We start from the raw sequence: 41,930 nt of genomic DNA on the forward strand, positions 1-41,930 counted from the left end.
TTGATGGGCAGTGGGGGTCCGTTGTTCACGGAGTAGGTTCCGGTGAAGCTGGTGGTGATGGTGGCGGGGTAGTTCCCTGTTGCTGTGTAGATGTGGCTGGTGCGGGTGTCGTTGAGGAGCCAGTCGGCTTCGGGGATCGAGTAGCCGGCGACCGGTGTCGGGCCGAGGGTGGTGGCGTCGCCGAAGTTGTAGGTGAAGCTTGCGGGGGATGCGGTCAGGTGGACTGTTTGGCCGAGGATGGTGACGTCGAAGGCTTGTTTGGTGGCGGTGGTGTAGAAGTTCGTGGGTCCGCCCTTGAGGGTGTGAGGGAAGGGTTGGGCTTCGAGGGTTCCTGGGTTGACGGGGAGTTGGCGGAAGTCGTTCAGGATCCGGGCTGCGATGTTGGCCAGGACGTTCTCGGGTTTGGCGTCGTACAGGCACGTGGGTCCACTGATGGCCGGATAGTCTGTCCACTGCGGGTTTGCGATTGATTTTGGTGCCTGCCTCCAGATCACGGGTGTTCCTTCTTCACCGCCGGGTGTTTTAGCAGGGCATTCCATCGCCAGGCATCCCCTGTCCGGAGTATCTGTTCCTCCCGAACGGCAGTGAACATCCGGCATGTACTGATTTGGATCTTCAGATGCGGCATCGGAACTTAGTGATATTGACGGCACACCGGTATCTGGATTTAGGCGAAATCTCGCGCCGACCACAATTGATCGTTCAGTGAAACCTGTTCCGGGGCTTGGTGTCGGCGGCTCTGTCGAGGCCCATACAGATTTCGAAGTGAGCAATAAAAGAACCAGCGAAAGTACTGTCGCTAGTCGGCGCATAGGGTACCGTCTCAACGAATTACGCCGAGATCGATGGCTAACCAAGCATCATTCCTGAACACCCCAAAGATGGCGGCAGCATCGTTGGTAGCCGGAGTCGGCTCCCGTCCATAGGATCCGTCCGGGTTCATGTAGAGGATCTCTTTCTGGAGCACCTGAGCCTTTGCAGATTGCGATGTGGCAGATGTCCTCCAGAGAACCTCAATTATCGGCGTCTGGTATGTACCACCGACCAGCCAGCGACCCTCCGAATAATTGGTCGCGACTCCCGCGAAAAGGTCCGAACAGAGCACGCAACCGTCGTCCGCGAGGGCCTTCGCCCCGGAGACGTCTCCCGTTTCGTACGCGTAGCTCAGGAGTGCGAACCAATACCGGATAAACGCCTCCAGCCCCTCTTTCGTGTTCTCCTTCGCCAACTCGGGCATGACGGGCACGGGAACGTTCTGCGCTTTGCCCTTCGCATCTGCGGGCTTATACACACCCGATGGAGCGGTGCTCGGAGAAGGACTTGAAGCAGCGCCTGAGCTGCTGGCACCCAGGGTGGGGGACGCCGTCGTCGAGCGTGTTTCTGAAGGTGGGCTACCCGGTGAACTGCCGCCCTGGCAGCCGGTGAGCAGCAGTGAAATCCCGAGCGCAGCAGCTGCAATGCGGACGGTGAGAACGGTAAAAGAGGCGAACGAAAGGCGTGGCATGACAGGCTCCCCAGCGGCTGTTTGATGATGTGTCGGCCAGTCTAGGTGGGGTGGGCTCCAAGGGCCCTCTCGAAGTGAACTGCCTGTGGATAACTCAACCTCTGTTCACTGCGGCAAGCCGGGCGTAGTCTTGCCCTCGCCGGTTCGTCATCGCAGGCAATCCAACGGGGGACACCATGATCGAAACCACACGCTTCAGCACGTCCAGGCTTCTTGGCAGAAATCACAGGAAAGGTGCCGGCCGGCGAATTACGATCCCGCTGCTGCTCGGTTGTCTTCTCAGCGCAACATTGGCGCTCAGTGCCTGCTCCTTCCCGCTGCCGGTTGCGCAGCCCACGCCCATAGCGTCGTCGTCGAACGCCCTAAGCGCCAGCAACGCCCCAACATCCAGCACTGAGCCGACCGCGGAGATCAGTGCAAGCCCGGACGCGACTACAGGCACGGGCGGCGTCTACGGCGAATTCACGTCCTTGTCTGAAGCATGCGTCTCCGTGAGCGCCGCGATGTTGAGCGTGACCATCCTGCCGTTGGCGGCCTTGGTGGGCGGCGACCCGGAAGATATAGAGAAGGCCAAGGAGGAACTGTCCCGGACGCAGGACAAGGTGCCCGAGGAACTGAAGCCGAGCTTTGAAAAGCTGAGGGCCTATACGGAGTCGGCCGGCACGGATTTCCGCAAGTACGGGGAGCCCGAGTTCGAGCAACTTATGAAGCCGATCCAGGACTGGATGGATAAGAACTGCAAGTAGTCGCCGCGCGCGTTCCCTTCACTCCGGGCACCTCTCACAAAGCGTCGGAGCTAGACGCTAGGGTGGTACTCAAGAGAAGGGGAGTGCCCGATGTCAGACCAGAACTTGCAGATCGACCCTGTGCCTGAGGGCGAGGTCCTCGGTACCGGACGCACCATCATCTCCGAGGCGGCAGTAGCAAAAGTAGCCGGCATCGCTGCACGCGCGGTTCCAGGCGTCTACTCCCTGGGCTCAGGTCCATCCCGCGCACTAGGAGCTATCCGCGACGCTGTGGGAAGTTCGGACCATGCCGCGGGCGTTCGCGCCGAAGTGGGGGAGACCCAAGTAGCTGTGGACATCAACCTTGTGGCTCTCTACGGGCATCCCTTACATAGCGTCGCCAACCAGGTCCGCGCTGCTGTATATCGGGCTGTTGAGGAACTCGTCGGGCTCCAGGTCATCGAGGTCAACATCGAGATCAACGATGTCTATGTGGCCCCGCCTCCCAAGCCCAAAACCGTCGTGGTCGAAAAGGAGGCACTGCAATGAGCATGACCGTCGTGGGAATCGCGATCGGCGCCTTCGTGGCGTTCATGTCCTTCCAGTTCGGGCTGTGGGGCTTCCTTATCTCGCTGCTCTTTATGGGCATTGGCGCCCTTCTGGGCCGTGCAGCTGAAGGCAAGCTCGATCTCCGCAGCGTCCTGGACGCCATTACGGGCCGGCGCTCTTCGTCATGAGCGTGGCTGAGGCTGTGGAACCTACCACCAGCCTGGCCGGCCATAACCGGATCAGTACCCAGGCTTTGACATCGCTGGCACAGGCCGCGGCCGCCGAGGCTCTCGGCGTGGAACCCGGTGACATCCGCGCCGATTGGTCGGACGACGACGGTCTGCTGGCTTTGTCCATCGTGGCACCTATCAGCATCCCCGCTTTAAGTGAGGTGCTGCGTAATCCGCAGCGCGTCCAAGGCTTCGGCGGCTCCATCTGGGACCGTGCCGTGGCGGCAAAGGCAACAGTGTTGGAGCGTGTCACTCGGCTCAGCGGTTTTCGCATAAGCCGGGTGGACATCAGGATCAGTGGAGCCCACGTTTCAGAGGGAGGCCGTGTCCGTTGACGCAGGACCAGGAAACAGCCTTTGAACCTTCTGGCACCGACTCCGGAGCCACCCCCATCGCCGGCGAGGACCCGGCCATGAGCCGTATCCTGCGCAGGGAAACACACTCGTCCCGGGCAGGAGCAGCCACCATCGCTGCAGTGCTCGTGATAATTCTCTGTGTTCTCGCACTTCTGGAATCTGCCCTCCGGGCGATCGGGCAACCGCCGTGGCTTGTTGACCCAAGTACAGCAGCGGAGCGTATCATCGCCCTTCCGGCGGGCATCCAACCCCTTCTGCTCGGCGCAAGTGGTGCTGTCGTTGCGATGGTCGGGCTGTTCTTCCTCCTTCAAGCCGTATTACCCGGCAGGCGAGCCCGGCATTTGCTGAGGGACCCACGGACCGCCGTCGTGGTTGATGACGAAGTGCTGGCCTCGGCACTTGCGCGTCGCGCGCGGACTGCCGCCAACGTGACACCGGAACAGGTCATGGTGATTGTGTCCAGGCAATCAGTGGTGGTCAACGTCCGACCCACCTCAGGAAGCAGGGTCAGTGAAGAAGCCGTCCTTAAAGCAGTGCAGGCCGAGCTCGATGAAATGTCGCCCGTTCCCATGCCCACTGTTCGGGTGAACCTCTCTACCTCGGGGGTGGTGGGCGCGTGAACGGGACACCGCGTGCCCTTAACCGGGTCCTTCTCTTCATCATTGGCGTAAAACTCCTGGCCGTGGGTCTACTGCTTCTGCTACTGGCCACCGTTCCTGCAGTGGCAACGTGGTGGCATGGCTGGTCCGCGGACATGTGGGCTCGTGCGGAGGAGGCTTTCCGGCAAACCCGGTTCCCCGGCCGTGAAGAAAGCTGGCTGTGGATCGTGGCCGGGGTGGTTTTGGTGGCCATTATTATTGCGATGGTCGCGTGGCTGGCGCAACAGGGGAAAGGCAGGGCCAACCTTCTGGTGGCCAGCGACGACGAGAGCCATGTGGAGGGTGAGGTCCAGATCGGTGGCGGAGTCGCAGAACAAGCGCTTCGGGCAGCCCTGGCAGATCGGCCGGACCTCGCGGGAGCGTCTGTGGCAACCTATGAGGTCAAAGGCCAGCCGGGATTGAGGCTGCGCATCCAGCCCCGGCAGGGAGTTGCACCGCACCTCCTAGCTGCCGAAATCTCACGCCTGGTCGAAGCCTTGGACCTGGTGATTGGCAAGAAGACCCCCGTATTGGTCCATATGGCGTCCGGGGCCCGGGCAAAATTTACAAAAGCTGAACGGGTTCGGTGACTATCCCCGCTAATTTTGCCGAATATTTCGCATAGGGTGTTTTGCGTTGCTTAACCGCTGCGTATGCCCATAGTTTGAAAGCAGAGGGGGAAAAACTCCCTGATGCGATTGATTGCTTTGCGGGACAAAGCCCCAAAAACAATCGGCGTTCAAACCGTCACGAAGGAGAGCACCATGAGTGAAGAAACCACGGGATCAGAAGCAGCAGCGGGCGCGGCGGGCAACGCCAAGGATGTAGCTGGCGAGGCGCTTGAAAATGCGAAGGAATTTGCTGGCGAGGCCACGGAAAATGTCAAGGAGTTCGCGGGCGCGGCAGCAGAAAACGTCAAGGAATTCGCCGGAGATGCAGCAGAAAACGTCAAGGAATTCTTCTCCGGTGACGTCGGGGAAAACGCCAAGGAACTTGCTGGTGACGTTGCGGAGAAGTCCAAGGAATTCGCCGGAGATGTTACCGAAAACGTGAAGGGTCTCGGCTCCAAGATCGCAGGTCTGTTCAAGGGCGGGAAGTAGACTTTACGCCACATGGCGCGAGGATGGCAGATCAAGGAACGTGCGGACTGCACTCCATGAGCTGCCATCCCGCTGTGGTTAAGCGGCTGATCCAGTGCGCCCGGGACCAGCACGCCCACGCCTAGTAGGCTGAGCTTTACACGCGATGGACGGGAGGCTCCAGTGGCCGCGACAACTGCGACAGGTACAACTGTGACTGGTACAACTGCGACTGGTAGTGCCGCGACTGGGACGACGCTGGCTGACGTGATGGCCGAGTTGGCCGCGCTGGAAGACCCGAGATGGCGCGAGGTGAACGAGAAGCACGGTGACGATCACGGTGTGAACCTCAGTAAGTTGCGCGCCATCGCGAAGCGTTTGAAGACACAGCAAGAGCTTTCACGTGAGCTCTGGGCGACGGACGACACCGCGGCGAAGCTGCTGGCGCTGCTGATCTGCCGGCCCAAGTCGTTCCGATCCGACGAGCTGGACACCATGCTGCGCGAGGCCCGCACACCCAAAGTCCACGACTGGCTTGTGAACTACGTGGTCAAGAAGAGTCCGTATGCCGAAGGGCTGCGGATCGCCTGGTTTGCGGACAAGGATCCTGTGGTGGCGAGTGCCGGTTGGGCGCTGACGTCGGAGCGCATCGTGAGGGATCCGGCAGGCCTTGACCTCATCGGGCTGCTGGACGCAATTGAAGCCGGGATGAAGGAAGCCCCCGATCGCCTGCAGTGGGCGATGAACACCTGTCTTGCCCAGATCGGCATCGAACACCCGGAGCATCGCGCCCGCGCCTTGAGTATTGGAGAGCGACTGGAGGTGCTGAAGGATTATCCAACTCCGCCCAACTGCACCTCTCCGTTCGCGCCTGTTTGGATCAACGAGATGGTTCGCCGGCAGCAACTGTCAGCAACCAGCTAGCCCCTGTTGCGGTGCATCATCCGGTAGGTCAGTTCGGCGAGCAGCTCCTCGTCTGAAAGATGCGAGGCGCGGGCGATAGGGGCTGCCGGTACCATGACGCGGGGCCCCGAAGACTGCCGTGAATCCTCGCCGCTGCGCATGTCGTCCGGCGTGATCTGGTCCGGAGCGAAACTGGATTTTCCTTTGAGTACTTCAGCCACCGAGCCAGCGCGCCATCCGAGGGCGTGCTCAAGCTTGCGCTGATTGATTTCCTGGGTTCGCCGCGTACCGGATTCCAGCGTCCGGACAGTCTTGATGGCGGTTCCAGCCTGCTTGGCCAACTGCACCTGGCTCAGCCCCTGGGCCAAGCGCTCTTCTTTGATCAGGCGGCCAATGGTCTGGAGTGCTTCAAGTTCATCCACACTTCCCACTGTTGCATAGGCAACACTGGGCAACCAAATCTGATGACGTGCCTGCTCGGCCAATGTATTCCTCGCGGCGCGGCAGGGGCTTCCTTTCGACGGCGAGTGGTTCCGGCACCAGCCTGGTCGCTCCGTTACGATGCAAAGGTTACTTTGTATCGTTGTGGTTACGTTAGGTGTAAGCGCTTGCATTCCCACCTTGATCATGACTAGTGTGAGGCCCACCACATCAAATCGCGCCACGATTTTCTTGTACTCAGCGAGGAGTCTTCAGCATGAAAAAATCCAAGTACCTGCTCCCGGTCGCAGCGGCCGGCGTTCTGGCACTTACCATGTCCGCATGTAGCGGAAACAGCGGCGGCGGCGGAAGCACGGCGTCGAATGACTGTTCGGCCTACGACACCTACGGCAAGCATGACGGCAAGACCGTCTCCGTGTACTCCACGATCGTCGACGTCGAAGCGACAAACCTCGAGGAATCCTGGGCACAGTTCGAAAAGTGCACCGGCATTACGGTCAAGTACGAGGGCAGCAAGGAGTTCGAGACCCAGATCGGCGTCCGGGCCCAGTCCGGTACGGCCCCTGACGTCGCGATCTTCCCGCAGCCCGGTCTTCTGGCCACCCAGGCAAAGGCCGGCTACCTGAAGCCCGCTCCCAAGGCTGTGTCCGATCTTGTGGACAAGAACTGGTCCCCAGACTGGAAGAAGTACGGCACGGTGGATGGCACGTTCTACGCCGCCCCGATGCTTGCAAACGTCAAGGGATACGTCTGGTACTCGCCCAAGACCTTCAAGGACAAGGGTTGGACAGTCCCCAAGACGTGGGATGAAATGATGGACCTGACCAAGAAGATCGCGGACGACAAGACCATGAAGCCATGGTGTGCCGGATTTGAATCGGGCGAAGCCACTGGTTGGCCTGGTACCGACTGGATCGAGGACGTTGTCCTGCGTGCCGAAGGCCCGGAAGTCTATGACAAGTGGATCACGCATCAGATTCCGTTCAATGACCCCAAGATCGTCAACTCCTTCAACAAGGTTGGCGATATCCTCCTCAACCCGAATTACGTAAACGGTGGCTTCGGTGACCCGCGCTCGATCCTGAGCACCGCGTTTGCCCAGGCCGGTCAGCCCGTTCTGGACGGACAGTGCGCCATGCACCACCAGGCATCGTTCCAGGCAGCCAACTGGCCTGCCGGTACCAACGTGGCCGAGGACGGCGACGTCTGGGCATTCATGACGCCGCCGGTGGATGCATCCAAGGGCACAGCCATCACCGGTGGTGGCGAGTCGGTTGCTGCTTACAAGGACACCCCTGAAGTCCAGGCTTACCTGGCATTCATGGCTAGCGCGGACTTCGCCAACAACCGCGTGAAGCTCGGCGGTGCCATCAGTGCAAACAAGGGCCTTGACCCGAACAATGCACAGTCCGCCCTGGATAAGCAGTCCATCAAGCTCCTCCAGGATCCCAAGACCGTCTTCCGTTTTGACGGTTCGGACCTGATGCCGAGCGCCGTGGGTTCCAACTCGTTCTGGAAGGGCATCGTTGCTTGGATCAACGGCAGCTCTGCGCAGCAGGTAACTGACAGCATCGAGTCCAGCTGGCCCAAGGGCTAACTCCGAAGGCACTGCCTCCCTTGGCTGGTTTGCCCAGCCGGGGAGGCAGTGTGTTTCCCGGAACTTAGTGATTCACTCACGCCCCGGAGGTTGGGTATGGAATTTATCGGAGGAAAACTCCTTCAAGTAGTGATCGCCCTGGCGATTTTTGCCGCAATTATCGGCATCCTCATGCTCGTGGTGGATAGGGCACCAAAGTCGGTCAAGGACAAGGTAACGGTGGCCGGATTCCTGGCTCCGGCTGGAATCCTGATGCTGGTGGGCCTTGTGTATCCCGCTGTACGGACGTCAATGTTGGCCTTCACGGATGCCAGTGGCCAAGGCAACGGGTTCGATAACTTTGTTTGGATGTTCACGCAGCCTGAGGCTTTGACCACGCTGCGGAACACCATCATCTGGACCATCCTGGTTCCCCTGTTGTCGACCAGCTTTGGGCTGGCCTACGCCGTCTTCATCGATAAGGCCCGTGGAGAGCGGGTTCTGAAGTCCTTGGTCTTCATGCCGATGGCCATCTCCTTTGTAGGAGCCGGCATCATCTGGAAGCTCGTTTATGACTACCGCGGCCCCGGTATTGAACAGACGGGTGTCATCAACTTCATCCGCGACGCCATGGGAATGAACCCGAAGCAGTTCCTCCTGGACGCCCCGGAAAACACCATCTTCCTGATCATCGTGATGGTGTGGATCCAAACAGGCTTTGCCATGGTGATTCTTTCCGCGGCCATCAAGGGTGTCCCGGTGGAACTCATCGAGGCAGCCCGTTTGGATGGGGCCAACGCCTGGCAGCAGTTCCGCAACGTTACGGTCCCGGGTATCCGTGGGGCGCTGGTGGTGGTCCTGACTACTATCACGATCGCCACGCTGAAGGTCTTCGACATCGTCCGAACCATGACGGCCGGTAACTACGACACGTCGGTTGTGGCCAACGAAATGTACACGCAAGCCTTCCGCGCCGGTGAGCCAGGACGAGGTGCCGCTTTGGCCCTGATCCTGTTCCTCATGGTGCTGCCCATCGTCGTGTACAACGCTCGAGTCCTTCGCAAGCAAAGGGAGATCCATTGACAGCCACGCCAGCCCCGAAAGAGGCGTCCAAGGCCGCCACCCGGCAGCGTCCTGGATCGGACCCCACGGAGGACGCCCAGCCGATGATGCGCAGGGTCAAGACCAAGCTCACTTCCAAGTGGGCAACAGCGGCAGCGATCATCATCGCCGTCGTGTGGTCTGTCCCGACGTTTGGACTCTTTGTTACCTCGTTCCGTCCTGCCCCGAAGCAGGTGGGCCCCCGCTCAAACGGTTGGTGGAATGCCTTCCTGGACTGGGACTTCACAGTCAAGAACTATACGGACGTCCTTACCCCGGCAGGCTCGCAATCTGCCAACCTGTCCCAGTACTTCGCCAACTCCGTAGCGATCGTCATCCCGGTCACCATCTTTGTTCTGGTGTTGGCATCCATGGCCGCCTACGTGTTCGCGTGGGGCAAGTTCAAGGGGCGCGACGCACTCTTCATTTTCGTGTTCGCCCTGCAGATCATTCCGCTCCAGATGGCACTGATTCCGCTCCTGCAACTCTTTACGCAAACCCTGCATTTGCCGGCGGGTTCGTACGCGCAGCTGTGGATCGCGCACACGATGTTCGGGCTTCCCCTGGGTATATTCCTCCTCCACAACTTCATCTCCGAGATTCCTGGTGAAGTTATCGAGGCGGCAAGGGTGGACGGTGCGGGACACAGCACCATTTTCTGGCGCATCATCCTGCCGCTTTCCGTTCCGGCGCTGGCTTCACTGGCGATCTTCCAGTTCCTGTGGGTCTGGAACGACCTCCTGGTTGCACTGGTGTTCTCCGGTGGAACGGCCGACGTAGCACCTATCACCCAGCGTCTGGCCGAGATTTCCGGTACGCGCGGTGCCAGGGACTACCTGAACCCGGCTGCGGCCTTCGTCTCGATCATCATTCCGCTTCTGGTGTTCTTCGGCCTGCAGCGGTACTTCGTCCGAGGCCTGCTGTCCGGCGGTCTCAAGGGCTAGACAATTGCAGCGTTGGTTACGCAGCGGATGACTCCGCTGCGTAACCAAGCCCTGCACAAAATAGACTGATTCTTCGCCGAAAGATAAGAAAACGGCGAAGTAAAGGCAGCCGGAGAGGGGGGCCTGTGACACGAACAACGGGTAGGTCCCAGCGCGGTGGTCATACAGGCGTCAGCATCGAGGACGTCGCAGCAGCAGCGGGAGTGTCTACGGCCACCGTGTCCAGGGCTGTCAGGGGGCTGCCCCGGGTTTCGCCTGCAACGCGTGAAAAGATCCTGGAAGTCGCGGCGTCGCTGGGCTATGTGGCGTCGTCGTCGGCGTCGGGACTGGCCACTGGGCGCACGCGCACTATCGGAGTCCTGGCGCCCTTCGTCAGCCGTTGGTTCTTCTCCAAAGCAATAGAAGGCGCGGACAGGGAACTGCACTCGCGCAAGTACAACCTCTCCCTGTTCAACCTCGGCGGCCATGGCAGCAATCGCGAGCGGCTCTTCAGCTCCACCATGGTCTACAAACAGATCGACGCGCTGCTGGTGCTGTGTATGGCGCTCAGCGAGGACGAACTGGAACACCTCCACAAGATCGACATCCCGCTGGTAGTGGTTGGCGGGCACGTTGAGGATTGCGCCTACATCGGTATTAACGATTACGACGCCGCGTCCACAGCCGTGCGGCATCTGCTGGACTTGGGACACAAGGACATCGCGCTGCTTCACGGCGACGACGAGACAGACCTGAACTTCGACGTTCCCCGTGTCCGGATCCGCGCCTTCCAGGAAGTCATGTCCGACGCCGGCTTGGAAGTCCGTCCTGAATGGGACGAATGGGGTGACTTCACAGTTGCCAGCGGGCAGCAGGCATTCCTTCGGCTCTGGAATCAACCCGGACGCAAGCCAACAGCTATTTTCTGTTCCTCTGATGAGATGGCCATGGGAGTCATCTTCGAAGCCACGCGTCACGGCGTTCGCGTGCCGGAGGACCTCTCAGTCATCGGCATCGACGATCACGACTTCTCCGAAGCAATGGGCCTCACAACCGTGGGTCAACGGCCGGACAACCAAGCCGAGCTGGGAACCAAGATGCTATTGGATGAACTCGATGGCATTGCAGGTGCAGTGCATTCAGAGGTAGCGCCGCACCAACTGATTGTCCGGGAGACAACGGCACCGCCGTGCCGGTAAAGAGCCGGTAAAGAAAGGCTACGAGGCCCGCGCCAACTGCCGGATGGGGATCCAGCGCGAGGCCAGCCGGCGATAAGCTGCAGCCGCGCCCGTCATATCTCCCTCGGCCAGGCATTCGATACCGAGGCGCACATCCATGGGCGATTCGTCCGGGTACACCTTGTCCGCCACAGCCCCGTAATCCAACTCCACCATGGACTGGACGTGGAACAACTCCAGCCATTCGGTGAGCTGCGTGAGATCGTCCAGCATGTCCAGGTCCGGAGCTGCCAAGGCAAGGTGGGCTACAGCAAAGCGTGCCCGGTCCAGGGCCTCCGTCAACGGTGTCCACACCCGGACCGTGAGGATATGCCCATCCGACTCGACCACATCCTTGCGGTCAGACTCAGCGAAAAGCGAGAACCAACTAAAAGGGATACCCCAGGTGGAGGCCCGAGTATGGACACGCTTGGCTTCTTCCCCGGCGTTGATGCGATCAATCCTGGCTTGATGCTTGTCCCGCTGCGAAACCGGAATCAGCAGATCAGCCAGCGGGCTGTGCACACCATCCATGAGGGCGTTCGCTGCCAACCCTGCCCGAATCACCAGTTGGCTGGGGCAGTAAAGCAGCCGTCCGGCGTCGTGGGCGTCCTTATCCTGCGGTGACGCGCCAGCGGTCGCGTCTGTGGCACTGTCCACCGCAGTGTGCCGCCCGCCAGGGACCCGCGTCATTCGCACCAAATCAGTCCGCCCCGTGGGGAAAGGGTCCCCGCCGGTCCGCGTGATGCGGCCCAGCGAGGCTTGGAGCTCCGCATTTTCGACGGCGGCGCGGGAACGTATCTTGCTGCTGTCCGCCACGAGTTGGCGCTGCTGCTCGGGAGGAAAAGCCTCAAGGGGCTCGTAAATGCGCAGGGACGAAGAGAACGGCAGTCCTGCCTGGCCCCTGTACAGGTTTCCAGTCATCTCCAGCCGGCCCCTTTCTTCCATCAGCGGTGATTAGTCTGCAAGCTCCACGATCACGGGAGCGTGGTCCGAGGCGCCCTTGCCCTTGCGTTCCTCGCGGTCGATGGAAGCGCCGGTAACCCGGGCTGCCAAGGCCGGGGAAGCCAGGCAGAAGTCGATGCGCATGCCTTCCTTCTTGGGGAAGCGCAGCTGCGTGTAGTCCCAGTAGGTGTAGACGCCGGGGCCGGGTGTGTACGGGCGGACGACGTCGGTGTAGCCGGCGGTTTCGAAGGCATGAAAAGCGGCGCGCTCCGGCTCGCTGACGTGCGTGTAGTTGTTGTTGCGGAACAGTTCGATGTCCCAGACGTCGTCATCGAACGGTGCAATGTTCCAGTCGCCCATGAGTGCGACCTGTGCTGCAGGCGCGGACTTGAGCCACTCTGCGGCGTTGCCCTGAAGGACGTCAAGCCACTTGAGCTTGTACGGCATGTGTTCGTCGTCCAGCGAGCGGCCATTCGGAACATACAGGCTCCAGATGCGGATGCCGCCGCAGGTTGCGGCGATGGCTCGGGCTTCCTGCGCGGGATCCTTGCCGGCCTTGCCGAACATCGGCTGATCCAGGAAGGTGCGCTCTACATCCTCCAGTCCAACACGCGAGGCGATGGCGACGCCGTTCCACTGGTTCACGCCGAAGTGCGCAACCTCGTAGCCCATGCGCTCAAAGAGCTCCCACGGGAAGTTATCGTCCTTGCACTTGGTCTCCTGGATGGCCAGGACATCACAGTCACTGCGCTCAAGCCACGCTTCAACGCGGTCGGCACGGGCACGGAGGGAGTTCACATTCCAGGTAGCTATCTTCACAGCCACTAACTTACCGAACTTGGCGCCCAGCGCATCCCCTCATGAAGGATTGCTGGGCTGCGGCACGCCTGCCGCGACACAGACGATCAGTGGGCGTACATGAACGAAGACGAGGCGCCCCTGCGCATCTTGACGCCGCAAACGATCAACAACAGCCCCGCAACTACGGAGAAGGCTGCCAGCAAACCCACCACGCCCAGGAACCCGAAGCCGGGGTTGATCAGGACAAACAGTCCAAAAAGCGCCGTCACAAGACCCGTCAGCAGCCAGACTCTCCAACCATTGACGGAGCTCCTTGCTGCAAACGCGAAGATGATCTCGGAAAGCCCCAGGACCAAGGCCCAGAGTCCAATCAGGATGCCAAGGGCTGCAGCTGTGATTCCCGGCCACGCAACCGCCACTAAACCGGCGGCGATGGAGATGAAGCCGCCCACCATCGTCCAGCCGGAATGGCGTGAAGGGTCGTAAAAGTAGTGGGCCACGTTGGTGAGGCCGTCCACGATTGCGAAGACACCGAAAACGAAAACCAGTCCGAAGACCGTGGCTATTGGCAAAGATGCCACTAAGAGTCCAAAGAGCACGGCCAGGATTCCGCGGAACAGCAGGGCAGTTCCGGAATGTTTGAACATCTTGCGTTCCGAAGCGTCGGACATAGTGCCAGCTTAACGGAATGCGGGCCGTGGATATATAGGAACGAGCCCTGAATCGCGGCGCGGTCCGCCTACCGCATGCGGCTGGCCTACCGCATGCCCTCGCGACGAATGGCGGTTGCGATAGCGGCCGCCCGCGTCTCCACGCCGAGCTTGGCATAGATGTGGGCCAGATGGGTTTTGACGGTTGCTTCGGAAATGAAGAGGCGTTTGCCCAGGTCGCGGTTGCTGAGGCCTTCGGTCAGGAGGCTCAGGAGCTCCGCCTCCCGGGGTGTAAGGACTTCGTCCGGGTTCCGTAGCTGTTGGAAAAGCCGGGAAGCCACGGGCGCGCTCATCACGCTTTTGCCCTGCACGGCACCTCTTACGGCGGCAAAAATCTCCTCCGGTGCAGCGTCCTTGAGCAGGTACCCCATGGCGCCGGCATCCACGGCACGGACGATGTCGGCGTCGGAATCGTAGGTGGTGAACACGATCACCGCCTGCCGGGGATTGCGCTGCCGCAACTGCTTGATGGCCTCGATCCCATCGATTCCCGCACCCATGGCCAGGTCCATGAGAATCACTGCCGGTGAATGCTGCTGTGCCGCCACCAACGCTTCCTCACCCGACGATGCTTCGCCGACGACGACGATATCGGCCTGGGTGCCCAACAGCGCCTTGAGCCCGCTCCGGACTACCGTGTGGTCGTCCACGAGCAGCACGGAAATGGTGGTCACAGGGACTCCTTCGATATGTCTGCGGGCGATGTACCTTCAGGCGACCTGTCTTCAGGCGTACCTTCAGGTAGAGCCGGCAGCGGGATCTGGGCTGCGATGATGGTGCCCTCGCCTGGAGAGCTCTCCACGGACAATTCTCCGCCCAGCTGCTCAATGCGTTGCCGCATGGCGCGCAGACCGTATCCTCCCGCTTCCGACGGCGGAGGTACCGCTCCGGGATCAAAGCCGCGGCCGTCGTCGAACACGTCAAGGGTGATCGCGTCCGGAAGGTACCCAAGAGTCACGCTGGCGTTGTCCGCATGGGCATGAAGTTTGATGTTGGCCGCGGCGCTCTGGGTGACGCGGAGCAGGGCATGCCGAACCTCGGGCGGGATGGGACGGGTCTCGCCAGTGACCTGCACAAGGACGTGGTCCAGGTACTGCTGGGCCGCCCGCTCCAAGGCTTCGAGAAGGGGCGCAGTTTCGAGGCCAGGCACCGAGAGCTCGTGCACGAGGCTCCGGGTGTCGGCAAGGTTCCCGCGGAGGAGGCTGGTTGCTCTGTTGACTTCGTGGTGCGCCGCGGGATCAGGCCAGGAACGTTGGGCTGCCTCGAGGAGGAGCAAGCTGCTCGCGAGGCCCTGGGTGACGGTGTCGTGGATTTCACGGGAAACACGCTCGCGTTCCGCCGCGATTCCCGCTTCCCGTTCACTCGCGGCCAGCTGTTCCTGCGCTTGGCTTACATCTTCGAAGAGCTTTCGCTGGAGGGCGCCGTCGCGCTCAATCTTGTCGTAAATCAACGTGAGCAGGGCCCCCGCAGCGAGCGGTCCGAGCAGCATGGCGACGTCCGTCCAGCCACTCATGCGGAAAAGCCCGACGGCGGTTGCCGTCGCGGTCGCGCCGCCCGCCAGATACGCCGCCCACCCACGGAACGCGGTGCGGCTGAGGAAGAAAATCGCGAAGGAACACCATGCGAAGCTGGGCGCCGCGATCACCAGGGCAGCCCACGCGGCCACCAAGGCAAACATCCACAGCTTGCGGTTTTGGGTTTGTTGGCTCTGCATGGATTTGCCGTGTTGGGTGAGCTGGCGGTGTTGGGCCAGCAACGCTGTCAGGACGTACAGGGCACACACGCTGACAGCCAAGGCCACAGTCCACAGGTTGTCCGCGGGGGAGTGGCGCATGACATACCGGACAGCAGAGGCGACCATCAGCACGGCGAAACCCAGATGCACCACGGCGTCAATGCGGGTATCGATCCGGCCGCCTGGACCGGGGCGGCTGCTTGGATCCTGCCGTTGAGGGGCTGCTGGCATGGGGTGGTTCCCGTTTCCGTATCGGTCGGTGGTAAGCGCTCTTTCCATGCTAGATCCCGCGTGATTGCTGGTCTCTCCACCTTTTGGCTGATACGGCTGGCGGAAAGGCTGAGCTTGGAACCGGCGCATGGCCGATGTGCCCGGGGGGTGCTCCCGGAAGCATAGATATGTACCCGAAATTGCCAATGCTTGCCACGAGGAGAAGTCCATGAAGAAGTCCAACAAGATGATTGCCGCCGCTGCTGCCGGAGCACTGTTGCTCACAGGTGGGGTTACCGCCGTAGCCAATGCCGTAGCCCCCGGTGCCGCGCCTGTTAACGTACCCGCTGCGCCAGTCAGTGCCGAGGTCCAGCCGGCACCTGAGAATGTGGTTTCCCAGAATCGAATCACCGTGGGTGCTTCCAGCAAGGCCGTGAATGCCGCGCTTGCCAAGTGCCAGGCAGACAAGCTTCCGTTCGTGACTGTGGCCCTCGTGGATCGCTTCGGCACTGTCCAGGCCCTTCTCCGCGGTGACAACGCCGCCGAGCACACCATCGAGGCCGCCAAGCAGAAGGCATACACCGCGGCTGCCTTCGGTGCCCCCACCAGTGAACTGGCCAAGCGCATCAACGGCACCGGCCCGTCCATCGCGGACCTTCCCGGCACGCTTTTCCTGGCTGGTGGTGTTCCGCTGAAGGTCAACGGCGTATCCGTGGCTGGCATCGGCGTCGGCGGTGCTCCCGACGGCGCCTTGGACGAGGCGTGCGCGACTGCTGGTGCCGAAGCCCTGGCCACGGCTGCAAAGTAGCCCAAGTAAGTAGCAGCTGTGCGCGTTTTCAGCCCTCAAAACGCGCAGTGCTGCGACTTACTTGGGCGGGTTACAGAGCCTCCAGCACGCTGACGTAGTTGGCGATGCCCACGCCGCCCATGTTCTGGACGGCGCCTCGCCGGGCATTGGGAAGCTGCATGTCGCCGGCGGTGCCGGTGAGCTGCATGGCCGCAATGACATGCTGCGACACTCCGGTGGCCCCCACGGGATGACCCTTGGCCTTAAGACCGCCGGACACGTTGACGGGAAGTTTGCCGTCCTTATACACCCAGCCTTCTTGGACAGCGCGCGAACCCTCGCCGCGGGGAGTCAGGCCCATGGCCTCGTACATGATGAGCTCGGCGATGGTGAAGCAGTCGTGGACTTCGGCGAAGTCCAGTCCATCGATGCCCACGCCCGCCATGCCCAGCGCCCGCTCCCAAGAGACACGGGTAGCGGCGAACTCCGTGGGATCTCGCTTTTCCGAGGGGAAGAAATCGTTCGCGTGACCGAAGCCCGCCAAGCGCACAGGTGCGGTTGCGCCGCCGGTAGCCGATGTTGAAATCACGACGGCGGCCGCACCGTCCGAGACCGGCGAACAGTCCGTACGGCGCAAGGGGTCCGCGACCATGGGGTTTTTGTCCGAGATGGTGCGGCAGAATTCCTCGCCAAAATCCCGGTGCATCTGGGCGTAGGGATTATCCATGCCGTTGTGGTGGTTCTTGGCTGCAATGGAACCGAGGACATCGCCCAGGCCGCCGGGGTAGGTGGCCGCGTCTATGCCCGTGCCGTAGCGCTTCCCGTAGTGCTTCGCCACCTCCGCGAACAACCCTGTGAACCCTGTGGTGGACGCCTTACCCGCCATTTCGTACGACGCACCAAGCAAGGCTGCCCCCACTACGTCCGCTCCGGCGTCGGTCATCTTTTCCGCGCCGATCACCAAAACATTGCGGGCAGTTCCGGCGAGCACAGCCTTCACGCCTTGCTGGAACGCGGCGGAACCGGAAGCGCAAGCGTTCTCCGTGCGCGTTGCCGGGACGTTGGCGAGGTCTGCCGAGAGTTGCAGTGCCAGCGACGACGTGAATCCCAGCGGCTGCATGCCTGAGTTGAACTGGCCGAGATAGACCTCGTCGATGTCCTTGGGCTCAAGGCCGGAATTGCGGATCGCTTCACCGGCTACCTGGACAATCAATGATTCGAGGGTGTGGTCCGTGAGCTTGCCGAACTTGCTGTGTCCCCACCCTGCGAGCAGGATGTCCTTGCCGAACTGGTCTTTCAAGCTCATGCGCTTGCTCCTTCAAGTGTGTGTTCTTCAGACGTGAGCGCTACCGTGAACTCCGCCCCTGTCTTGCTGTGGATCTCTTCCACCGTGACACCTGGGGCGAGGCGGGTGAGCAGGAGGCTCGTGCCGCCGTCGTGCTTTTCCGCGCCCGGCACGAGCGTTTCAGCGTCCGCCTCGATGTCGAAGACCGCGAGGTCTGTAATGATCCGGTCAACACACTTCAGCCCGGTGAGCGGCAGCGTGCATTCCTTGACGATTTTGGCCGAACCGTCCTTGGCGTTGTGCTCGGTGAGGACCACCACCCGCGGTGTCCCGGCCACCAAATCCATGGCGCCGCCCATGCCCTTGACCATCTTTCCCGGGATGGTCCAATTGGCGAGGTCGCCGCTGCCGGACACCTGCATGGCACCCAGGATGGCCACCTTCACATGGCCGCCCCGGATCATGCCGAAGGACGTGGCGGAATCGAAAATGCTTCCACCCGCTGTGATGGTGACGGTCTGCTTACCCGCATTGATCAGGTCCGCGTCCTCCTCGCCCTCAAAAGGGAACGGGCCCATGCCGAGCAGGCCATTCTCGCTTTGAAGAACCACCCGCACGCCGTCGGGCAGGTTGTTGGCCACCAGCGTGGGGATGCCGATGCCGAGGTTGACGTAGTAGCCGTCGTTCAATTCTTCAGCCGCGATGGCGGCCATCTGGTCTCGTGTCCAAGCCATGATGTGTGCTCCTTATTCTCTAAGACCGTGAGCGCTTCTCTAGACCGTGAACGCTTCGCGCCGCGGGCGGACTGTGCGCTGTTCGATGTCCTTAACCCGCGCGCTGGCCTGCACCAGCCTCTGGACGAAGACGCCGGGCGTGACAATGTGATTGGGGTCGAGCTCGCCCGGTTGCGCAATGATCTCCGCCTCAGCGATGGTGACGGCGCCGGCTGTTGCCACCACCGGGTTGAAGTTCCTCGCCGTGTAGCGGTAGATCAGGTTTCCATCCGTGTCGGCGGTGTGGGCGTGTACAAGCGCGACGTCGGCGGTGATGGCGCGCTCGCGGACGTACGTCACGCCGTCGAACTCTTCCAGCGGCTTGCCTTCGGCAACCAGGGTGCCCACGCCAGTCCGCGTGTAGAAAGCAGGGATGCCGGCACCGCCAGCGCGGAGGCGCTCGGCGAGGGTACCTTGCGGAGTGAATTCGACGTCGAGCTTGCCGGCCAGATACTGCTCGGCAAACAGCTTGTTCTCGCCGACGTAGGACGCGATGACCTTCCTGACCTGGCCTGCCTCGATCAGCACACCGAGCCCCTTGCCGTCCACGCCCATGTTGTTGGAGACGATGGTGAGATCCTTGGCGCCGGACTCCCGGACGGCGTCGATGAGGTCGGCCGGGATGCCACTGAGGCCAAAGCCCCCGACGGCGATGGTCAGGCCGTCTGCCATCAGGTCCTGGAGCGCTTGGGCTGCGCTGGCGTGCATCTTCGACATTGGAACTCCTCTTTGAGTCTTTGTTGTGGAAGTATCCACGTTGTGGACTGGTTATCTGTAAAGGAGCCTAGGAGGGATCCTCGCTGTGGTCAACGGCTTCAGTGCTTGGCTAATCACGCTGTGGACTGTAGGCTCAATCGCGTCCATATTGTGGACGAAATCTTCAAGGAGGCTTTGTGGCCGAACAGAAATCCACCCACAACCCGGTTCAGGGTGCCCAGGTTGTGGGCCGTGTTGCCCTGCTGCTGAGGCTGGTGGGACGCAAACCCGAGGGGACGTCGTTGGCCGGGTTGGTTCGTGAATCAGGGCTGACACGGCCAACAGTGCACAGGTTGCTGACGTCGCTGGCTGCGGAGGGATTGCTGGAGCACGATTCAGCCGCCGGGAAGTGGGTTCTTGGCCCGGAAATCTTCCTCCTGGGATCGGTAGCGGCGGCACGCTTCCCCATGGAGGACATTGCCCGGCCCAGCCTGCGCCGCCTCGCCGCCGAAACTGGCGAGAGCGCGTTCTTCTCCATCCGACGTGGCAACGAAACCGTCTGCGTATTGCGTGAGGAAGGCTCGTTCCCGGTGAGGTCCTTCGTGCTGCATGAAGGCGTACGTTTTCCTTTGGGAGTTGCCTCGGCAGGAACAGCGATCATGGCCTTCCTGCCCGCCGACGAGCAGGAAACCCTGCTTGAGAACTGGCCTGCGCACGCTGGCGACTTTGCCATGGGGCATTCCGTTGACGTGGTGCGGGACAACCTTGAGCGCACGCGGCTGGCAGGCTACTCGGTGAACCCGGGGCTGATCCTGGAAGGGAGCTGGGGGATGGGCGCGGCCGTCTTTGACCAACAGGGGCGTCCGGCATGGGCCCTTTCCTTGACCGGGATCGAACCACGGTTCCGTCCTGATCGACAGGAATTCCTCGGCAAATTGCTGCTCGAGGAAGCTCATCGCATGACGGCAAGGCTCCAAGGCTGACCCAAGTAGGGGACAGCACATGCTCCAATGAGAGCCCAGTGGACCGTTTGCTGTCCCCTAGTTGGGTTTGTGCAGGTCCAGACGCATCAGCACCCTCGGGAAGCCGTTGAGGACGGACGTCGTTTCGGCGACCTTGGTGAAGCCGGCCTGCTCGAACAGCCTGCGGGTCCCCACGTACGCCATGGTCAGATCCACCTTGTTGCCCTTGTTGTCCACGGGGTAGCCCTCAATGGTTGGCGCGCCATGGCTCTTTGCGAAGTCAATTGCACCCTGCAGCAACTTGTGCGAAATGCCCTTGCCGCGATGCCCGGGCCGCACCCTGATGCACCAGACAGACCACACATTGGCGTTGTCCACGTGAGGGATCTTTCGGTTCGTCGCAAAGCTGGTGTCAGCCCGGGGGTGTACGGCGGCCCACCCAACTACTTCGCCGCCGTCGTACGCGAGAACGCCTGGTGGCGGATCCTCCGAAACCAGCTTTTCCACGAACCTCCCGCGCTCCTCCCGCTGGAGCTCGAGGTTCTGCTTCGAGGGAATCCGGTAACTCAGGCACCAGCACACATTGGCGTCCGAACGTTTGGGGCCGACGATGGTGTTCACGTCCTCGAACACCGTTGCCGGGCGAACCTCGATTCCCATGCCGCCCATCCTGTCACCGCCGCCCAACTCTTCGCTAGACTGGCGGACGTGATGACCGGATCGGGCACCTGCCCTGCACGGATTGGCTACCCGGCCGAGTTCTGACGGGTGCTGGCGCCGTGACATGTGCCAGCGCTGCGCGCGCTCCTCCCCGTGGATTGATGACCCTGAAACCCATCGAACGAAATCCACACAACTAGGAGTCATGCATGCCCGCCCTTTTTAACCACACCATCATCGCGTCCACCGATCGCGTCGCTTCCGCCGAGTTCTACCGGTCCATCCTCGAAGCGGACGAAGCACCCAGCTGGGGGCCCTTCACCAACCTGACTTTGGCTGGCGGCGTAATGCTCCAGTTCGCCGAGCCCCCGGTTGAGATCCAGATGCAGCACTACGCCTTCCTGGTTGACGATCAGCATTTTGACCGGGCCTATCAGCGGCTGGTGAGTGCCGGCGTCGAGCATTGGGCGGATCCGCAGATGACCCGTCCAGGCGAGACCAACACCGAGCACGGTGGCCGAGGCGTCTACTTCAAGGACCCGTCGGGCCACGCGCTGGAGCTGATCACGAAGCCGTATGTCTAAGCCTTCGCCATTGTGTCCGAGCCATTTGGAGTTCTTCAAACGGCGAAATAATGTTCGACCGATCGCTTGATCCAGCTCGCCCCACTTTTTGGAGAACCATGACCACCACCCGTCAGTATGTAGTTGGCCCTGAAGAAGACCTCATCCTGGGGACTAAATACCGCAAGAACTCGATCATTTTTGGCATCATCGGCCTGTTCATTTTCGGCGTGGGCTTTGGAGCCATGGCATTCCTCACCGCCCGCAAGGCCGAAGGATACGGAGTAAAGGCTACGGCCGGGAAGGTTTTGGGAATCCTGGCTTTCGTCAGTGGTGCCATCTTCCTTGCCGTGTACTTCGCCAACAAATAGGCTCTCCACGCCACGAGCTTGCTCTTGTTCGTTTCCCCCGCCGTACAAGGGTGAGGAGAGCGAACAAGAGTGGGCCCGGCCAACCCAGCTTCCAGCAGCGCACCCTATCCGAACGTGAAGGAGTACGCCTGGATGCCCTGTGGGATCTTGACCTCGAGCTTGCCCTCGCGGATCGCGGAGTCGTCCACGATCTGATAGAGCGTCGGCGTCCCGGAGACTGCAACGGACGTGGTCTTGCCGTCGCGGACAACGTCGATCATGCCCTCCCCGCTGACCACGATGTACACCTGCTTGGCGTGGTAATTCAGGGCAATGGAAGAACCGGCGCTGGCAGGGGTGATGGATTGCGTTCCGAGATCCCACGAACCCTTCAGCGAAAAGCTGTCACCGGGCTGATTCGGCGGCATTGAATACAGTCCCACCCCGGCTTTATAGGTTTCCGTGCCCGCATAGTTGACCTTCTTGGTGGTGCCCAAATACGTCTCCGGAGTGGTGGCACCTGCTACCGGGCCGTCGTCGGACGCTTCAATGGGCGCTGGCAGCGGCGCTGAAGGGTTGGCTTGTTGCAGGAGTTCGCGGATCAGCTTCTCCGTGGTCTGGTAGCCGCCCTCGCCGAACTTGATGTGACGGACTGTTCCCTCGGAATCGATCAGGTAGTGGGCCGGCCAGTAGCGGTTGCGGTAGTTGGTCCATGTGGAGAGCGTGTTGTCGATGGCAACGGGGTAGGTGATGCCCAGGTCCTGCGCGCCAGACATGACGTTGCGGGTCTCTTTCTCGAACGCGTACTCGGGGGAGTGGACACCGATGATTTCCAGGCCGGAGTCCTTGTACTTGCTGTACCAATCGGTGAGATGCGGAACGGAGCGCTGGCAGTTGATGCAGGAATAGGCCCAGAAATCCACCAGGACCACCTTGCCTTTGAGGTCCTTCAAGTTCACGGCCTGACCGCCGGGGGTGTTGAACCACTCCTGGATGCCCTTGATATCCGGCGCCGTCCCGCACGATTCCAGATCGGTGGAGCCGTTGCTGCACTTGTCCAGCTCGCGGTTTTGGTCATTTACCAGTCCACCAAGATCCAGGGCCTTCTTCACGGCCTCGTTGTCCTGGACCTGCTCCTGGAGTGTGGAGGTGTAGTCGGGCACGAGTTTCTGCAGCAGCTGCGGGAGGTTGAACACCAGGCCGATTGCGAGGGCGATCATCATGACGCCACCGGCGATGCGGATCTTGCGCTGGTTCTTCCTGAAGGCCTTGACGCGCTCTGCGACGCGGCGGCCAGCCAGCGCGAACACCAGCAGCGGAACGGCTGCGCCGAGGGCAAACGTCAACGTGAGGACTATGGTTTCGGGGCCCACCTGGCCTGTGGCGCCGGCTACGGCAATGGCAGCAAGCACTGGTCCTGCACAGGGGACATAGACGACGCCGAGCGCCAGTCCCAGCACCAGCCCGCCGTTTTCGGTGCCCACTTTACGTTGCGGGATCCAGGAGAACGGCTTCTCCAGGATGTGCTGGAAACGATCGAAAATGAGGCCGCAACCAATGAGCACCAGCACCACCAGCCCGATCCATCGAAGCAGGTCCTGCGGCAGGTTCACCAACGTCAGCAGGAACGAGCCAACCAGCGTGAAGGTGCTGAAGCTGATCACCAGGCCCAGGATCACTAAGTACGGGCGCCAGCTAGTTACAGTGCCTTTGCGCGCACCCTGTACACCTCCGGAAAGAAAGATGACCGGCAGGACGGGCAGGATGCAGGGCGAGATTCCTGTAATCAGCCCACCCAGCAGGCCGATAAGTGCTAATTGCAGCATTGCGTCTCCCAACGTCGCCGGACCGGCCGTGAAGGGTGCCGGCTCCGGATATCTGTAGGCAGTTCGGAGCCGAAGCCGCGATGGCTTGGTCTAAAACTTTTTCAATCCGCACCCATCCACGCCGGTGCGACCTCCGAATAGCAGGTGAGGCACAACCCGCCGGCGACGCAAATGCAGCGTCGGGGAGTAAGTGCCCACACCCAATGGACCCAATGCCCTGGTTCCACGAACAAGGAGAATGACATGTTGTCCACAAAGCGCCCCGCCCTCGCCTTCGTTGGCCTCACTGCAGCCGCCCTTCTCGGACTCACGGCTTGTGGTGGTACAAGCAGTTCCAGCACGCCTCCGTCGTCGGCGTCGTCCCCTGCGCCGGAGATGACGTCCGCGGCACCGTCGCCGTCGGCTTCTGCCATGACCAGCGCCGCCATGGATCCCGCCCGTGATCTTGTTGGCCCCGGCTGTGCCGGTTACGCCGCCCAGGTTCCGGATGGTGCCGGCTCGGTAGTGGGAATGGCGCAGGACCCGGTTGCCGTTGCCGCTTCGAACAACCCGCTCCTGAAGACTTTGACTGCCGCTGTTTCAGGCAAGCTCAACCCGAAGGTGGATCTGGTCTCCACTCTCAACGGCAGCGAATTCACGGTGTTTGCACCTGTTGATGATGCGTTCGCCAAGATCGACCCCGCCACCATTGAGACTCTCAAGACGGACGATGCCCTGCTGAGCAAGATCCTCACTTACCACGTAGTCCCTGGCCAGCTGAGCCCGGACCAGATCGTCGGTATGCACAAGACAGTCCAGGGCGGCGAGGTGACCGTTGGCGGCAGCAAAGATGCACTCACAGTTGATGGCGCCAACGTGATTTGCGGCGGCGTCCACACGGCCAACGCAACGGTTTACCTGATCGACTCCGTGCTGATGCCCAAGTAACCTGCCAGGCCGCAAACAAAAAACCAGTCCGCAAAAAAGCAGGCGCCGGAATCAATCCGGCGCCTGCTTTTTGTGTTGGAAATGAATAGTCAGCGCTTGCCCAGGTCGCTATTTACGTAGGAGCCCTGGACGGTGGCGGTGCTTCCACAAGTGCAACCACCGTCAACCTGGAGCTTGACCGTTACGGGTTTCGTTGCATCCAGGGTGAAGCTCACGGTGTCTCCGGAATCAGTGGAGATACGGAGAGTGCTTTCTTGTTCATGGGTTTGAGTCATGGCGGGATACCTTACTTGTCGGTTGGGTCGGTCCGGGGAGACTGAACCCTGGGGATGCTTCCGGTCGGAGTTCCGCCGGGACAGTCGGAGTCAGGGCAGTCCTCCGCACACTCGTGCCTGGTCACCAAGTCAAATTGAACGCCCCGATGTTGTTCCACGCCCGTACGAATCGCGCGTTCAACAACGGATGTCGCCAAGCGCTTATGCAGTGACAGCGGATCACGGCGCAGGTCCTTCGTGAGGGCGAAACAGAGCAGCAGCATGACGATGACGAACGGCAGCGCGGCAACAATCGTGACTCTTTGAAGTCCGGCCAAAGCCTCGGATGGTTCGTCGCCGCCAGCCAGGAGCATGACCGCTGCTACTGCACCGGTAAGGCTTCCCCAGAAGATCACTACTCCACGCCGGGGGTGTTCTGCTCCGTTGGAGCTGAGCGATCCCATGACGATGGAGGCTGCGTCTGCACCAGTGATGAAGAAGATTGCCACCAGCACCATGGCCAGCACGATCACCGCTGCCGTGGCCCAGCCGGGCATGCCGAGATTCTTGACCAGATCGAAGAGTGCGCCGTCGAAATTGACGGAGGGCACACCGTTGGCCATGGTCACCAAACCGGGTGTGCCGGCCTTGTCAGCTTCCTGCTGGACGTGGAAGGCAGCCCCACCGAAGATACCGAACCAGATAACGCTGACGATGCTTGGCACCAGCAGAACGCCGGTGACGAACTGGCGGATGGTTCGGCCGCGGCTGATGCGTGCAATGAACATGCCGACGAAGGGCGTCCAGGAGATCCACCAGGCCCAGTAGAAAATGGTCCAACTGGTCATCCAGCTACGCAGTGCTTCGTCGCCGACCGCCTCTGTCCGGGAGGACATCTCTGCCAGGTCCCGGGCGTAGTCGCCGATTGCGGAGGGGATCAGGTTGAGGATGAACAGGGTGGGGCCGGCAACAAACACGATGAGTGCCAGGACGACTGCCAGCACCATGTTGATGTTGGAAAGCCACTGGATGCCGCGGCTGATGCCGGAGACTGCTGACGCGACGAAGCAGAAGGTGAGGATGGCTACGATCACCACGAGTACCGGGGTGCCGATCTCACCCACCCAGCCGTTGGAGGTCATGCCGCTGCCGATCTGAAGCGCACCGAGGCCCAGGGAGGCGGCGGTGCCGAACAGGGTGGCAAAGATGGCCAGGATGTTGATGAATTTCCCGAGCGGGCCTTCCACCATCCTGATACCGAAGAGCGACGTGAACGCTGCAGAGACCAGTTGCCTGCGACCCAAACGGTAGGTGCCGTAGGCCATGGCGATGCCCACTACTGCGTACATGGCCCATGGGTGCAGGGTCCAGTGGAAGATCGAGGTGGCCATGGCCGTCTGGATGGCAGCAGGGGTGCGGCCGTCCACAGTGCCCGGTGGTGGCGAGATGTAGTGGTAGAGCGGCTCAGCCACGCCATAGAACATGAGCCCGATGCCCATGCCGGCGGCGAACATCATCGCTACCCAGGAGACGGTACGGAATTCCGGCTTCTCGCCGTCCTTGCCCAGCGGGATGTTGCCGAACTTGCCCAGGGCGAGCCAGAGGACGAAGACGACGAACAAGGAGGCAAGAACCATGAAGAGCCAGCCGGTGTATTCCATGACCCAGTTCAGGGCGCCTTTGGAAGTTTCGGAAAGGCTGTCCCGGCCGACGAAGCCCCAGACCACGAAGGCGACGGCGATGGCGCCCGTGATTCCGAAGGTGACTTTATCCAGCGTAAGTTTCTGGTTCCGGCGGGCAGTAACTGCCTGCTCGGTCCTGGCATGGCGCAGTTCTTCAAGGATCTGTGCGTATTCCTCAGTATCCGGCAGCGTTTCTGCGCCCCCGTCCTCATCGTCGAGGACTGCGGGGTTGGTTTCCTCCGGGGAGACGCTGATGACGTCCCCGGAGTTTTCCAGGCGGTTGGTTCTACGTGATGAAGGAGTGACGGCCAGGTTATCCGTGGCGGGCACTTCCTCGGGAGTTAGAGGCTTTAGATCACTATTTATAGCCATGAGCGGGTCCTTTGCTCGGCGAGTCATGGGCTTGGGTTTATACATGGCCCTGGAGGGTGGGAGCGGGTAGAGGGTTGGGGGCTTCTTCCGACTCCATGACCATCATTTGTGGAGCAGTATCAAGTCGGAGCGCCTGCCCCGAATCGAGCTCACTGATGGGGCAGGCCTTGTGCATGGTGCACCTCTTTTGGTCGGCGAACGGGATTTGTGGCGCCTAGGCTTAGTCGCCTTCTTGCGTCTCGCAAGGATCAACAGTTCTCGCGTTATGCAACAGAGTGCGCCCCGTCACAGGTCAATGTCAAGGTGTTTCTTTTCCACTTCAGGCATCTTGACACTCGCCCCGAGGCGCCTCGGGCAGTTGCGCATAGTGGTTACTGTTGCGTAACAAGCGACATTCAAGGCGAAAAATTGGCACGCTGGCGACGCCAGCTAGCTTTACTTAAAGGCGTGCATTACGCGGCGGGCCGGGCGGGCAGCGCCTAGCGGCGTCGGTAGCCCATCTTGGCGCTGATGGCTAGGCCAGCCTCGCGGAGGGCCTCTATGAGCCCTGGCTGCTCCTCGGGAGCAAAGCGGAAGGCGGGGCCGGAGATACTCACTGCGGCGATGACGCTGCCCATGTGGTTGAAGATAGGCACGGCCACGGCCGTCAGGCCGATTTCGAACTCTTCATGGACCACCGCGTAGCCGTTCCGCGCGACGTCGAGCAGCTGCTTCTCCAGCTCCCCACGGTTGGTGATGGTTCGGGGTGTGCGGGCTGGGAGTCCGACGGTCTTAAGGACTTGGTTCCGTTCGTCAGCTGTCAGCGCGGCCAGGAGCACTTTGCCGCTGGACGTGGCATGCAGTGGCGTCAGGCTGCCCACCCAGTCGTAGGTGGCAAGCGTTGAGGGGCCCATGGCTTGATCCACGTTGACGGCATAGTTGGATCGAAGCACAGCAAGGTTGACAGTTTCCTTGAACTCAGCCGCGAGCGCTTCCAGTACTTCCCTTGCCTCGCGCACCACGCTCAGCCTGCCGGGGATGGATGTTGCCAGCCGGAGAATGCCGAAACCCAGCTGGTACTTGCCCCTCTCATTGTTCTGCCGGACAAGGTCGCGGTTAACCAGCGAGCCCACAAGCCTGGACACCGTGGATTTGTGGACGCCCATCTCGTCAGCAATTTCACTGACACCGGCGTCGCCTTCGCGGGCGAGGATTTCCAGGATTTGGAGCGCGCGGTCCACCGACTGGACGCCTCCGCCCTGGGCGTCTGCGTCCTTCTCGATGTCCGGATTGTTAGTTGGGGCCATGATGCCTCGTGTCGTTGTCCCAAGCAGGTGGTCCGGGCCGTAAAGCCCTGCCCGGCCTGCTCCTCGTCTTTCCTCATCCTAGTCCGACACGGACACGGGCCCTGCACATAAACCGGCAGAAGGGGCGGTCAGATCCCGACCAAAGCCTCCTCCCTGGCCACCTTGCGGGGGCGGACCAGTCTGTCACGTCCGGCGTAGACGTTGAGGCTGTGTCCGCGGCTGAAGCCAACCAGTGTCACGCCGGTCTCAGTGGCGAGGTCGGCGGCAAGGCTGGACGGCGCGCTCACTGCGGAAAGGACAGGTATGCCGGCGAGGGCCGCCTTCTGGACAAGCTCGAACGATGCCCGCCCTGAAACCTGCAGGACCAATCCCGTCAGTGGCAGCAGATCCTGGCGCAAAGCCCAGCCCACCACTTTGTCCACGGCGTTGTGGCGGCCCACGTCCTCCCGCAAACAGAGGAGTTCCGGCGTTGCGCCGTCCACCCTGAAGAGCCCGGCCGCGTGGACGCCACCGGTCCTGTCGAACACTGCCTGGGCTTCCCGGAGGCGTTCGGGCAGTTCGGCCAGGATGTCAACGGGAACCCGCAGCCCGTCCTGGGCGGGGTCGAAGTGGAGGGTCTTGCGGACGGCCTCGATGGAGTCCGTCCCACAGATGCCGCATGAGCTGGAGGTGTACACGTGGCGCATGGTGTCCGGCATTTGTACATCGGAGCGAAGCTGGGCCTCCACGACATTGAACGTCTGCGTCCCGTCCTTCTCGCCGGCACAAAAACGTAGGGAGATCAGCTCGGACTGGCTGCGGATTATGCCTTCGGACACCAGGAACCCGGCCACCAGGTCAAAGTCGTCTCCCGGAGTCCGCATGGTCACGGCGAAGGAGCGGCCCCCGATCCTGATTTCCAGGGGCTCCTCGGCGGCCAGGACGTCTTCCTTGAACCGCACCGGATATTCCGTACCTGTCCCGTCGAGATGGAAGCGGTGGATCTTCCGGCGCTGTGTCATCCGTGCCATGGTGCGTACCTTCCTGGCTGGTGTGGGAAATCGATGGTTGCTTGCGCCTGTGACCAGGCGCTTGACCAGACACTTGTCCAGGCGCTTGTCCAGGGCAGCGGCATGACCGGGACGGGTTTGCCTGCTTCCACGCCGTCAGGGGGAACGGCCATGAAGCCGTCGGCCCAAGCCAGGCCACGCATCATGCCGGGGCCTGTGTGTGAAGCAGGAAAGGCGAGGCCGTGGACAAGGGTGCAGGGAATGAGTTGTGTCCGGCCGGGGCCCGGATCGACGTCCGCCCCGGACGTGAGGTGGCCAGCTGTCTGGAACGGCCGGTTTTGGAGGGCAGCCAGCAGTGGTTCGCCGATGGTCATGAGGGCCATCATGGCGGCCAGGGGGTTGCCTGGGAGGCCGATGATGAAGCGGCCGTCCGGAAGGTCAGCCAATACAGCAGGATGACCGGGGCGCATGGCGACGCCGTCCAGCAGCAGGCGCCCATCGAGCGCGGCCACTGCGGCGCGGAAGTGGTCGGTTCCGGATTTGCCGGTCCCGCCGGTGGTGATCGTGACATCGGCGCGTTCACCTCCGGGCGGGCCGTCCAGTGCGGACAGCCACTCATCGTACGAGTCGCCGATCCGTTGCTGGCTGCCTCGAATTCCGCCCAGCTGCGAAATCACGGAGCCCAGTTGCGGTCCGAAGGTATCGCGCACCTGCCCCGCTGCTGGCACACCCGAGGTCACCACCTCGGAGCCAGTAAGTACGACGGCGACCCGCGGCTTGCGTTGTACCTGCAGTTCGTCGTGGCCTGCTACGGCAGCAAGGGCAATGTGTGCAGGATTAAGGAGTGTGCCGGCGGGTACGAGGACGTCGCCGGCTCGGGCTTCTTCGCCGGCTGGCCGTATGTGACGGCCGGGGAGGGTCTCGCCGGGTTTCGCATCTGGTTTCAGTGAGAGCTGCAGCCCGTATCCGGCGTCGAGGACGTGTCCGCTCTCTTTCCGAAGTACCGCTACGGCACCCTCAGGGACCAGGCCTCCGGTGGCAATGACGCTGGCTTGCCCCGGTGAGAGCGGCAGCCCCGCCGCCGTGATCTTCCACGGTCCTCTGCCATGAATAGCCCAGCCATCCATGGCAGAGGACGCATAGTGCGGAAGGTCCTGCTGCGCCGTCACTTCAGTGGTCAGCATGTATCCGATCGCGTCCGCCAGTCGCACCGACGCCGACGCAAGCGGAACAGCGCAATCGAAGGCCATCTGCCGGGCTTCAGACCACGTCGGGGCAGGCATCCGCTCGCACGGCACATGGGACGTTGGCGACGTGCCGCAGATGATTTCCTGTGCGAGCATGGATGCCCCCTTCCTGGTGTTTTTGCGTACTAAGCCTTCACGTAGCCGTTCGGGTTCAGTACGAACTTTGTTGCCGCTCCGGCGTCGAACTCGGCGTAGCCGCGGGGAGCGTCCTCAAGCGGGATGGCTTGGGCATTGACTGCCTTGGCGATCTGGACCTTGTCGTGGAGGATGGCCATCATCAATTGGCGGTTGTACTTCATCACCGGGCATTGGCCCGTGGTGAAGGACAAGGACTTTGCCCAGCCGGTGCCCAGCGAGAGCGACAGGGAGCCGTGCTTGGCTGCTTCATCGATTCCGCCCGGATCGCCGGTGACGTAGAGGCCCGGGATGCCCAGGGACCCACCCGCTGCGGTGATGTCCATGAGGGAGTTCAGCACGGTGGCCGGAGCCTCGTGCGAGGCGTCCCGTCCGTGGCCGCGGGCTTCGAAGCCAACGGCGTCCACGCCGCAATCCACCTCCGGCACCCCGAGGATCTGCAGGATCTGCTCCTTCGGGTCTCCGTTGGAGACATTGACGGTTTCGCAGCCGAACGAGCGCGCCTGTGCCAGTCGGTCCTCGTTCATGTCGCCCACAATCACGACGGCGGCGCCAAGCAACTGGGCGCCGACGGCGGCAGCGAGACCCACAGGGCCGGCACCGGCGACGTACACCGTGGACCCTACGCCAACCCCGGCCGTAACGGCGCCGTGGAAGCCGGTGGGGAAGATGTCCGAGAGCATGGTCAGGTCCATGATCTTTTCCAGGGCCTGATCGCGGTCCGGGAAGCGCAGCAGGTTCCAGTCGGCGTAGGGAACCAGCACGTACTCGGCCTGTCCACCCACCCAGCCGCCCATGTCCACATAGCCGTAGGCGCTGCCGGGGCGGTCAGGGTTGACGTTGAGGCAGATACCGGTCTTTTGCTCTTTGCAGTTCCGGCACCGGCCACAGGAGATGTTGAACGGCACCGAGACGATGTCGCCCACCTTGATGAACTCGACGTCGGGACCCACCTCCACCACTTCGCCGGTGATTTCGTGGCCGAGGACCAGGTCCTGCGGGGCTGTGGTGCGGCCGCGGACCATGTGCTGATCGGAACCGCAGATGTTGGTTGTTACAGTACGGAGGATCGCGCCATGCGGTACCTTCCGGCCGACGTTGGCCGGGTTGACGCCCGGTCCGTCCTTGAGTTCGAACGTCGGGTAGTCAGTGTTGATGATTTCGACTACGCCGGGTTCCTTGTAGGCGACTGCTCGGTTTCCAGACATGGACACTCCTCCTGGGGCGGGTTGTGGTACGGAAATTGGATCTGTCCAATTGCCCGAGAGCGGTGCTTCGATGAGGAAATACCTCCCCAGGTTTCAGGCCACCGAAGCACCATTCACGGGCAATTGGACAGTCTTGCCTAGTGTTTTTGACTAATGTTTTGGCTAAAGCCCAGCCGCGCCCTGGAGCTGGACTGCTGCTCCTGCGGATGCGACCGTGTGGTCGTTCTCCACGGTGCTGCCGCTGACGCCGATCGCACCGATCACAGTGCCGTCCTCCCCGCGCAGGGGGATGCCTCCGGGGAAGGTGATGAGTCCTCCGTTGGACACTTCGATGTTGTAGAGCGGTCCTCCAGGCTGCGAAAGCTCGCCGATTGCCCCCGTTGGCATGTCGAAGAAACGGGCGGTGCGTGCTTTCTTGATGGAAATGTCGATGCTGCCCAGCCACGCCCCGTCCATGCGGGTGAAGGCCTTGAGGTTGCCACCGGCATCCACCACGGCGATGTTCATGTCGGTTCCGGTTTCACGGGCGGCGTCGCGGGCTGCGACAAGTACGGCATCTGCTTGGACTTGGGTGATGTCAGACATTGTTTCTCCATTGATAGATGTCTTCTTGACGAGATGGCCCTTGGACGGGTTTGGAAGTCCTTGGCCATCTGATATCTCTGCACTACTAGGAAAGATATATCAGTCACATACTATGGCACGCATCACACTGTGTCCAGAGCCTTTCAAGCCCGTTCGAGGCGGACTATGACGGACTTGGACGTCGGCGTCCCACTGGTATCGGCAACAGAGTCCAGCGGTACAAGGACGTTTGTTTCCGGGTAGTAGGCAGCGGCGCACCCCTTGGGAGTGGAGTACGAAACGATGCGGAAGTCTTCTGCCCGGCGCTCGGTTCCCTGGAATTCTGAAATCAGGTGGACCATTTCACCATCAGCAAAGCCCAGCTCGGCGATATCGGACTCGTTAATGAGGACCACCCGTCGCCCACCGTGGATGCCGCGGTAGCGATCGTCCTTGCCGTAGATGGTGGTGTTGTACTGGTCGTGTGACCGCAGCGTTTGGAGCACCAGCCGGCCGGGCGGGACCTTGATGTATTCAAGCTCGTTGCCAGTGAAGTGTGCTTTGCCTGACGCGGTGTCGAACTTCCTGGCATCGCGCGGCGGGTGCGGCAGCACGAAGCCGCCCGGATGCTGGATCCGCTCTTCAAAGTTCTCGAAGCCATCGAAGACAGCCTCGATGTGTTTGCGGATCAGCGAGTAGTCATCACGCATGGACAACCACGCGGCCTTGGGGACGTTGGGCAGGCGCACGTCGCCATCAGTGAAGAGCCGGTGGGCAAGATTGCAGACAATGGCAACTTCCGAGTGGAGGTGCTCGCTCGCGGGCTTGAGGCGTCCACGGGATGCATGGACCGCGCTCATGGAATCTTCCACTGTGACCCTCTGGTCACCGGTCCGCTGGGTGTCTTTCTCCGTGCGTCCGAGTGTTGGGAGAATCAACGCCCTACGACCCGTGGACAGATGCGAATGGTTCAGCTTGGTGGAGATCTGGACGCTCAACCCTGTGTTGGCCAGCGCTTGTTCCGTGACCTCCGAGTCAGGGGCGGCGCGAACAAAGTTTCCACCCATCCCCATGAAGAAGCGGACCTTTCCGTCCCTCATGGCGCGGATGGCGGCAACAGTGTCATAGCCGTGCTCCCGTGGGGACAGGAACGCGAACTCGTTGTCCAGGCGGTCGTGGAATTTCTCCGGCATCTTCTCGAAGATGCCCATGGTGCGGTCGCCCTGGACGTTTGAGTGGCCGCGGACCGGGCAAACTCCTGCACCGGGCTTGCCGATGTTCCCCTGAAGCAGCAGGACGTTGACCACGTCGCGGAGGGTGGGTACCGAATGTTTGTGCTGGGTCAATCCCATGGCCCAGCACACGATGGTGGCGTTGGAGGCGAGCAGCCGTTCGCCTGTGGAGTGGATCTGCTCCAGGGTGAGGCCTGTTGCTTCCACGATGTCGTCCCACTCGACCTTTTCCAGGAAACGCAGGTATTCGTCGATGCCCACCGTGTGGTCCTCGATGAACCTGTGGTCAAGGACGGTTTCCAGGCCCGGGGTCTTGCGACCCGCGGCTTCGGCCTCCACAAGGTATTTACCGAGGCCCTGGAAGAGGGCCTGATCGCCGCCGGCACGGATCTGCAGGAAGTCATCCGTCAGTTGGGTCCCTTGAATCATGCCGGCAACATGCTGGGGGTTTTCAAAGTGCAGGAGTCCGGCTTCGGGAAGGGGATTGACGGACACGATGACCGCGCCGTTCTTCTTGGCCTTCTCCAGGGCGCTGAGCATGCGCGGATGGTTGGTACCTGGATTCTGGCCCGCTACGAAGATCAGTGACGCGGTCTCCAAGTCGGTCAGGCTGACGGACCCCTTGCCGATGCCGATGGTTTCCACCAGCGCCGAGCCCGAGGACTCGTGGCACATGTTGGAGCAGTCCGGAAGGTTGTTGGTGCCAAGGCCGCGCACCAGGAGCTGGTAAACGAACGCTGCCTCGTTGGAGGTTCGCCCGGAGGTATAGAAAACGGCCTGATCGGGATGGTCCAGGCCCCGGAGTTCCTCGGCCATGAGGTCATAGGCCTTGTCCCATTCGATGGGCGTGTAGTGGGTGGCGCCCTCATCCAGGAACATCGGGTGTGTGAGGCGGCCCTGCTGGCCCAGCCAGTAGTCATCGCGGGTCTTCAAATCAGCTACGGAGTACTGGGCAAAGAACTCAGGCGTGACACGTCGCCGGGTAGCTTCCTCGGCTACCGCCTTGGCCCCGTTCTCGCAGAACTCTGCTGCATTGCGCTTCTCGTGCTCCGGCCAAGCGCAGCCCATGCAGTCGAATCCATCGATCTGGTTCACTGCCAGCAGCGTTTGTACGCTGCGCACCGGACCCATTTGTTCCAGGGATATCTTCAGTGCGTTGGCAACGGCTGGAATGCCGACAGCCTTTGTCTTGGGTTTGGTGACAGTCAGCTTTGACTCGTCGATGTTTTCACGGGGGGCTTTGGAAGCCATGCGATCTTCCCTTCAAATCTGGGTAGGCGGCTGAGGTCGTTGAAGCTGTAGAGGTGGATGCCGGCAAACAGTGGATGGCCGTCGAGGGCCTGATGAACGTCCCGGATCAGGCCGGAGCTGTCGTAGCGCAGCACGTCACCACCGCGCAGGAGTGCCTTGGCCATTCCTGTGCCGCGGGCCAGCTTGAGTGAGCGTCCCACGCCCAATCGTGCACCCATGGCCAGCAGCTTCTGCACGGAGACCGGCCCGGGAACGCCCACCCACACGGGAATCCGGGAACCGACCCGGTGCAGCTCCTGCAGGTAGGAGCTGATGGATTCCGCCGAAAAGCACATTTGCGTGACCATGGACGACGCCAAGGGTGACTTGCCGGCCAGGCTGCTCCGCAACTGTTCTGCGCTCAATTGTGGGTGGCCTTCCGGGTAACCCGCGATGCCAAGGGAGAATTCTTCCGAGAAAGCCTTGATGTCCTCCATCAGTTGGCCGCTCCAGGAATACGGGCCGGCAGGCGCACTGCGGTCCCCGGCAATGAGGAAAAGCTCCCGGACACCCTCATCGCGCAATTGATGCAGGAACAGGTGCAGCTCTGCCTGGCTGGCGATGCTCCGCGCTGCCAGGTGCGGGACCACGTGGTAGCCCAGCCGGGCAAGCTCAATCGACGCAGCAACCGTCCTGGCCGGACCGTGGTGCGGCAGGCAGGTCACGCTGACCATCCCCGGCGCCTCATAAGCGGGAGGCAGTTGCCGGGCAAGGTCAGCGGAGGGACTGACCTCCAGGCGGATCGGCGTTTCCATGGTTAACCAGCGGTTCCCGAAACCAAGGCCGGCTTCTCCAGAAGCTGTGTTTGTGCCCGGGCTGCTTCTGCGGTGTGAAGCAGCAGCAATGCGGTGGTGACTGACCCCACGCCGCCGGGCACCGGCGTCAGGGCAGCGGCCACTCCGGTGACGCTGGCCTCGTCCACATCTCCCACGAGGGTACCGTCGGGCAGGACGTTCGTACCGACGTCGATCACTACCGACGCCAGCGAAACGTGGCTGCCCGTCAGCAGTCCGGTCCGCCCCGCGGCAACAACCACGACGTCGGCGGGCAGGGTATAGCGCTCAAGCGCCCCTGATTTGGAGTGGCAGATGGTAACCGTGGCGTCCTTTTCGAGCAGCAGCAGGGACAGCGGCTTTCCCACCACAGCGGAACGCCCGACGACGGCGACGTTACGTCCGGCGAGCGGAACCTGGAAATGCTCGAGGAGTTCCACCACGGCCTGTGCGGTCGCGGGGGCGAAGGCGGGCTGACCCACAGCGAGGCGGCCAAGGCTGAGCGGGTTGGCGCCGTCAATGTCCTTTTCCGGAGCGATAAGGCCCACGAGCCCGTCCGTTCGAACGCCCGCGGGCAGCGGAGTTTGAAGAATAATGCCGTTGACGGACGGCTCGGCACTAAGGTCCTTCAACACGCTCGCCAGCACCTGCTCCGTGGCGTCATGCCCAAGGTCCAGGATCCGGCAACCTATGCCGGCCCGTTCCGCGGCGCGCTCAATGGACCGGACGTACCAGTGCGTGGACTCGTCGTCGGTTGCCACCACCACGGCCAAGGAGGGGCGCTGGCCCTCATATTCAAGGAGGCGGGCCTCATCCTGGGCACGCTGTTGGATGAGGGCGGCCAATCCCTTTCCGGAAAGCACTTCAGTACTCACGCGAGGATCCTTTCGCGGACGCGCTTGACGAGGGAATCGGCCGCGAGGACCACCTTCTCCTCAAGGCCGTCGGTCTGTTCTGCCAAGCGGGAGCGGGCGTCGCCGTCTTTAATGGCCACCACATTGATGTCGATGTTGACACGGGCGGTTGTGGCGGCGGCACGGGCAGCATCTGCTGCTGCCGCGACGTCGCTGATGACATTGGGGTTGGCCATGTCAAAGAGTTCCGTGGCGAGTTCCACCACCTCACCGGCAAGCTTGATCAGCTGAGCAGGTGTATGGGCTGCCTGGACCAGGGCATCCTGGATGCCGGCAGCGCGCATGGCCTTGAGTTCCTCGGTCCCGGACGGGAGTTTGTACGAATCAATAACTCGTTGGAAGGCGTGCTCATCGGCGTCCGCGAGGCGCAGCGCTTCGACAATCAAATGGTCGGCAGCGCTGGTGATGCGGGCAACGGGTTCTGCGTGCTGCGCATACTTTTCACCCGTGGTGTACCTGGCCACCATGGCCACCAAGGCGGCGCCCTGGGCAGCGTGAAGGGCGGCTGCTGCACCTCCGCCGGGGGTGGGCTGTCGTGAAGCGAGCCGGGCGAGGTAGTCGTTGATGGTTTCTGAACTGATCATGTGTCTTCCTGGGCTGGTTGACGAAGAGAGGCTGGCTGACGAAGCAAGGCTGGGGTTGAACGGGTAAGACAGCGGCCCGGACCCCGTTGCGAGGGGATGAGTCCGGGCCGCTGGCCTACTGAAGCGTCCGTCAGGCCTTAGCCGCGGAGCCTGCTCATGGTGGGGTCGTACAGCGGGTCCTGGGTGACTGTCGCCTGGATACGGCGTCCGAAGTATTCGACCTCCACGGAATCACCAATCGAAACAGCGGCAGGAAGGTACGCGTAGGCAATGGGCTTCTTCACCGAATAGCCGTAGGCGGCGCTGGTGACGTAGCCGACTGCCTGGTCCTTGTAGAACACAGGTTCCTTGCCCAGGACCAGGCTGCGGCCGTCGTCGACCGTCAAGCAGCGCAAGCGCCGCGCGGAGCTTTCCTCGGTGCGTCCCTCAAGGGCGGCCTTGCCGACAAAGTTTTCCTTGGTCATCTTTACGGCGAAACCGAGGCCTGCTTCGAAGGGGTCGTGCTCCGTGGTCATATCGGTGCCCCATGAGCGGTAGCCCTTTTCCAGGCGCAGCGAGCTGAAGGCGGCGCGCCCGGCAGCGATGACGCCGAACGGCTGGCCGGCCTTCCACAATGCATCCCACAAACGCTGTCCATTGTCAGCGCTCGTGTAGAGCTCCCAGCCGAGTTCGCCCACGTAGGACAGCCGCATTGCGGTGACGGTGACGCCGCCGATGGTGACCTTCTTGGAACGGAAGTACTTCAGGCCGTCGTTGGAGAAGTCGTCGTTGCTGACCGTGCTGATGAGGTCACGGGCAAGCGGACCCCACAAGCCGATGCAGCAGGTGCCACCGGTAGTGTCGCGGACCTGCACCCAGTCGCTGGCCGTACCGTTTTCTGTCTGGTGGCGGGCAGCACGCTCGAAGTAGGCGGTGTCGATGTTGCCGTTGGCGCCCAGCTGGAACGTGTCCTCGCTGAGGCGTGCAACGGTAATGTCGCTTCGGATTCCGCCAGCGTGGTCCAGCAGGAGGGTGTAGGTTACGGCGCCGGGCTTCTTGGCCAGGTCTCCGGTGGTGAGTTCCTGCAGCAGTTTCAGGGCGCCCGGGCCGCTGACTTCAAGGCGCTTGAGCGGCGTCATGTCGTACATCGCCACGGCCGTACGCGTCTTCCAGGCCTCGGCGGCAGCAATCGGTGAGCTGAACATGCCGGACCAGGCGTCGCGTGCCGGCGGCTGCCACTCGTCCGGCATTTCCTTCAGCAGTTCCGCGTTGGCTTCGAACCAGTAGGGACGTTCCCATCCTGCGCCTTCCAGGAAGTAGCCTCCCAGCTGCTTGTGGCGGGCGTGGAACGGGCTGACGCGAAGGTTGCGGGGGGAGAGCTTGGGCTGGAGCGGGTGCATTACGTCGTAGATTTCCACGAAGTTCTGCTGGGACGTTTCGCTGACATATTCAGGTGTCAGCTGGACCTCTTCGAAGCGGTGGATGTCGCAGTCACCAAGATCAATTTCAGACTTGCCTGTGGTCAGTAGTTCGGCAACAGCGCGGGCGATGCCGGCAGAGTGGGTGACCCACACGGCCTCGGCAACGAAGAACCCGTCCACTTCCTTGGATTCGCCTACCAGCGAGCCACCGTCAGGGGTGAAGGAGAAGATGCCGTTGAAGCCATCCTCGATTTCGCTTTCCCGCAGTGCCGGCAGGATCTGCTTGGTTGCTTCCCACGCGGGAAGGAAGTCCTCAAGCGTGAAGTCCAGGCGCGAGGGCATGTTGTGTTCGCTGATGCTGCTGGGTTCGTAGCTGCCCAGCTCGTCAAGGTCCACGGGCATGGGGCGGTGTGCGTAGGAGCCAATACCGTAGCGCTCGCCGTGCTCGCGGTAGTAGAGGTCCTGGTCCTGGTGGCGCAGGATCGGCAGCTGGGCGCCGTTGGGGAGTTCGTTCTTGCCCTTCTGGGCGGGAACCGGGGTGGTCTTCACGTACTGGTGGGCCAGGGGAAGGAGCGGAACGGACATCCCGATCAACTCGCCCACCTTGGCCCCCCAGAAGCCTGCGCAGGAAACCACGATGTCCGCGGGGAGTACGCCATCGGCGGTCTCGACGCCGGTCACGCGGCGGTTTGACTGCTCGATTCCGGTCACCTCAGTGTTGCCGATGTACTTCACGCCAGCGGCTTCGGTGCGCTTGATGAGCAACTGCACGGCGCGGGCTGCAAGCGCCAGGCCATCGGTGGGAACGTGAAGGCCACCAAGGATGTCTTCCTCGTTGATGAGGGGGTAGAGCTCCTTGCATTCCTCGCGGGAGAGGATCTTGCCGTCGATGCCCCACGACTGTGCGTAGCCGAGCTTGCGCTTAAGGTCAGCCAGGCGGGTCTCGGTAGTGGCGACTTCCAGGCCGCCCACCTGGTTGAAGCAGCTCTGACCATCTTCGGTGAGGGAGAGCAGCTTTTCCACCGTGTACTTGGCAAACAGTGCCATGGACTTGGAAGGGTTCGTCTGGAAGACCAGGCCCGGGGCGTGGGACGTGGATCCTCCGGGCATATTCAGCGGCCCCTGATCCAGGACGGTGATGTTGTTCCAACCGCGGGTGACCAGTTCGTCGGCGAGGTTGGTGCCGACAATCCCAGCGCCGATGATGACAATGCGAGGCGTCGATGTCATGAAAGTTTCTCCTGCTGAAGTTCGTGTGTGGACTGGTGGGATGGGTGGCTTAGCGGAAAACCACTGTGCTGGTCTGATCCAACAGCACGCGGTGTTCACAGTGCCAGCGGACAGCCCGGGACAACGCCAGGGCTTCGGCATCCTGGCCCACTGTTGAGAGTGCGTTGGGGCCGTAGCTGTGGTCCACGCGGATGACTTCCTGCTCGATGATCGGGCCCTCGTCAAGGTCTGCCGTCACGTAGTGCGCGGTTGCTCCAACGAGCTTCACGCCGCGGTCATAGGCCTGGTGGTAGGGGCGGGCGCCCTTGAAACCGGGCAGGAACGAGTGGTGGATGTTGATGGCCCGGCCCTCGAGGGAGCGGCACAGGTTGTCCGAGAGTACCTGCATGTAGCGGGCGAGCACCACCAGGTCAGCCTTGTATTCATCCACGAGTTCCAAGAGCTTTTGCTCCGCCTCGGCCTTGGTGTCAGGGGTGACAGGGACGTAGATGAAAGGCAGTCCGGCTGCCTCGGCCATGGCGCGGTGGGTCTCGTGGTTGGAAACGACAGCTACGAGGTCTCCGCCCAGGCTGCCGCCGCGCCAGCGGAAGATGAGATCGTTGAGGCAGTGCCCAAACTTGGACACCATGACTAGCACGCGCTTCTTGGTCTTGTCATGGAAGCTGAATTTCATGTCGAAGCGGTCAGCGATTGCACTGAACTCTTCCTCAAGCCGGTCCGCCGAGTATTCAGGGGAGCCGGAAAAGGCTGTGCGAAGGTGCAGCGTCTGGCGGATGCCGTCGTCGAACTGCTGGTGTTCGTCAATGTTGAAGCCGCGCTCAAACAGGAAGGTTGTGACCGCCTGCACGATTCCGGCGCGTTCGACGCACGACAATGTGAGTACGAACTTCTGTGCTTGCTCGTCTTTGAGCACTGCTGGCTGGGGCAGGGTGCTTGTTGGTGAGTCTGTCGCCACGAGGGTCATGTCTCCTCCTTTAGATATATTCTTGGGTCCCGTACTGATATATTAGGATTGGGAATCAGCGTATACTGGTCTCAAGGACAGGTCAATAGGTTTTCGGGAACTGCGGAAAGGGCTGGCACTGTGGCATTTGGAACTCTGGCAATCTCGGACGATACCAGCAGGAAATCCTTGGCCGACGTCGCGTATGAGCGTTTGCGCGACCGGCTCCTGATGCTGGACATCAAACCCGGGGACCTCCTCAACGATGACCAGTTGGCGAAGGATCTGGGGATCGGGCGCACTCCGGTGCGTGAAGCCTTGAAGCGGTTGGAACTGGACCGCCTGGTGGTCACCTATCCGCGCCGCGGAACATTTGCCACCCGCGTTGATGTGACGGACCTGGCCTTTATTTCAGAGATCCGCACGCAACTCGAGCCACTGGCTGCAGCACGCGCGGCGCGGGTGGCTTCTCCGGCCACGAGGGAGCACCTGCGTAACGTCCTGAAGGAGGTGGAGGCCTTTGATGTGGCCGCCGCCTCGGTTGTGGAGACCCTGCGCCTGGATGCCAGCGTCCATCAGGGCATCTACGCGGCCGCCGCAAATCCTCATCTCGAGGACGTCCTGATCCGCTATGACAACCTGGCCACCCGAATCTGGTGCATGGTCCTGGATCGACTGCCGGACCTTGAGCATCACGTGCGCGAACATCTGGACCTCCTGCGCACGGTCATTGACGGTGATGAGGAAAAAGCGGCGGAGTTGGCAAAGGCCCACGTCACAGGCTTTGAGCACGCCGTCCGCACGGCCCTCTTCGCCGCGTAGTAATTGCCTCGCGGGAATTCCGGGATTGACTCCCCGCTTCGGCGATTGCATACTGAAACTAACTAATATATCACCCGGATATCAGTCTCCTGGCTCTTCGCCCGGCGTGCAGTACCGGGCGCTTGTGATGAAATCGCAGGCTTCAGTCCCTTGGAGTATCACGTGACCTTTACACCACGCCCTTTCGAACACATCACGCTTACTGGCTCCGGCCGTGTTAAGCGGGGCATGGCGGAGATGCTCAAGGGCGGCGTCATCATGGACGTCGTCAACGTCGAGCAGGCCCGCATCGCCGAGGATGCCGGTGCCGTCGCCGTCATGGCACTCGAGCGCGTACCCGCCGATATCCGCGCCCAGGGTGGCGTGTCCCGCATGTCCGATCCTGACATGATCGATCAGATCATCGCTGCCGTGTCCATCCCGGTCATGGCCAAGGCCCGCATCGGCCACTTCGTCGAAGCCCAGGTCCTGCAGTCCCTCGGCGTGGACTACATCGACGAGTCCGAGGTCCTGACCCCGGCCGACTACGTGAA

The 41,930-nt window shown here is 61.8% G+C and carries 44 protein-coding genes and 1 pseudogene; 19 read left to right on the forward strand and 26 right to left on the reverse strand.

The window, feature by feature from the left end:
• Positions 1-494, reverse strand: a 494-nt coding sequence (locus AC1DD5_RS23535) for a hypothetical protein (RefSeq protein WP_477522893.1), incomplete at its 3' end; no start/stop codon positions are given.
• Positions 495-823: 329 nt separating this feature from the next.
• Positions 824-1,504, reverse strand: a complete 681-nt coding sequence (locus AC1DD5_RS23540; RefSeq protein ID WP_477522894.1) for a DUF6318 family protein — start codon at positions 1,502-1,504, stop codon at positions 824-826.
• Between the two features lie 176 nt (positions 1,505-1,680).
• On the opposite strand from AC1DD5_RS23540, the gene AC1DD5_RS23545 reads away from it, so the two are divergent.
• From AC1DD5_RS23545 to AC1DD5_RS23580, 8 genes are all read left to right on the forward strand, one after another.
• Positions 1,681-2,250 carry a hypothetical protein gene (locus AC1DD5_RS23545; protein ID WP_477522895.1) on the forward strand — a complete coding sequence of 190 codons (570 nt, stop codon included), beginning with the start codon at positions 1,681-1,683 and terminating at the stop codon, positions 2,248-2,250.
• Between the two features lie 90 nt (positions 2,251-2,340).
• On the forward strand, positions 2,341-2,778 hold the full coding sequence (locus AC1DD5_RS23550; RefSeq protein WP_477522896.1) for an Asp23/Gls24 family envelope stress response protein: 438 nt from the start codon (positions 2,341-2,343) through the stop codon (positions 2,776-2,778).
• Complete coding sequence (locus AC1DD5_RS23555) at positions 2,775-2,966, forward strand: hypothetical protein (RefSeq protein WP_216922303.1); 192 nt, start codon at positions 2,775-2,777, stop codon at positions 2,964-2,966. Before AC1DD5_RS23550 ends, AC1DD5_RS23555 begins: the two co-directional genes overlap by 4 nt.
• Complete coding sequence (locus AC1DD5_RS23560) at positions 2,963-3,343, forward strand: hypothetical protein (RefSeq protein WP_431117739.1); 381 nt, start codon at positions 2,963-2,965, stop codon at positions 3,341-3,343. Before AC1DD5_RS23555 ends, AC1DD5_RS23560 begins: the two co-directional genes overlap by 4 nt.
• Positions 3,340-3,984 carry a DUF6286 domain-containing protein gene (locus AC1DD5_RS23565; protein WP_477522897.1) on the forward strand — a complete coding sequence of 215 codons (645 nt, stop codon included), beginning with the start codon at positions 3,340-3,342 and terminating at the stop codon, positions 3,982-3,984. The genes AC1DD5_RS23560 and AC1DD5_RS23565 overlap by 4 nt, the downstream gene beginning before the upstream one ends.
• The gene (locus AC1DD5_RS23570; RefSeq protein ID WP_477522898.1) at positions 3,981-4,592 is read left to right on the forward strand and encodes a hypothetical protein; all 612 of its coding nucleotides are present in this window, start codon (positions 3,981-3,983) and stop codon (positions 4,590-4,592) included. The genes AC1DD5_RS23565 and AC1DD5_RS23570 overlap by 4 nt, the downstream gene beginning before the upstream one ends.
• 174 nt (positions 4,593-4,766) lie before the next feature.
• Positions 4,767-5,102, forward strand: coding sequence for a hypothetical protein (locus AC1DD5_RS23575; RefSeq protein WP_442002787.1), 336 nt, complete (start codon positions 4,767-4,769; stop codon positions 5,100-5,102).
• Between the two features lie 249 nt (positions 5,103-5,351).
• Positions 5,352-6,005 carry a DNA alkylation repair protein gene (locus AC1DD5_RS23580; protein WP_477522899.1) on the forward strand — a complete coding sequence of 218 codons (654 nt, stop codon included), beginning with the start codon at positions 5,352-5,354 and terminating at the stop codon, positions 6,003-6,005.
• Here AC1DD5_RS23580 and AC1DD5_RS23585 read toward each other — a convergent pair.
• Positions 6,002-6,406, reverse strand: a complete 405-nt coding sequence (locus AC1DD5_RS23585) for a helix-turn-helix domain-containing protein (protein WP_442019192.1) — start codon at positions 6,404-6,406, stop codon at positions 6,002-6,004. The two genes, AC1DD5_RS23580 and AC1DD5_RS23585, sit on opposite strands and share 4 nt — an antisense overlap.
• 275 nt (positions 6,407-6,681) lie before the next feature.
• Between AC1DD5_RS23585 and AC1DD5_RS23590 the strand changes: the two genes are divergently transcribed.
• The 4 genes from AC1DD5_RS23590 to AC1DD5_RS23605 all read left to right on the forward strand — a co-directional run bounded on the left by AC1DD5_RS23590 (position 6,682) and on the right by AC1DD5_RS23605 (position 11,224).
• Positions 6,682-8,022 (forward strand): ABC transporter substrate-binding protein, encoded by a 1,341-nt coding sequence (locus tag AC1DD5_RS23590; protein WP_442019191.1) that lies wholly within the window; start codon positions 6,682-6,684, stop codon positions 8,020-8,022.
• A 96-nt stretch (positions 8,023-8,118) separates the two neighbouring features.
• The gene (locus AC1DD5_RS23595) at positions 8,119-9,084 is read left to right on the forward strand and encodes a carbohydrate ABC transporter permease (RefSeq protein WP_477517988.1); all 966 of its coding nucleotides are present in this window, start codon (positions 8,119-8,121) and stop codon (positions 9,082-9,084) included.
• Positions 9,081-10,046 (forward strand): carbohydrate ABC transporter permease, encoded by a 966-nt coding sequence (locus AC1DD5_RS23600; RefSeq protein ID WP_442002783.1) that lies wholly within the window; start codon positions 9,081-9,083, stop codon positions 10,044-10,046. Before AC1DD5_RS23595 ends, AC1DD5_RS23600 begins: the two co-directional genes overlap by 4 nt.
• Before the next feature lie 125 nt (positions 10,047-10,171).
• Positions 10,172-11,224, forward strand: a complete 1,053-nt coding sequence (locus tag AC1DD5_RS23605) for a LacI family DNA-binding transcriptional regulator (RefSeq protein WP_477522900.1) — start codon at positions 10,172-10,174, stop codon at positions 11,222-11,224.
• Between the two features lie 18 nt (positions 11,225-11,242).
• Here the strand turns inward: AC1DD5_RS23605 and AC1DD5_RS23610 are convergent, their stop codons facing one another.
• From AC1DD5_RS23610 to AC1DD5_RS23630, 5 genes are all read right to left on the reverse strand, one after another.
• The gene (locus tag AC1DD5_RS23610; RefSeq protein WP_477522901.1) at positions 11,243-12,166 is read right to left on the reverse strand and encodes a DUF8083 family protein; all 924 of its coding nucleotides are present in this window, start codon (positions 12,164-12,166) and stop codon (positions 11,243-11,245) included.
• Between the two features lie 33 nt (positions 12,167-12,199).
• The gene (locus AC1DD5_RS23615) at positions 12,200-13,006 is read right to left on the reverse strand and encodes an exodeoxyribonuclease III (RefSeq protein WP_477522902.1); all 807 of its coding nucleotides are present in this window, start codon (positions 13,004-13,006) and stop codon (positions 12,200-12,202) included.
• 86 nt (positions 13,007-13,092) lie between these two features.
• A complete protein-coding gene (locus AC1DD5_RS23620) occupies positions 13,093-13,659 on the reverse strand; it encodes an HdeD family acid-resistance protein (RefSeq protein WP_477522903.1) in 567 nt (188 codons plus the stop codon).
• 86 nt (positions 13,660-13,745) lie between these two features.
• Complete coding sequence (locus tag AC1DD5_RS23625) at positions 13,746-14,372, reverse strand: response regulator (RefSeq protein ID WP_477522904.1); 627 nt, start codon at positions 14,370-14,372, stop codon at positions 13,746-13,748.
• Positions 14,369-15,664 carry a sensor histidine kinase gene (locus tag AC1DD5_RS23630; RefSeq protein WP_477522905.1) on the reverse strand — a complete coding sequence of 432 codons (1,296 nt, stop codon included), beginning with the start codon at positions 15,662-15,664 and terminating at the stop codon, positions 14,369-14,371. Before AC1DD5_RS23630 ends, AC1DD5_RS23625 begins: the two co-directional genes overlap by 4 nt.
• 208 nt (positions 15,665-15,872) lie before the next feature.
• Here AC1DD5_RS23630 and AC1DD5_RS23635 point away from each other — a divergent pair, with 208 nt between their 5' ends.
• Positions 15,873-16,451 carry a GlcG/HbpS family heme-binding protein gene (locus tag AC1DD5_RS23635; RefSeq protein ID WP_477522906.1) on the forward strand — a complete coding sequence of 193 codons (579 nt, stop codon included), beginning with the start codon at positions 15,873-15,875 and terminating at the stop codon, positions 16,449-16,451.
• A 70-nt stretch (positions 16,452-16,521) separates the two neighbouring features.
• Here the strand turns inward: AC1DD5_RS23635 and AC1DD5_RS23640 are convergent, their stop codons facing one another.
• Genes AC1DD5_RS23640 through AC1DD5_RS23650 form a run of 3 tightly spaced genes read right to left on the reverse strand, consistent with a single transcriptional unit; the run spans position 16,522 to position 19,205 of the window.
• Positions 16,522-17,736, reverse strand: coding sequence for an acetyl-CoA acetyltransferase (locus AC1DD5_RS23640; RefSeq protein WP_477522907.1), 1,215 nt, complete (start codon positions 17,734-17,736; stop codon positions 16,522-16,524).
• Complete coding sequence (locus AC1DD5_RS23645; RefSeq protein ID WP_477522908.1) at positions 17,733-18,449, reverse strand: 3-oxoacid CoA-transferase subunit B; 717 nt, start codon at positions 18,447-18,449, stop codon at positions 17,733-17,735. The genes AC1DD5_RS23640 and AC1DD5_RS23645 overlap by 4 nt, the downstream gene beginning before the upstream one ends.
• A 39-nt stretch (positions 18,450-18,488) precedes the next feature.
• Entirely contained in the window at positions 18,489-19,205 is a 717-nt protein-coding gene (locus AC1DD5_RS23650; RefSeq protein ID WP_477522909.1) for a CoA transferase subunit A, read from the reverse strand.
• A gap of 176 nt (positions 19,206-19,381) precedes the next feature.
• Between AC1DD5_RS23650 and AC1DD5_RS23655 the strand changes: the two genes are divergently transcribed.
• Positions 19,382-20,167: an IclR family transcriptional regulator gene (locus tag AC1DD5_RS23655; RefSeq protein ID WP_477522910.1), complete on the forward strand. Its 786-nt coding sequence runs from the start codon at positions 19,382-19,384 to the stop codon at positions 20,165-20,167.
• A gap of 57 nt (positions 20,168-20,224) precedes the next feature.
• Here the strand turns inward: AC1DD5_RS23655 and AC1DD5_RS23660 are convergent, their stop codons facing one another.
• On the reverse strand, positions 20,225-20,806 hold the full coding sequence (locus tag AC1DD5_RS23660; protein WP_477522911.1) for an N-acetyltransferase family protein: 582 nt from the start codon (positions 20,804-20,806) through the stop codon (positions 20,225-20,227).
• Positions 20,807-21,015: 209 nt separating this feature from the next.
• On the opposite strand from AC1DD5_RS23660, the gene AC1DD5_RS23665 reads away from it, so the two are divergent.
• Both AC1DD5_RS23665 and AC1DD5_RS23670 read left to right on the forward strand, forming a co-directional pair.
• Positions 21,016-21,390 carry a VOC family protein gene (locus AC1DD5_RS23665; RefSeq protein WP_477522912.1) on the forward strand — a complete coding sequence of 125 codons (375 nt, stop codon included), beginning with the start codon at positions 21,016-21,018 and terminating at the stop codon, positions 21,388-21,390.
• Positions 21,391-21,488: 98 nt separating this feature from the next.
• On the forward strand, positions 21,489-21,740 hold the full coding sequence (locus AC1DD5_RS23670; protein WP_442019176.1) for a hypothetical protein: 252 nt from the start codon (positions 21,489-21,491) through the stop codon (positions 21,738-21,740).
• A 104-nt stretch (positions 21,741-21,844) separates the two neighbouring features.
• On the opposite strand, the gene AC1DD5_RS23675 is transcribed toward AC1DD5_RS23670, so the two are convergent.
• On the reverse strand, positions 21,845-23,545 hold the full coding sequence (locus tag AC1DD5_RS23675) for a cytochrome c biogenesis protein DipZ (RefSeq protein ID WP_477522913.1): 1,701 nt from the start codon (positions 23,543-23,545) through the stop codon (positions 21,845-21,847).
• Between the two features lie 243 nt (positions 23,546-23,788).
• Between AC1DD5_RS23675 and AC1DD5_RS23680 the strand changes: the two genes are divergently transcribed.
• Positions 23,789-24,472, forward strand: coding sequence for a fasciclin domain-containing protein (locus AC1DD5_RS23680; protein WP_477522914.1), 684 nt, complete (start codon positions 23,789-23,791; stop codon positions 24,470-24,472).
• Positions 24,473-24,561: 89 nt separating this feature from the next.
• Here the strand turns inward: AC1DD5_RS23680 and AC1DD5_RS23685 are convergent, their stop codons facing one another.
• From AC1DD5_RS23685 to purU, 13 genes are all read right to left on the reverse strand, one after another.
• On the reverse strand, positions 24,562-24,747 hold the full coding sequence (locus tag AC1DD5_RS23685; RefSeq protein WP_477522915.1) for a hypothetical protein: 186 nt from the start codon (positions 24,745-24,747) through the stop codon (positions 24,562-24,564).
• An 11-nt stretch (positions 24,748-24,758) separates the two neighbouring features.
• Positions 24,759-26,780 (reverse strand): BCCT family transporter, encoded by a 2,022-nt coding sequence (locus AC1DD5_RS23690; protein WP_477522916.1) that lies wholly within the window; start codon positions 26,778-26,780, stop codon positions 24,759-24,761.
• 479 nt (positions 26,781-27,259) lie between these two features.
• Entirely contained in the window at positions 27,260-28,066 is an 807-nt protein-coding gene (locus tag AC1DD5_RS23695) for an IclR family transcriptional regulator (protein WP_477522917.1), read from the reverse strand.
• 128 nt (positions 28,067-28,194) lie between these two features.
• Positions 28,195-29,076, reverse strand: a complete 882-nt coding sequence (gene fdhD, locus AC1DD5_RS23700; protein WP_442002766.1) for a formate dehydrogenase accessory sulfurtransferase FdhD — start codon at positions 29,074-29,076, stop codon at positions 28,195-28,197.
• Positions 29,064-30,398 carry a molybdopterin molybdotransferase MoeA gene (locus AC1DD5_RS23705; protein ID WP_477522918.1) on the reverse strand — a complete coding sequence of 445 codons (1,335 nt, stop codon included), beginning with the start codon at positions 30,396-30,398 and terminating at the stop codon, positions 29,064-29,066. Before AC1DD5_RS23705 ends, fdhD begins: the two co-directional genes overlap by 13 nt.
• Before the next feature lie 29 nt (positions 30,399-30,427).
• The gene (fdhA, locus tag AC1DD5_RS23710) at positions 30,428-31,645 is read right to left on the reverse strand and encodes a formaldehyde dehydrogenase, glutathione-independent (protein ID WP_431117782.1); all 1,218 of its coding nucleotides are present in this window, start codon (positions 31,643-31,645) and stop codon (positions 30,428-30,430) included.
• Positions 31,646-31,807: 162 nt separating this feature from the next.
• Positions 31,808-32,230 (reverse strand): GlcG/HbpS family heme-binding protein, encoded by a 423-nt coding sequence (locus AC1DD5_RS23715; RefSeq protein ID WP_431117784.1) that lies wholly within the window; start codon positions 32,228-32,230, stop codon positions 31,808-31,810.
• Positions 32,231-32,373: 143 nt separating this feature from the next.
• Positions 32,374-34,692 carry an FdhF/YdeP family oxidoreductase gene (locus AC1DD5_RS23720; protein WP_477522919.1) on the reverse strand — a complete coding sequence of 773 codons (2,319 nt, stop codon included), beginning with the start codon at positions 34,690-34,692 and terminating at the stop codon, positions 32,374-32,376.
• Positions 34,647-35,486, reverse strand: a complete 840-nt coding sequence (locus tag AC1DD5_RS23725; protein ID WP_477522920.1) for a methylenetetrahydrofolate reductase — start codon at positions 35,484-35,486, stop codon at positions 34,647-34,649. Before AC1DD5_RS23725 ends, AC1DD5_RS23720 begins: the two co-directional genes overlap by 46 nt.
• Before the next feature lie 2 nt (positions 35,487-35,488).
• Positions 35,489-36,379 (reverse strand): bifunctional 5,10-methylenetetrahydrofolate dehydrogenase/5,10-methenyltetrahydrofolate cyclohydrolase, encoded by an 891-nt coding sequence (locus AC1DD5_RS23730; protein ID WP_477522921.1) that lies wholly within the window; start codon positions 36,377-36,379, stop codon positions 35,489-35,491.
• A complete protein-coding gene (locus AC1DD5_RS23735; RefSeq protein ID WP_377652555.1) occupies positions 36,376-37,002 on the reverse strand; it encodes a cyclodeaminase/cyclohydrolase family protein in 627 nt (208 codons plus the stop codon). The genes AC1DD5_RS23730 and AC1DD5_RS23735 overlap by 4 nt, the downstream gene beginning before the upstream one ends.
• 137 nt (positions 37,003-37,139) lie before the next feature.
• A complete protein-coding gene (locus AC1DD5_RS23740) occupies positions 37,140-39,632 on the reverse strand; it encodes a GcvT family protein (RefSeq protein ID WP_477522922.1) in 2,493 nt (830 codons plus the stop codon).
• Positions 39,633-39,681: 49 nt separating this feature from the next.
• The gene (gene purU, locus AC1DD5_RS23745) at positions 39,682-40,596 is read right to left on the reverse strand and encodes a formyltetrahydrofolate deformylase (RefSeq protein ID WP_477522923.1); all 915 of its coding nucleotides are present in this window, start codon (positions 40,594-40,596) and stop codon (positions 39,682-39,684) included.
• Between the two features lie 120 nt (positions 40,597-40,716).
• Here purU and AC1DD5_RS23750 point away from each other — a divergent pair, with 120 nt between their 5' ends.
• Complete coding sequence (locus AC1DD5_RS23750; RefSeq protein ID WP_477522924.1) at positions 40,717-41,397, forward strand: GntR family transcriptional regulator; 681 nt, start codon at positions 40,717-40,719, stop codon at positions 41,395-41,397.
• Positions 41,398-41,625: 228 nt separating this feature from the next.
• A pseudogene (locus AC1DD5_RS23755) lies at positions 41,626-41,930 on the forward strand (pyridoxal 5'-phosphate synthase lyase subunit PdxS); the annotation flags it as partial.

The sequence above is a fragment of the Paenarthrobacter sp. 10L420 genome (genome assembly GCF_056395385.1).

Excerpts from the sequence above, each read along its gene's own strand:
- AC1DD5_RS23540 (WP_477522894.1), bottom strand. The coding sequence starts at position 1,504 with ATGCCACGCCTTTCGTTCGCCTCTTTTACCGTTCTCACCGTCCGCATT.
- AC1DD5_RS23545 (WP_477522895.1), top strand. The coding sequence starts at position 1,681 with ATGATCGAAACCACACGCTTCAGCACGTCCAGGCTTCTTGGCAGAAAT.
- AC1DD5_RS23550 (WP_477522896.1), top strand. The coding sequence starts at position 2,341 with ATGTCAGACCAGAACTTGCAGATCGACCCTGTGCCTGAGGGCGAGGTC.
- AC1DD5_RS23555 (WP_216922303.1), top strand. The coding sequence starts at position 2,775 with ATGAGCATGACCGTCGTGGGAATCGCGATCGGCGCCTTCGTGGCGTTC.
- AC1DD5_RS23560 (WP_431117739.1), top strand. The coding sequence starts at position 2,963 with ATGAGCGTGGCTGAGGCTGTGGAACCTACCACCAGCCTGGCCGGCCAT.
- AC1DD5_RS23575 (WP_442002787.1), top strand. The coding sequence starts at position 4,767 with ATGAGTGAAGAAACCACGGGATCAGAAGCAGCAGCGGGCGCGGCGGGC.
- AC1DD5_RS23580 (WP_477522899.1), top strand. The coding sequence starts at position 5,352 with ATGGCCGAGTTGGCCGCGCTGGAAGACCCGAGATGGCGCGAGGTGAAC.
- AC1DD5_RS23590 (WP_442019191.1), top strand. The coding sequence starts at position 6,682 with ATGAAAAAATCCAAGTACCTGCTCCCGGTCGCAGCGGCCGGCGTTCTG.
- AC1DD5_RS23595 (WP_477517988.1), top strand. The coding sequence starts at position 8,119 with ATGGAATTTATCGGAGGAAAACTCCTTCAAGTAGTGATCGCCCTGGCG.
- AC1DD5_RS23610 (WP_477522901.1), bottom strand. The coding sequence starts at position 12,166 with ATGACTGGAAACCTGTACAGGGGCCAGGCAGGACTGCCGTTCTCTTCG.
- AC1DD5_RS23620 (WP_477522903.1), bottom strand. The coding sequence starts at position 13,659 with ATGTCCGACGCTTCGGAACGCAAGATGTTCAAACATTCCGGAACTGCC.
- AC1DD5_RS23630 (WP_477522905.1), bottom strand. The coding sequence starts at position 15,664 with ATGCCAGCAGCCCCTCAACGGCAGGATCCAAGCAGCCGCCCCGGTCCA.
- AC1DD5_RS23635 (WP_477522906.1), top strand. The coding sequence starts at position 15,873 with ATGAAGAAGTCCAACAAGATGATTGCCGCCGCTGCTGCCGGAGCACTG.
- AC1DD5_RS23640 (WP_477522907.1), bottom strand. The coding sequence starts at position 17,736 with ATGAGCTTGAAAGACCAGTTCGGCAAGGACATCCTGCTCGCAGGGTGG.
- AC1DD5_RS23645 (WP_477522908.1), bottom strand. The coding sequence starts at position 18,449 with ATGGCTTGGACACGAGACCAGATGGCCGCCATCGCGGCTGAAGAATTG.
- AC1DD5_RS23650 (WP_477522909.1), bottom strand. The coding sequence starts at position 19,205 with ATGTCGAAGATGCACGCCAGCGCAGCCCAAGCGCTCCAGGACCTGATG.
- AC1DD5_RS23660 (WP_477522911.1), bottom strand. The coding sequence starts at position 20,806 with ATGGGAATCGAGGTTCGCCCGGCAACGGTGTTCGAGGACGTGAACACC.
- AC1DD5_RS23665 (WP_477522912.1), top strand. The coding sequence starts at position 21,016 with ATGCCCGCCCTTTTTAACCACACCATCATCGCGTCCACCGATCGCGTC.
- AC1DD5_RS23670 (WP_442019176.1), top strand. The coding sequence starts at position 21,489 with ATGACCACCACCCGTCAGTATGTAGTTGGCCCTGAAGAAGACCTCATC.
- AC1DD5_RS23675 (WP_477522913.1), bottom strand. The coding sequence starts at position 23,545 with ATGCTGCAATTAGCACTTATCGGCCTGCTGGGTGGGCTGATTACAGGA.
- AC1DD5_RS23680 (WP_477522914.1), top strand. The coding sequence starts at position 23,789 with ATGTTGTCCACAAAGCGCCCCGCCCTCGCCTTCGTTGGCCTCACTGCA.
- AC1DD5_RS23685 (WP_477522915.1), bottom strand. The coding sequence starts at position 24,747 with ATGACTCAAACCCATGAACAAGAAAGCACTCTCCGTATCTCCACTGAT.
- AC1DD5_RS23690 (WP_477522916.1), bottom strand. The coding sequence starts at position 26,780 with ATGGCTATAAATAGTGATCTAAAGCCTCTAACTCCCGAGGAAGTGCCC.
- AC1DD5_RS23695 (WP_477522917.1), bottom strand. The coding sequence starts at position 28,066 with ATGGCCCCAACTAACAATCCGGACATCGAGAAGGACGCAGACGCCCAG.
- fdhD (WP_442002766.1), bottom strand. The coding sequence starts at position 29,076 with ATGGCACGGATGACACAGCGCCGGAAGATCCACCGCTTCCATCTCGAC.
- AC1DD5_RS23705 (WP_477522918.1), bottom strand. The coding sequence starts at position 30,398 with ATGCTCGCACAGGAAATCATCTGCGGCACGTCGCCAACGTCCCATGTG.
- fdhA (WP_431117782.1), bottom strand. The coding sequence starts at position 31,645 with ATGTCTGGAAACCGAGCAGTCGCCTACAAGGAACCCGGCGTAGTCGAA.
- AC1DD5_RS23715 (WP_431117784.1), bottom strand. The coding sequence starts at position 32,230 with ATGTCTGACATCACCCAAGTCCAAGCAGATGCCGTACTTGTCGCAGCC.
- AC1DD5_RS23720 (WP_477522919.1), bottom strand. The coding sequence starts at position 34,692 with ATGGCTTCCAAAGCCCCCCGTGAAAACATCGACGAGTCAAAGCTGACT.
- AC1DD5_RS23725 (WP_477522920.1), bottom strand. The coding sequence starts at position 35,486 with ATGGAAACGCCGATCCGCCTGGAGGTCAGTCCCTCCGCTGACCTTGCC.
- AC1DD5_RS23735 (WP_377652555.1), bottom strand. The coding sequence starts at position 37,002 with ATGATCAGTTCAGAAACCATCAACGACTACCTCGCCCGGCTCGCTTCA.
- AC1DD5_RS23740 (WP_477522922.1), bottom strand. The coding sequence starts at position 39,632 with ATGACATCGACGCCTCGCATTGTCATCATCGGCGCTGGGATTGTCGGC.
- purU (WP_477522923.1), bottom strand. The coding sequence starts at position 40,596 with ATGACCCTCGTGGCGACAGACTCACCAACAAGCACCCTGCCCCAGCCA.